Origin of the sequence: Actinomadura sp. NPDC048394 (assembly GCF_040651755.1) — a bacterium.
GTDB classification, from domain to species: Bacteria; Actinomycetota; Actinomycetes; order Streptosporangiales; family Streptosporangiaceae; genus Spirillospora; species Spirillospora montaniterrae.
In genome coordinates this window covers 57,672-114,514 of the sequence record NZ_JBEZJL010000004.1, presented here as the reverse complement: position 1 = coordinate 114,514, position 56,843 = coordinate 57,672, and the positions used below count along the sequence as shown (strand labels likewise).

45 protein-coding genes and 1 pseudogene (2 of these 46 cut by a window edge) are annotated in these 56,843 nt (G+C 73.6%); 28 read left to right on the top strand and 18 right to left on the bottom strand.

The window, feature by feature from the left end; all coding sequences use genetic code 11:
• Together rfbB and AB0C78_RS03675 are read right to left on the bottom strand one after the other, a co-directional pair.
• Nucleotides 1–156 carry the 5' portion of a dTDP-glucose 4,6-dehydratase gene (rfbB, locus tag AB0C78_RS03680; protein ID WP_360741251.1) on the bottom strand. 813 nt of this gene lie to the left of the window's left edge, so the window shows 156 of its 969 coding nt (coding positions 1–156); the start codon lies at nt 154–156; the stop codon falls past the left edge of the window.
• Nucleotides 157–167: 11 nt separating this feature from the next.
• On the bottom strand, nt 168–1,256 hold the full coding sequence (locus AB0C78_RS03675) for a glucose-1-phosphate thymidylyltransferase (RefSeq protein WP_360741249.1): 1,089 nt from the start codon (nt 1,254–1,256) through the stop codon (nt 168–170).
• Between the two features lie 224 nt (nt 1,257–1,480).
• Here AB0C78_RS03675 and AB0C78_RS03670 point away from each other — a divergent pair, with 224 nt between their 5' ends.
• The 3 genes from AB0C78_RS03670 to AB0C78_RS03660 are packed head-to-tail and all read left to right on the top strand — an operon-like array spanning nt 1,481 to nt 4,247.
• Nucleotides 1,481–2,470: an NAD(P)-dependent oxidoreductase gene (locus AB0C78_RS03670; protein ID WP_360741247.1), complete on the top strand. Its 990-nt coding sequence runs from the start codon at nt 1,481–1,483 to the stop codon at nt 2,468–2,470.
• The gene (locus tag AB0C78_RS03665) at nt 2,467–3,471 is read left to right on the top strand and encodes a Gfo/Idh/MocA family oxidoreductase (protein WP_360741245.1); all 1,005 of its coding nucleotides are present in this window, start codon (nt 2,467–2,469) and stop codon (nt 3,469–3,471) included. Before AB0C78_RS03670 ends, AB0C78_RS03665 begins: the two co-directional genes overlap by 4 nt.
• Nucleotides 3,471–4,247, top strand: a complete 777-nt coding sequence (locus tag AB0C78_RS03660) for an NAD-dependent epimerase/dehydratase family protein (protein WP_360741243.1) — start codon at nt 3,471–3,473, stop codon at nt 4,245–4,247. Before AB0C78_RS03665 ends, AB0C78_RS03660 begins: the two co-directional genes overlap by 1 nt.
• A 126-nt stretch (nt 4,248–4,373) precedes the next feature.
• Here the strand turns inward: AB0C78_RS03660 and AB0C78_RS03655 are convergent, their stop codons facing one another.
• Nucleotides 4,374–5,015 (bottom strand): antibiotic biosynthesis monooxygenase, encoded by a 642-nt coding sequence (locus tag AB0C78_RS03655; RefSeq protein WP_360741241.1) that lies wholly within the window; start codon nt 5,013–5,015, stop codon nt 4,374–4,376.
• Nucleotides 5,016–5,209: 194 nt separating this feature from the next.
• On the opposite strand from AB0C78_RS03655, the gene AB0C78_RS03650 reads away from it, so the two are divergent.
• The 7 genes from AB0C78_RS03650 to rfbH all read left to right on the top strand — a co-directional run bounded on the left by AB0C78_RS03650 (nt 5,210) and on the right by rfbH (nt 14,798).
• On the top strand, nt 5,210–6,160 hold the full coding sequence (locus AB0C78_RS03650; protein WP_360741239.1) for an ABC transporter ATP-binding protein: 951 nt from the start codon (nt 5,210–5,212) through the stop codon (nt 6,158–6,160).
• Complete coding sequence (locus AB0C78_RS03645) at nt 6,157–6,864, top strand: ABC transporter permease (RefSeq protein ID WP_360741237.1); 708 nt, start codon at nt 6,157–6,159, stop codon at nt 6,862–6,864. The genes AB0C78_RS03650 and AB0C78_RS03645 overlap by 4 nt, the downstream gene beginning before the upstream one ends.
• Before the next feature lie 177 nt (nt 6,865–7,041).
• Nucleotides 7,042–8,205, top strand: a complete 1,164-nt coding sequence (locus AB0C78_RS03640; protein ID WP_360741235.1) for a nucleotide disphospho-sugar-binding domain-containing protein — start codon at nt 7,042–7,044, stop codon at nt 8,203–8,205.
• Between the two features lie 31 nt (nt 8,206–8,236).
• Nucleotides 8,237–11,371 (top strand): amino acid adenylation domain-containing protein, encoded by a 3,135-nt coding sequence (locus AB0C78_RS03635; RefSeq protein WP_360741233.1) that lies wholly within the window; start codon nt 8,237–8,239, stop codon nt 11,369–11,371.
• A 50-nt stretch (nt 11,372–11,421) separates the two neighbouring features.
• Nucleotides 11,422–12,609, top strand: a complete 1,188-nt coding sequence (locus AB0C78_RS03630) for a glycosyltransferase (RefSeq protein ID WP_360741384.1) — start codon at nt 11,422–11,424, stop codon at nt 12,607–12,609.
• Nucleotides 12,545–13,144, top strand: a complete 600-nt coding sequence (locus AB0C78_RS03625) for a dTDP-4-dehydrorhamnose 3,5-epimerase family protein (RefSeq protein ID WP_360741231.1) — start codon at nt 12,545–12,547, stop codon at nt 13,142–13,144. The genes AB0C78_RS03630 and AB0C78_RS03625 overlap by 65 nt, the downstream gene beginning before the upstream one ends.
• 352 nt (nt 13,145–13,496) lie before the next feature.
• Nucleotides 13,497–14,798, top strand: coding sequence for a lipopolysaccharide biosynthesis protein RfbH (gene rfbH / locus AB0C78_RS03620; protein ID WP_360741229.1), 1,302 nt, complete (start codon nt 13,497–13,499; stop codon nt 14,796–14,798).
• A gap of 70 nt (nt 14,799–14,868) precedes the next feature.
• Here the strand turns inward: rfbH and AB0C78_RS03615 are convergent, their stop codons facing one another.
• The 3 genes from AB0C78_RS03615 to accD are packed head-to-tail and all read right to left on the bottom strand — an operon-like array spanning nt 14,869 to nt 18,504.
• Entirely contained in the window at nt 14,869–16,215 is a 1,347-nt protein-coding gene (locus AB0C78_RS03615; RefSeq protein WP_360741227.1) for an acetyl-CoA carboxylase biotin carboxylase subunit, read from the bottom strand.
• Between the two features lies 1 nt (nt 16,216).
• Nucleotides 16,217–16,792, bottom strand: a complete 576-nt coding sequence (locus AB0C78_RS03610; protein ID WP_360741225.1) for a biotin/lipoyl-containing protein — start codon at nt 16,790–16,792, stop codon at nt 16,217–16,219.
• Entirely contained in the window at nt 16,789–18,504 is a 1,716-nt protein-coding gene (gene accD, locus AB0C78_RS03605) for an acetyl-CoA carboxylase, carboxyltransferase subunit beta (RefSeq protein ID WP_360741223.1), read from the bottom strand. Before accD ends, AB0C78_RS03610 begins: the two co-directional genes overlap by 4 nt.
• 223 nt (nt 18,505–18,727) lie before the next feature.
• On the opposite strand from accD, the gene AB0C78_RS03600 reads away from it, so the two are divergent.
• Genes AB0C78_RS03600 through AB0C78_RS03580 form a run of 5 tightly spaced genes read left to right on the top strand, consistent with a single transcriptional unit; the run spans nt 18,728 to nt 24,482 of the window.
• Nucleotides 18,728–20,023, top strand: coding sequence for a beta-ketoacyl-[acyl-carrier-protein] synthase family protein (locus AB0C78_RS03600; RefSeq protein WP_360741221.1), 1,296 nt, complete (start codon nt 18,728–18,730; stop codon nt 20,021–20,023).
• Nucleotides 20,020–21,270 (top strand): ketosynthase chain-length factor, encoded by a 1,251-nt coding sequence (locus AB0C78_RS03595; protein ID WP_360741219.1) that lies wholly within the window; start codon nt 20,020–20,022, stop codon nt 21,268–21,270. The genes AB0C78_RS03600 and AB0C78_RS03595 overlap by 4 nt, the downstream gene beginning before the upstream one ends.
• Nucleotides 21,271–21,301: 31 nt before the next feature.
• The gene (locus tag AB0C78_RS03590; RefSeq protein WP_360741217.1) at nt 21,302–21,553 is read left to right on the top strand and encodes an acyl carrier protein; all 252 of its coding nucleotides are present in this window, start codon (nt 21,302–21,304) and stop codon (nt 21,551–21,553) included.
• Between the two features lie 37 nt (nt 21,554–21,590).
• Nucleotides 21,591–23,441, top strand: coding sequence for an asparagine synthase (glutamine-hydrolyzing) (gene asnB / locus AB0C78_RS03585; protein ID WP_360741215.1), 1,851 nt, complete (start codon nt 21,591–21,593; stop codon nt 23,439–23,441).
• Between the two features lie 21 nt (nt 23,442–23,462).
• A complete protein-coding gene (locus AB0C78_RS03580) occupies nt 23,463–24,482 on the top strand; it encodes a methyltransferase (RefSeq protein WP_360741213.1) in 1,020 nt (339 codons plus the stop codon).
• A 118-nt stretch (nt 24,483–24,600) separates the two neighbouring features.
• On the opposite strand, the gene AB0C78_RS03575 is transcribed toward AB0C78_RS03580, so the two are convergent.
• Genes AB0C78_RS03575 through AB0C78_RS03565 form a run of 3 tightly spaced genes read right to left on the bottom strand, consistent with a single transcriptional unit; the run spans nt 24,601 to nt 27,625 of the window.
• A complete protein-coding gene (locus AB0C78_RS03575; protein WP_360741211.1) occupies nt 24,601–25,572 on the bottom strand; it encodes an acyltransferase domain-containing protein in 972 nt (323 codons plus the stop codon).
• Complete coding sequence (locus AB0C78_RS03570; RefSeq protein ID WP_360741209.1) at nt 25,569–27,203, bottom strand: class I adenylate-forming enzyme family protein; 1,635 nt, start codon at nt 27,201–27,203, stop codon at nt 25,569–25,571. The genes AB0C78_RS03575 and AB0C78_RS03570 overlap by 4 nt, the downstream gene beginning before the upstream one ends.
• Before the next feature lie 2 nt (nt 27,204–27,205).
• Nucleotides 27,206–27,625, bottom strand: coding sequence for a nuclear transport factor 2 family protein (locus AB0C78_RS03565; RefSeq protein ID WP_360741207.1), 420 nt, complete (start codon nt 27,623–27,625; stop codon nt 27,206–27,208).
• Between the two features lie 196 nt (nt 27,626–27,821).
• On the opposite strand from AB0C78_RS03565, the gene AB0C78_RS03560 reads away from it, so the two are divergent.
• The 8 genes from AB0C78_RS03560 to AB0C78_RS03525 all read left to right on the top strand — a co-directional run bounded on the left by AB0C78_RS03560 (nt 27,822) and on the right by AB0C78_RS03525 (nt 36,138).
• Nucleotides 27,822–28,619: an SDR family NAD(P)-dependent oxidoreductase gene (locus tag AB0C78_RS03560; RefSeq protein ID WP_360741205.1), complete on the top strand. Its 798-nt coding sequence runs from the start codon at nt 27,822–27,824 to the stop codon at nt 28,617–28,619.
• A gap of 60 nt (nt 28,620–28,679) precedes the next feature.
• The gene (locus AB0C78_RS03555) at nt 28,680–29,735 is read left to right on the top strand and encodes an aromatase/cyclase (RefSeq protein WP_360741203.1); all 1,056 of its coding nucleotides are present in this window, start codon (nt 28,680–28,682) and stop codon (nt 29,733–29,735) included.
• Complete coding sequence (locus AB0C78_RS03550) at nt 29,728–31,386, top strand: FAD-dependent oxidoreductase (protein WP_360741201.1); 1,659 nt, start codon at nt 29,728–29,730, stop codon at nt 31,384–31,386. The genes AB0C78_RS03555 and AB0C78_RS03550 overlap by 8 nt, the downstream gene beginning before the upstream one ends.
• 2 nt (nt 31,387–31,388) lie before the next feature.
• Nucleotides 31,389–32,186 carry a cyclase family protein gene (locus AB0C78_RS03545; RefSeq protein WP_360741199.1) on the top strand — a complete coding sequence of 266 codons (798 nt, stop codon included), beginning with the start codon at nt 31,389–31,391 and terminating at the stop codon, nt 32,184–32,186.
• On the top strand, nt 32,183–33,199 hold the full coding sequence (locus tag AB0C78_RS03540; protein ID WP_360741197.1) for a methyltransferase: 1,017 nt from the start codon (nt 32,183–32,185) through the stop codon (nt 33,197–33,199). Before AB0C78_RS03545 ends, AB0C78_RS03540 begins: the two co-directional genes overlap by 4 nt.
• A 14-nt stretch (nt 33,200–33,213) precedes the next feature.
• Nucleotides 33,214–34,248 carry an aldo/keto reductase family protein gene (locus AB0C78_RS03535; protein WP_360741195.1) on the top strand — a complete coding sequence of 345 codons (1,035 nt, stop codon included), beginning with the start codon at nt 33,214–33,216 and terminating at the stop codon, nt 34,246–34,248.
• Nucleotides 34,245–35,006 (top strand): SRPBCC family protein, encoded by a 762-nt coding sequence (locus AB0C78_RS03530; protein WP_360741193.1) that lies wholly within the window; start codon nt 34,245–34,247, stop codon nt 35,004–35,006. Before AB0C78_RS03535 ends, AB0C78_RS03530 begins: the two co-directional genes overlap by 4 nt.
• Before the next feature lie 397 nt (nt 35,007–35,403).
• The gene (locus AB0C78_RS03525; RefSeq protein ID WP_360741191.1) at nt 35,404–36,138 is read left to right on the top strand and encodes a response regulator transcription factor; all 735 of its coding nucleotides are present in this window, start codon (nt 35,404–35,406) and stop codon (nt 36,136–36,138) included.
• Nucleotides 36,139–36,220: 82 nt separating this feature from the next.
• Here AB0C78_RS03525 and AB0C78_RS03520 read toward each other — a convergent pair whose 3' ends face one another.
• From AB0C78_RS03520 to AB0C78_RS03495, 6 genes are all read right to left on the bottom strand, one after another.
• Nucleotides 36,221–37,384: a nucleotide disphospho-sugar-binding domain-containing protein gene (locus tag AB0C78_RS03520; protein WP_360741189.1), complete on the bottom strand. Its 1,164-nt coding sequence runs from the start codon at nt 37,382–37,384 to the stop codon at nt 36,221–36,223.
• Nucleotides 37,384–38,616 (bottom strand): nucleotide disphospho-sugar-binding domain-containing protein, encoded by a 1,233-nt coding sequence (locus AB0C78_RS03515; protein WP_360741187.1) that lies wholly within the window; start codon nt 38,614–38,616, stop codon nt 37,384–37,386. The genes AB0C78_RS03520 and AB0C78_RS03515 overlap by 1 nt, the downstream gene beginning before the upstream one ends.
• Nucleotides 38,617–38,642: 26 nt before the next feature.
• Nucleotides 38,643–39,800 (bottom strand): nucleotide disphospho-sugar-binding domain-containing protein, encoded by a 1,158-nt coding sequence (locus tag AB0C78_RS03510; protein WP_360741185.1) that lies wholly within the window; start codon nt 39,798–39,800, stop codon nt 38,643–38,645.
• A gap of 9 nt (nt 39,801–39,809) precedes the next feature.
• Nucleotides 39,810–41,408 carry an MFS transporter gene (locus tag AB0C78_RS03505; protein ID WP_360741183.1) on the bottom strand — a complete coding sequence of 533 codons (1,599 nt, stop codon included), beginning with the start codon at nt 41,406–41,408 and terminating at the stop codon, nt 39,810–39,812.
• Nucleotides 41,405–42,547, bottom strand: coding sequence for a nucleotide disphospho-sugar-binding domain-containing protein (locus tag AB0C78_RS03500; RefSeq protein WP_360741181.1), 1,143 nt, complete (start codon nt 42,545–42,547; stop codon nt 41,405–41,407). Before AB0C78_RS03500 ends, AB0C78_RS03505 begins: the two co-directional genes overlap by 4 nt.
• 133 nt (nt 42,548–42,680) lie before the next feature.
• Nucleotides 42,681–45,563: an AAA family ATPase gene (locus tag AB0C78_RS03495; RefSeq protein WP_360741179.1), complete on the bottom strand. Its 2,883-nt coding sequence runs from the start codon at nt 45,561–45,563 to the stop codon at nt 42,681–42,683.
• Nucleotides 45,564–45,667: 104 nt separating this feature from the next.
• Between AB0C78_RS03495 and AB0C78_RS03490 the strand changes: the two genes are divergently transcribed.
• The 3 genes and pseudogenes from AB0C78_RS03490 to AB0C78_RS03480 all read left to right on the top strand — a co-directional run.
• Entirely contained in the window at nt 45,668–46,273 is a 606-nt protein-coding gene (locus AB0C78_RS03490) for a dihydrofolate reductase family protein (RefSeq protein ID WP_360741178.1), read from the top strand.
• A gap of 526 nt (nt 46,274–46,799) precedes the next feature.
• On the top strand, nt 46,800–48,251 hold the full coding sequence (locus AB0C78_RS03485; RefSeq protein WP_360741176.1) for a cyclase family protein: 1,452 nt from the start codon (nt 46,800–46,802) through the stop codon (nt 48,249–48,251).
• 116 nt (nt 48,252–48,367) lie between these two features.
• Nucleotides 48,368–49,201: pseudogene (locus AB0C78_RS03480) on the top strand (serine/threonine-protein kinase); the annotation flags it as partial.
• A 444-nt stretch (nt 49,202–49,645) separates the two neighbouring features.
• Here the strand turns inward: AB0C78_RS03480 and AB0C78_RS03475 are convergent.
• Nucleotides 49,646–50,512 (bottom strand): hypothetical protein, encoded by an 867-nt coding sequence (locus AB0C78_RS03475; protein ID WP_360741382.1) that lies wholly within the window; start codon nt 50,510–50,512, stop codon nt 49,646–49,648.
• A 104-nt stretch (nt 50,513–50,616) separates the two neighbouring features.
• Here AB0C78_RS03475 and AB0C78_RS03470 point away from each other — a divergent pair, with 104 nt between their 5' ends.
• Together AB0C78_RS03470 and AB0C78_RS03465 are read left to right on the top strand one after the other, a co-directional pair.
• Nucleotides 50,617–51,117 (top strand): SDR family NAD(P)-dependent oxidoreductase, encoded by a 501-nt coding sequence (locus AB0C78_RS03470; protein WP_360741174.1) that lies wholly within the window; start codon nt 50,617–50,619, stop codon nt 51,115–51,117.
• 36 nt (nt 51,118–51,153) lie between these two features.
• Nucleotides 51,154–52,401 carry an FAD-dependent oxidoreductase gene (locus AB0C78_RS03465; RefSeq protein WP_360741172.1) on the top strand — a complete coding sequence of 416 codons (1,248 nt, stop codon included), beginning with the start codon at nt 51,154–51,156 and terminating at the stop codon, nt 52,399–52,401.
• 9 nt (nt 52,402–52,410) lie between these two features.
• On the opposite strand, the gene AB0C78_RS03460 is transcribed toward AB0C78_RS03465, so the two are convergent.
• Both AB0C78_RS03460 and AB0C78_RS03455 read right to left on the bottom strand, forming a co-directional pair.
• Nucleotides 52,411–56,538 carry an NACHT domain-containing protein gene (locus tag AB0C78_RS03460; protein ID WP_360741170.1) on the bottom strand — a complete coding sequence of 1,376 codons (4,128 nt, stop codon included), beginning with the start codon at nt 56,536–56,538 and terminating at the stop codon, nt 52,411–52,413.
• Nucleotides 56,539–56,641: 103 nt separating this feature from the next.
• A protein-coding gene (locus AB0C78_RS03455; RefSeq protein ID WP_360741168.1) for a YncE family protein crosses the window boundary here: on the bottom strand, nt 56,642–56,843 show its end. Its footprint extends 920 nt past the window's final position; 202 of the gene's 1,122 nt are visible here — the last part of the coding sequence; the start codon falls outside the window, past its right edge — the gene reads right to left on this strand; it ends in the stop codon at nt 56,642–56,644.

Below are 56,843 nucleotides of genomic sequence, written 5' to 3'. Positions count from 1 at the left end.
GTCGTCGCCGGGGAGGTTCACGGTTCTGCCGGAGTAGGTGAGGAGGTCCACCACCGTGATCTCGGCGTCCTCGAAGCCGGCGTAGCCGCCCGCCAGCATCGTCCGCACGTAGTGGGACCCGATGAACCCGGCCCCGCCGGTCACGAGCACCCTCATGCCGGGCCCGCTCATGCCGAGCCCTCCACCCGCGAGTGGTCGCCGACCAGCAGCCGCCGATCCGTTCCGCCGAACCGGTCGGTGTAGGCCTCCTCGGCCTCCGCGTGGACCCGCGCCCAGCGGCCGACGAGCGAGCCCCGCAGGCCCTGCACGCCCTGGACGGACGCGCCCTCGAGGATGATCGAGTCGCCCAGCGAGGAGTCGGCGAGCTCGCAGTCCGGGCCGACGGCGGTGTAGGGGCCGATCCGGCAGCCGCTGATCCTGCTGCCGCGGCCGATCACGGCCGGGCCCGCGACGCGCGAGCCGGTCACGACCGCGCCCGGCTCGACGACCACGGTGCCGGTGAGCACGCTGCTCTCGTCGACCTCGCCGCGGACGCCGGCCTCCAGGCGGTCGAGCATGACGCGGTTGCACTCCAGCAGGTCGTCGATGTTGCCGGTGTCCTTCCAGTAGCCGTCGTAGCGGTGGCCGACGACGGCGCCGCCCCGCTCGACCAGGTGCTGGATCGCGTCGGTGATCTCCAGCTCGCCGCGCGCGCTCGGCACGATCGCCCGGGTGGCGGCGTGGATCTTCGAGGTGAAGAAGTAGACCCCCATCACCGCCAGGTCGCTGCGCGGGCGCTCAGGCTTCTCCACCAGCGCGCTCACCCGGTCGCCGTCGGCCAGCTCGGCCACCCCGAACGCCTGCGGGTCGGGGACCTTGGTGACCAGGATCAGGGCGTCCGGGCGCTCCTCGCGGAACCGGTCGGCGGCCGCCTCGATCCCGTCGGGCAGGACGTTGTCGCCGAGGTACATGACGAAGTCCTCGTCGCCGAGGAAGTCCTCGGCGATGGTCACGCAGTGGGCGAGACCGAGCGGCGCCTCCTGGGGGATGTAGGTGATCCGGACGCCGTGCTCGGCGCCGTCGCCGAGGGCGGCCTCGATCTCCGCGCGGGTGTCCCCGACGATGATCCCGATCTCGTCGATCCCGAGCCGCCGGAGGTTGCGCAGCACGTGCACCAGGACCGGCGTGTTGGCCACCGGTATCAGCTGCTTCGGAAGGGAGTGCGTGAAGGGACGGAGCCGTGAGCCCGTCCCTCCGGACAACACAAGCGCTCTCATCTGTCCTCTTTCATCTGTCCGCTGTCGCGACCGCACGAGCGGATGGGAAGGGGAGCACCTGATGGTCGGGCGCCGTGATGGAGGACGGTTCGAAGCCGATTGGTCCCCGCGCCGCATCCGTCCCGGAGCGACGCCGGGGACCTTGAGCCGGACCGGACGGGGTCTCGAGCCGGCCGCGTGACGATCTGCGGACATCGGCGACCCCGGCGAACGGAGATCTCGGCATGCGTGCGGTCGTGCTCGGCGCGGGCGGCTTCGTCGGGCGTCATCTCTGCGGCGTCCTGGCCGCTCGCGGCGCGCTACCGGTGGCGGTGGTGCGGAACGCGCCCGGTTCCCCGGTGGACGGCGCCTTGCGGACGAGGGTGCTCGACGCGGCGGCGGCTCCGGGCCCGCTGGCCGGCCTGCTGCGGCAGGAGGCCCCGGACGTGGTCGTCAACGCGGCCGGCGCGGTGTGGGGTGCGGGCGAGGACCAGATGCTCGAGTCGAACGTCGTGCTGGTCGAGCAGTTGCTCGCCGCGCTGCGCGGCCTCGACCGCCGGCCGCGGCTGATCCAGCTCGGCACCGTCCACGAGTACGGCGCGGCGCCCGCGGGCGGCGTGCTCACCGAGGACACGCCTGCCGCGCCCGTCAATCCGTACGGCCGTACGAAGCTCTGCGCCACCGAGGCGGTGCTGGCCGCCGTACGCGAGGGCGCGGTGGACGCCGTCGTGCTGCGGGTCGCGAACGTCGTCGGGCCCGGAGGCCCTCCGGGGAGCCTGCTCGGCATGGTCGGCGGATGGCTCGCCGAGGCGCACGCCGAGGACCGGCGCGCCCGCGTGCGGCTGGCCTCGCTCGGCGGCCATCGCGACGTCGTCGACGTGCGCGATCTGGGGGACGCCGTCCTGGCGGCGATCGCGGCCCGTCCGGCGCCGCCGCTGGTGAACATCGGAGGCGGCCGTGCCGTCGCGGTCGACGGCCTGGTGCGGCGGCTCATCGAGATCAGCGGCGTGCCGGCCGACCTCGTCGTCGAGGACCGGCAACGCGAGGACCGGCAAGGCGCGGACCGTGAGGCGCATGCGGCGGGGACGATCTCGCCCGGGTCGGGCGCGCGCCGCCAGCAACTGGACATCTCCCTGGCCGCCGAGGCGCTCGGCTGGCGGCCGGTGCACTCGCCCGAGGAGTCGCTGCACGGACTCTGGGCTTCCCTGGCAGACCCGACCAAGGCGGCGATATGACCGGCGAGAAGGCAGTGCTCAGAGTCGGCGTGATCGGCTGCGCGGACATCGCCCGGCGACGCGCGATCCCTGCTCTAAAGGCGGACCCGCGCGTGCGGCTGGTGGCGGTCGCGTCGCGCGGCGAGGCGAAGGCGCGGGAGTACGCGGCCGAGTTCGGCTGCGCGGCGGTCACCGGATACGCGGACCTCCTCGCGCGGCCCGACATCGACGCCGTCTACGTCCCGCTGCCCAGCGGCCTGCACGACGAATGGGCCGGGAAGGCGCTGCGGGCGGGCAAGCACGTGCTCGCCGAGAAGCCCCTGACGACCGGGGCCGCGGCGACCGAACGGCTGGTCGCGACGGCCCGCGACCGCGGGCTGGCACTGATGGAGAACTTCATGTTCGTCCACCATTCGCAGCACCAAGAGGTGCTCGGGCTGGTGGCCGACGGGGCGATCGGAGAGGTGCGTGCGCTGCACGCCGCGTTCACCATCCCGCGCCGTCCCGACGGCGACATCCGCTACCAGGCGGACCTCGGCGGGGGAGCGCTGCTGGACGTCGCCGGATATCCGATCCGGGCCGCCCGGCTGCTGCTGCGAGGACCGCTGTCGGTGACCGGCGCGGTGCTGCGGCACGACCCGGCGCTCGGCGTGGACATGGGCGGCGCCGCGCTGCTGCGGTCGGTGGACGGCGTCACCGCGCATCTCACCTTCGGCCTGGAGAACGCCTACCGCTGCTTCTACGAGCTGTGGGGCACCGAGGGAACGCTGCGGCTCGACCGGGCCTTCACCCCGCCCGCCGACCACAAGCCGCTGATCCGCATCGAACGGGCGGACGGGGTCCAGGAGATCACCCTGGCGCCGGACGACCAGTTCGCCGGCTCCGTCCGCCGCTTCGCCGACCTGGCGCTGTCGGGCGAGGGCCGTGCCCGGTGGGCGCAGGACGCGCTCCGGCAGGCGGAGCTGGTGGAGGAGATACGACGGTCCGCGACGGTCGTGACCGGCGGGAGGCGGGGAGCCTGATGAGGATCATCGGAAGCGGCTTCCTGGCCCGGCATCTCGCGCCGCTCACCGGCTCACACAAGGGCGTCACGGTGATCGCCGCGGGGGTGTCGGCCGCCGGGGACACCCCGCAGCGCGCCTTCGACCGGGAGGCGGCGCTGCTGTTCGACGTCATCCACGAGTGCGAGCCCGGGGAACGCCTGGTGTTCTTCTCCACGGCCTCGACGGGGATGTACTCGGTCCCGGGCGACGAGCCGGGAACCGAGGACGGCCCGGTCTTCCCCGCCACCGCCTACGGCAGGCACAAGTTCGCGCTGGAGGCGGTGCTCGCGGCCTCGGGCGTCGACTACCTGATCCTGCGGCTCGGGCACGTGGTCGGCCCGCACCAGCCGCCGCACCAGCTCCTGCCCGCGCTGGCCAGGCAGGTCCAGGCGGGGGACGTGCGGATCTACCGCAACGCCAGCCGCGACCTCATCGACATCAGGGACGTCGTGACCATCGTCGACGCGCTGCTCGCCGGCGCCCCCGAGCGGCTGGTCGTGAACGTCGCGTCCGGCGTCCCGGTGCCGGTCGAGCGCATCGTCGACCGGGTCGAGACGCTGCTCGGGACGCCGGCGCGGCACACCTACGTGGACGCGCCCGCCGCCGCCCAGCCGGTGTCCACCCGCCGGCTGCGCCGCCTGGTCCCGGCCGTGACCGGGATGGGCTTCGGCCCCGGCTACTACGAGGGGCTTCTCGACCGGTACCTGCCGTACTACGCGGCGGGCGACCTGAAGCTGGAGGCGGCGCCGGGCTGAGCGGTCGCGGCATCGGGCTGACCGGTCGCGGCATCGCGCTGAGCGGCCGCGGCGCGGGGCAGGGGCCCACGAAAAGAAGGCCGGGCGGTGATCGCCGCCCGGCCCTTCGCGCCCCGGAGTCCCGGATCAGGAGGGCGGGAACACCGAGTCGGACATGACCTCGAAGACGGCGGGCTTCACCACGGCCACCGCGGCGGTCTTCTGGACGTCTTCCGCGAACTCCGGCTTCTGGAAGGAGGCCTGGAGGGCGCCCATGTCGCGCCACCAGCCGAGGTTGAGGTACCCGCCCACCTGCGACTTGGACTGCAGGAACTCCTGGGCGACGAAGCCCTCCTGCGCGCGCATGAAGTCGGCCTTCGCGGCGAAGCCGTGCTGGAAGTCCTCGGCGGACGCGGGGTCGTTGAGGGCGAAGTCGGTGCAGGCGACGATCCCGGCCTCCGCCGGGTCGGCGCCGGGCGCGACGTACGCGCTCAGTGTCGCCGCCTTCGCCGCGGTGAGGTCGCCGAGCAGCATCAGCTCGCCGGTGACCTCGACGAAGAAGCTGAGCTCGCCGATCACCGAACGGTGCGCGTCGGCGTCGCGCCACCAGGTCAGCAGCGCGTACTCGCCGGGCTGCCCGGCACCGCGCAGCAGCAGCGTCCGCCGCAGGCCCGCCGCGCCCGCGACCGCCGTCCGGAACCGGTCCATGGCCTTCTCGAACCGCTCGGTCTCGGCTCGGTAGGCCTCCTTCAGGGAGAACCTGGCAATCGCGATTATCGGCTCGTCCATCGGTGCGACCTTTCGCTGGCTTGGTTGGGCAGCCGAATCGTCACAAGAGCGCTTGGAATGCGGCTCGAACCGGAATCCAGCGAGGCGGGCGGGCGCGTCGCCCCGGCCGGTTCGCCGGGGTAGTGCATCTGTCAGGTCGAGGTCCTTATTTTCTGCTCTGTTGAGCGTCGAGGGACGGTTTATATCGTCTCCGCATGACCAAGTCTGCTGTTTCCGAGGCCGTCGCCACCGACGCCGAAACACCGGTGGTGAGCTGCGACGATCTGGTGAAGTCGTTCGGTCGGGTCGAGGCGGTGCGCGGCGTGCGGTTCGCGGTGCGGCCGGGTGAGACCGTGGCCGTGCTCGGCCCGAACGGGGCGGGCAAGTCCACCACCGTCCACATGATGCTCGGCCTGTTCCCGCCGGACGCGGGCTCGATCGAGTTGTTCGGCATGCCGCCGGAGAAGGCCGTGCGAGCCGGCCGGGTCGGCGCCATGCTGCAGGAGGGCCAGCTCGTGCCGCGGGTGACGGTGGGCGAGCTGGTGGGTTTCGTCGCCGGCACGTACGGCTCCCAGGCCCCCGCCGTCTCGCACACGCTCGAGCTCGCGCGGATCGCGGACCTGGCGGGCCGCCGGGTGGACAAGCTCTCCGGCGGCCAGATGCAGCGCGTGCGGTTCGCGCTGGCGCTGGCGGGCGGCGCGCGGCTGGTCGTGCTGGACGAGCCGACGGCGGCGCTGGACGTCGAGTCGCGGCGCGAGCTCTGGAAGGCCATGCGCGACTACGCCGGGAAGGGCAACACGGTGGTCTTCACCACCCACTACCTCGAAGAGGCCGACGACAACGCCGACCGCATCATCGTCATCGCCCAGGGGAAGGTGATCGCGGACGGCCCGGCGGAGGAGATCAAGAAGGCCGCGGGCGGCCGCACGGTCGCGTTCCGCCACGAGGACCAGGATCTGGACGGGCTGGCCGGGCTGCCCGGCGTGAACGAGGTGCGGGTCCTGCACGGCAGGGTCGTGCTGACCACCACCGACTCCGACGCGACCGTCGCGGCGCTCGCCGGCGCGGGCGTCCCGATGCGCGACCTGGAGGTCGCGGGCGCCGACCTGGAGGACGCCTTCGTGGCACTCACCTCGGCGAGCGCCGAAGGGGGCGCGGGCCGATGACGGCCTACCTGCGGCTGGAGCTGCGCCGCCTCGCGCGCGACGGCGGCTACCTGATGGCGAGCCTGGTGGTGCCGGTCGTCATCTACCTCTTCCTCGGCCACGGCTCCCACGGCGACCTGGTGCAGAACCTCGTCGGGACGGCCGGGTTCGGCGCGCTCGGCGTCGTGGTGACCAACGGCACCAGCATCGCCGAGGACCGTTCGCGCGGCTGGCTGCGGCTGCTGCGGCTGACGCCGCTCAGCCCGCTGGACGTCGTCGTCGCGCGCGGGCTGTGCGCGATGGTCCTCGCGGTGCTCCCCATCGCGCTCATCAGCCTGCTCGGCGCGTTCTACAAGCACGTCCCGCTGGACGCCGGAGAGTGGGTCGCCATCCTGCTCGCCCTGTGGCTCGGCATCGCACCGCTCGCCCTGCTCGGCCTCAGTGTGGGCTACCTGTGCGAGGCCCGTATGGCGCAGGTCGTGGGCACGCTGGTGTACGTGGGCCTCAGCCTGCTCGGCGGGCTGTTCCTGGGGCTGGACTCCTTCCCCGGATGGTTGCAGGCCGTCGCCAAGGTCAACCCGGTCTACGGATACGGCGAGTTCACCCGGAGGGTCGGCGAGGGCGGTGCCCCGCCCGCGCTCGCCACGTTCGTCCTGCTCGCCTGGACCGCCGCCTTCGCCGCCCTCGCGGCCTTCGCCTACCGCCGCAGCGGCCGCTACAGCTGACCGCGGCGGCGCGGGCCGCCCGGGCGCCCCGGGCCGCCCGGGCGCCCCGGGCCGCTGCGGGCCGGCTCGGGATCGGGCCGGCTCGGACGAGCCTCCAACCGTCCAAGACCGCGCGTTGAGCGGTGACCGTCACGCTCTCTCGGCAAGGGTTCCGTCCCATCGAGATGAGGTGACGTCATGCGTGTCCTCGTTGTGGCGCACGGCCCGGCCCACGTTCCCTGGATCATCCCGCTGAGCTGGGCGTGCCGGCTCGCCGGGCACGAGGTCCGGGTCGCGGCGCGGCCGGAGTGCGTCGGGCTGGTCACCCGGTCCGGCCTGCCCGCGGTGTCCATCGGCGACGACGACGCCAGCCGCACCGCCTCGGCGGTGCCGGTGCGGCCCGCCCTGGCGCGCCGCCGGGCGCCGGTGCCGCCGACCCGCGACGGGCGCCCGGCCGGGCTGACCCCCGAGATCCAGGCCGCGCTGACGGCCAAGATGATCGGCATCGCCGACCTGGTCGCCGACGACCTGGTCGCGTTCGCCCGTTCCTGGAAGCCCGACCTCGTGCTGCACGACACCGCGGCGGCCGCCGGGCTGGTCGCCGCGGCCGTGACCGGGGTCCCGGCGGTCGGCAACTCCTGGGGGCTCGCCGCCGGGGTGGCGGTGCAGAAGCCGGAGGACGTCACCCCCGAGTACGCCCGGCTGTTCGAGCGGTTCGGCGTGGAACCGCTGGTCGGCCCCGCGACCTGGATCGACGCCTGCCCGCCGCGGCTGCGCCCCGACCACCCGGTGCGCCGCGTCGACATGCGCTTCGTGCCGTACGGCGGCCCGGGGGTCGTCCACGACTGGGTGGGCGCCCCGCGCACCCGCCCCCGGGTCTGCGTGACCGGCGGTGTGACCACCGCCTCGCTGGAGGGCTTCCTCGGCCGGACGATCCACGCCGTCCAGGAGCTCGGCGCGGAGGTCGTGGTGGCCGGGCACGGCGGCGAGGGGCTGCCGGACGGCGTGCGCGCCGTCGAGTCGTTCCCGCTGGACGTGCTGCTGCCCACCTGCGACACCGTCGTGCACCACGGCGGGTTCGGGACCGGGATGATCGCGCTCGACGCCGGGATCCCGCAGGTCGTGGTGCCGCAGAACAGCGCGCAGGAGCACTGGGGCGACCTGGTCGAGTCCGCGGGCGCCGGGATCAGCCTGAACGACCCGGAGCTGCCCGGCGTCTCCGCCATCGGCACGGCCGTCTCCGCCGTGATCGGCGGCGGCTACGTCTCGCGCGCCCGCCAGGTGCAGGCGGAGATCGCCGAGATGCCCGATCCGGCCGACGTGGTCGGCTTCCTCGAAGAGCACGCCGGTGAGCCGGCCTAGCCGGGCGGACGGGCCGGGACGGAGAGATCAGATGGCTGCCACGCGCTACACGCGGGGTCAGACGATGCACGAGCTGTTCCAGTGGTGCGCGCGCCGCCGGCCCGACGCGACCGCCATCGTTCACGGCGACCGGCACGTCACCTACGCCGAGCTCGACGCCGCCTCCGACGACCACGCCGCGGAGCTGGAGGCGGCGGGGGTCGGCCCGGGCCGGTTCGTCGCCGTGCTGATGAACCGCTCGCCGCAGATGATCGCCGTGCTGCTCGCGGTCCTGAAGCGGGGCGCCGCCTACGCGGCCCTCGACGGCCGGTGGCCGCCGAGCAGGCTGGCCCGGCTGGTCGCGCGCCTGGAGGCGCCGCTCGTCGTGACCGACACCGCGACCGAGGCCGCGGTGGACGGGCTCGCCGCCGCGGTGGTCGCCGGCCTGCCCGCGCCGGTCTGGCACCTGACCGAGCCGGACCCGGCGGCGGCCGCGGCGCGCGGCCGCAGGCCCGGGCCGGTGCGGGTCGGCGCGGCCGACCCCGCCGCGGTGTTCTTCACCTCCGGCTCGACCGGCACGCCGAAGGGCGTGGTGTCCCCGCACGCCGGAACGGTGCGGCTGTGGGACGACTGCGCCTTCGCCGACCTCGGCCCCGGTGTCGTCATGCCGCAGGTCGCGCCCGCGACCTGGGACGGGTTCGCGCTGGACTGCTGGAGCGTGCTGCTCACCGGCGGCACCACGGTGCTGCTGGACGAGCCCGTGCTCGTGCCCCGCATGCTGCGGCGGCTCGTCGAGCGCGAGGGCGTGAACGCCGGGTTCCTCACGACGTCGCTGTTCAACTCCCTGGTGGGGGCGGACGTCGACGCGTTCGCGGGCCTCCGCTGGCTGATCATCGGCGGCGAGCGCGCCTCCGCCGCGCACGCCCGCCGGTTCCTGGACCGGCACCCGGACGCGCGCCTGCTGAACATCTACGGGCCCGCCGAGTGCTCCATCGGCGTGACGATCGGCGACATCCGGCCGGAGGACTGCGCGGACCCGGCGGGCATCCCGCTGGGCGAGGCGGTGACCGACACCGAGATCCACGTGCTCGACGGCGACCGGGTCTGCGCCCCGGGGGAGACCGGGGAGATCTGCCTCGGCGGCGCCGGGCTGGCCCACGGGTACGTCAACGACCCCGAGCTGACCGCCCGCCGGTTCCGGCACGTCGTGCTGGACGGCGAGCCGCGGCTGCTCTACCGCAGCGGCGACCTCGGGCACTGGTCGCCGGACGGGCGGCTCTACTTCGACGGCCGCGACGACCGGCAGGTCAAGATCCGCGGCCATCGCATCGAGCCGGGCGAGATCGAGGAGGCGGCCCTCGGCGTCCCGGGGATCGCCGAGGCGGTCGCCGCCCCGATCGCCGGGCCCGACGGCGCCTACCGGGAGCTGGGCCTGTTCTACGTCGCGGCCGGCCCGGGCCCGTCGGGGTCCGGTGCGCCTGCGTCCGGCCCGTCGGAGGAGGCCGTGCGCGCCGCGCTGGTCGACCGGCTGCCCGGCTACCTCCTGCCAGGGCCGATTCGCCGCGTGGAGGGCCTTCCGCTGCTGGCCAACGGCAAGGCCGACCTGACCGCGCTGCGCGCCCTGCTCGACGACGCGCGGGAGCCGGTGGACACCGGCGCCGCGGCGGACCCGGCCGACGGCACGGAGGCGGAGGTCGCGGCCGCGTTCTGCGAGGTCCTCGGCGTGCCCGCGGTGCCGCCCGACGTCTCCTTCTTCACCCTCGGCGGCAACTCGCTGGACGTCGCGCGGCTCTGCACCCGACTGGACTCGGTCCTCGGGCTGGCCGTCCCCGCGTCGCGCGTGTTCGCCGCCCAGACCGTGCGCGAGCTGGCGGCCTGGGCCGACTCGGTCGGCGAGGAGCCCGCACCGGCGGCGCGCACGGCCGGCGCCGGTGAGGAGGTTCCGCTCTGCCCTCAGCAGCGGCTCTTCCTGTGGTCGGCGGACGAGGAGCAGAGCGACGAGTCGGATCTCTGCCGGATGGCCTGGTGGATCGGCGGGGCCGTGGACACCCGGGCTCTGGAGGCCGCCGTGCGCGACGTCCACCGGCGCCACGAGTCGCTGCACGCCACGTACCGCGGCGGGCCGGACGCCACCGCGCTGCTGCCCGACGACCCCGGCGAGCCGGAGCTGCATCATCTGCCCGAGGCGGCCTCTCCGGAGTCCGCCGAGAAGGGGCTGACCGAGGTGCTCTTCCGGCCGCTGCGCGTGCTGGAGGGCAAGGTCTGGCGATCCGCGCTCGTGCGGTGCGGCGAGCGCGTTCTGTTCGGGCTCGCCGTGCACCACGCCGCGTTCGACGGGCTGTCGGAGAGCGTCATGGCGCGCGAGCTCAGCATCGCCTACGCGGCGCGCCTGCACGGGCGGGAGCCGGAGTTCGCCGGTCCCGGGACCGTTCTGCGCGACCTGTGGGCGGAGTACCAGCGCGAGCTGGACCTGGTGGACCTCGGCGGCCAGCGCCGGTACTGGCTGGACGCCGTCCCGCAGATGCGCGGGGTCTCCCTGGCGCCGTTCCGTACGGGCACCTCCGAGGCGGCGGCCGGTCCCAAGGCGGCCGTGCGGCGCGAGGTGGACGCCCGGTGCCTGGAGCCGTGGGACCTGCTCGCACGCAAGCAGGGCGTGACCCGGACCGGCTGCCTGCTGGCGGTCTTCGGCCTGGTGCTGCACCGGCTCACCGGCCAGGAGGACTTCTCGGTCAAGATCCCCGTGGCGCACCGCGGCGGCGTCCGGCAGGCCCACTCGGTCACGTGCCGGGTCGACCTGCTGTGCGTCCGGCCCAAGCCGTCGGGCGGCGGGCTCGACCACGCCCTCGCCACGATCGGCGCGGCGCTCGGCGCCCAGGACGTCCCGTTCGTCGACGTGGCCCGGCTGATGGCGCGGTCCGGCCGCATCGGGGAACTGGCCGCCATGCCGAGCTTCCTTCTCCAGGACGACCCGCCGCCGGTGCTGTCACTGCCCGGCTGCGAGGCCACGCTCCGGCGCCTCGACACCGCCACGATGAGCACCGAGCTGGAGCTGGACGTGCGGCCGACCGGCGCCGGCGGAATCGCCGTGACGACCACGGTCCGCACCGACCGCTTCCCGGCGTCGCTGGCCCGGCGGATCACCGACGAGTACGTGCGGATACTGCGCCAGAGCCCGGACGGCCTTTAGCCCCGCCGTAGTACGGACACGAACACCTTGGGAGGTGCCTGGCGTTGAGAGTGCTCTTCACCGCGGTTCCGATGGTCGGGCACTTCCATCCACTCGTCGGGTTGGCGTGGGCTCTGCGCTGCGGCGGCGACGAGGTGCTCGTCGCGACGCCGGTGCCCGGGTTCGGATCGGTGATCACCGGTGCCGGACTGCCGGCGGCGGTCGTGCCGAGCGGCATCGGCGACGGCGAGTACGCCGCCGCGAGCGGGGTGGACTTCGCGACCGGATCGGTGGACGCCGCCTTGGCGGCGAGCGGCCGCGGCTGGGGAACGCTGGCCGGGCGGGCGCTCGCGGGGATGCGCGGGCTCGTTACCGCGTTCCGGCCGGACGCGGTCATCAGCGAGCCGTGCGAGTTCGCCGGCCGGATCGCGGCCGCCGAGGCGGGAGTCCCGTGGATCGAGCACGCGTGGGGCCTGCCGCCGCTGGAGCGGCACGCGGCGGGCGGGAGCGAGGTGCTGGGGCGACTGCCGCGGCCGATCGCGTCGGTCCATCCGTCGCCGCCGAGCCTGTGGCCGGACGGGACGACCGGCATGGCGATGCGGCCGACCGGCTACCACGGGCCGGCGCGCCGCTGGGAACCGCCGGAGCCGGCGGCCCCGCGGGTGCTGGTGACCTTCGGCAGCGTCGTGGTCGAGCACGGCAGGGCGGGCGACCTCGCCGAGATCGTCCGGCGGCTCGCGGCGGGCGGGCTGGAGGTGATCGTCGGGCTGGCGGACGCGCTCGTCCCGCACCTCGGGACGCTGCCGGACGGCGTCGTGCACGCCGGCTGGACCCCGCTGCACCCGACGCTGGACTCCTGCGACCTGGTGGTCCACCACGGCGGCACGGGCACGGCGATGGCCGCGGTGGCCGCCGGCGTCCCGCAGGTGATGCTCCCGCAGATGACCGATCACTTCCCCACGGCCGAGCGGGTCGCGGCGTCCGGCTGCGGTGCCGTGCTCGCCTCCCGCCCGGGCCCGGCGGAGGTCGAGCGGGCGGCCCTGCGGGTGCTGGACGAGCCGTCCTACGCGCGGGCCGCGAGCCGCCTCGCCCGGGAGGTGCGGGAGCTGCCGTCGACGGCCGCGGTGGCGGACCGGGTGCGGGCCGAGGCGACCGAGACGGAGGTTCGAGCGGCCGAAACTACGCTCCGCGAGCATGGAGATCACGCCGCTCAAGGTCCCGGACAGCTTCCTGATCGAGCCGCGGCAGCTGCGCGATGAACGCGGCTGCTTCTACGAGTCGTTCAAGCACGAGGCGCTCGCGGAGGTGGGGCACCGCTTCACGCCCGCCCAGGTCAACCACTCGGTGTCGCGGCGCGGCGTCGTGCGCGGCATCCACGGCGTCCTGATCCCGCCCGCCCAGGCCAAGGTGGTCGGCTGCCCGCGCGGCGCGGTCCGCGACTTCGTCGTCGACCTGCGCGTCGGCTCGCCCACCTTCGGTCACTACGACACGTCGGTGCTGGACGGCGAGTCCGGGCGGTCGGTGTTCATCGCCGAGGGCCTCGGGCACGGGTTCGTCGCGCTCACCGACGACGCGTGCGTGAGCTACCTCTGCTCGACCGCCTACGTGCCCGGCACCCAGCTGGACATCAACCCGTTCGACCCGGCGCTCGCGCTGCCGTGGGACACCGACGGGCAGCCCATCGTGTCCCCGAAGGACGCCTCGGCGCCCACCGTCGCAGAGGCGCTGCGCGACGGGCTGCTGGCCTCCTACGAGGAATGCCTCGCGCTGTACGGACAGCTTCCCGTCGGTTAGCGCGGCGCCACAGTACTTCTGTCACACGCGATCGGTGACGGACCGATCTGGCGGACATTCCGGTGCCGGGCGATTCTAGGAACGCGGGCTTCCACGATGGGAAGGAAATGGAGCGGTGGAACCATACTGGTACGTGGTCGTGGTCATCGGGATCGTCCTTTTTCTCTACAGCAATGTCAAGAACAACAGGAACAAGAAATAGCCGGTCCCGCGGAGCTCCTCGGCCACCGCACCGGTCCCCCCGTCGGGTGCGGTGGCCGAGGTCCGGCGGGCCCGCGGCCTCCGTCGCCGCTCGAGATGACCTCGAGCCGCGGCGGGCAGGGTGGGACGGCAACCCGGCGGAGGGAAGGCGATGACGACCAAGGAGCTCCTGCTGGAGCTGGCTCGCAAGTACCACCACGAAGTGACCGTCGAGGCCGATTTCGAACCGGGCGTGACGCCGCTGCTGCCGGCCGGGGCCGTGCTCGCCGAGGACGACCGTATCGCGCTCGTGGAAGCGGCCCTGGAACTGCGCATCAATACCGGCGGCGCGTCCCGTAGATTCGAGAGCCGATTCGCGCGGTATTACGGTCTGCGCAAGGCCCATCTGGTGAATTCGGGTTCCTCGGCCAATCTGCTGGCCGCGTCGGCGCTCACCTCGCCGCTGCTCGAGGAGCGCCGGCTGGAGCCGGGCGACGAGGTCGTCACGGTGGCGGCGGGCTTCCCCACGACCGTGAACCCCATCGTGCAGAACGGGCTCACGCCGGTCTTCGTGGACGTCGAGCTCGGCACCTACAACGCCACGGCCGAGCGCGTCGCCGAGGCGATCGGGCCGCGCACCCGCGCCATCATGATGGCGCACGCGCTCGGCAACCCGTTCGAGGTCGCCGAGATCGCCGCGCTCGCGGAGGAACGCGAGCTGTTCCTGGTGGAGGACAACTGCGACGCGGTCGGCTCGACCTACCAGGGCCGGCTCACCGGGACGTTCGGCGACTACGCGACGGTGAGCTTCTACCCGGCCCATCACCTCACGATGGGCGAGGGCGGCTGCGTGCTCACCGACAACCTCGCGCTCGCCCGCATCATCGAGTCACTGCGCGACTGGGGCCGTGACTGCTGGTGCGAGCCGGGCGAGGACAACAAGTGCATGAAGCGGTTCTCGTACCAGATGGGCGAGCTGCCGCACGGCTACGACCACAAGTACATCTTCTCGCACGTGGGCTACAACCTGAAGGCGACCGACCTGCAGGGCGCCCTCGGGCTCACGCAGCTGGAGAAGCTCCCGGACTTCGTGGACGCCAGGCGGCGCAACTGGCGGCGGCTCCGCGAGGCGCTGGACGGGCTGCCCGGCCTGCTGCTGCCGTCCGCCACCCCCGGCAGCGACCCGAGCTGGTTCGGGTTCGTGCTCACCGTCCGCCCGGACGCCCCGTTCACCCGCAAGGAGCTGGTGGACTTCCTGGAGGCGCGCCGGATCGGCACGCGGCGGTTCTTCGCGGGCAACCTGACCCGCCACCCCGCCTACCTCGACCGGCCGCACCGGATCGCCGGCGACCTGACCAACAGCGACACCATCACCGAGAGCTCGTTCTGGATCGGGGTGCACCCCCGGCTCACCGTCGAGATGGTCGACTACATGGCCGGCTCGATCATGGAGTTCGTGTCCCGCCGCCACTGACCCGCAGAGCCCCGCGGCGATGAGGCGGGCCGCCCCAGGCGGCCCGCCTCATCGCTGTGCTGTGCGCTCCTCAGCCGGTGAACGAGGCCAGGAAGCCCGTGTCGTGCGAGGCCTCCTGGAACCGCCGGTCGGCCAGCACCGAGTCGAGGAAGCCGATGGTGGTGTGGACGCCGCGGCCCGTCACGGTGAACTCGGCGAGCGCCGCCCGCATGCGGACCAGGGCCGCGTCGCGGTCCGGGCCCCACACGACGAGCTTGGCGAGCAGCGAGTCGTAGGCCGCCGGGATGCGGTAGCCCGGATGGGCGTGCGTGTCCACGCGCACGAACGGCCCCGAGGGCGGCGAGAACTCCTCCAGGGAGCCCGGCGTCGGCGCGAACGCGCGCGCCGGGTCCTCGGCGTTGATCCGGCACTCGATGGCCGCGCCGCGCGGCCGGACGCCCGCCTGGGTGAACGCGAGCCGCTCCCCGGCGGCGATCCTCAGCTGCTCCTGGACCAGATCGATCCCGGTGACCGCCTCGGTGACCGGGTGCTCCACCTGGATGCGGCAGTTGACCTCCATGAAGTAGAAGCCGCCGTCCGGCGCGACCAGGAACTCGAAGGTGCCCGCGCCGACGTAGCCGGCCGCCAGCGCCGCGTCGATCGCCGCGGCCGCCATCCGCTCGGTGAGCTCCCGCGGCAGCCCCGGGGCCGGGGTCTCCTCGATCAGCTTCTGGTGGCGGCGCTGCACCGAGCAGTCGCGCTCGCCCAGGTGCACGCCGTTGCCGTGCCCGTCGCACAGCACCTGGATCTCCACGTGCCGCGCGCCGGCCAGATAGCGCTCCATGTAGACGCGGCCGTCCCCGAACAGGGTCAGCGCGTTCGCGGTGGTCTCCCGGTACGCGGCGTCGAGGTCGTCCATCGACGCGACGATGCGCATGCCGCGCCCGCCGCCGCCCGCGACCGCCTTGATGATCAACGGAAGGCCGACCTCGTCCGCGAGCCGCCGGGCCTCGGCCAGGTCGCGTACCGGCTCGACCGCGCCGGGCAGCAGCGGCAGGCCCGCCTCGGCCATGGCGGCGCGCGCGGTCGACTTGTCGCCGAGCCGCCGCATCACGTCCGCGGGCGGCCCGATGAAGACCAGCCCGCTCTCCGCGCACGCCTCGGCGAAGTCGGCGTCCTCGGACAGGAACCCGTAGCCGGGATGCACCGCCTCGGCGCCGGTCTGCAGCGCCGACTGGATCACCGCGGCGGCGTTCAGGTAGCTGCGCCGGGCGGGCGCCGGGCCGATCTGGACCGTGGTGTCGGCCAGCCGGGTGACGGCCGAGCCGCGGTCCTCGGTCGAGGCCACGGCCACCGTGCGGACGCCGAGTTCGCGGCAGGCCCGGGCGACCCGGACGGCGATCTCGCCGCGGTTGGCGATCAGGACGGAGGAGAACATGTCAGCCCACCTCGACGGGGGCCAGCAGGAACAGCGGCTCGGCGTACTCGACGGCGTCGCCGTCCGCGCGGAGCACCCGGGTGAGCGTCCCGGCGCGGTCCGCCTCCACCGGGATCATCAGCTTCATGGCCTCGACGATCCCGAGCTGCTGTCCCGCCGCGACCGTCTCGCCCTCGCGCACGAACGGTTCGGCGCCGGGGGAGGGGGCCCGGTAGAACACGCCCACGGTCGGCGCCGTCACGGGTGTGCCCTCCTCGGCGGGCTCCGGCTCGGCGGCGGACTCCGCCTCCGGCGCGGAAGCGGGAGCGGCCACGGGCGCCGCGGCTGGAGCCGGGGGCGCCGGGGCGGGCGGTCGCGGCGGAGCCCAGCCCAGTTCGATCGAGACGTCACCGATCCGCACGTTGAACGTCGCCGGCCGCTCGTCGTGCAGCGCGAGCAGCTCGGCGACCACGGCGGCGGCCTCCCGCAGGAGCTGCCTGGGGCCCGTCTCGCCGCCCCGGTCGAACACCGGCAGCCATGCGTCGGCCAGTTCCGTGGTCAGTAGCCGGCCGTTGTCGCCGCCGCCATCCACCATCATCGCGCGGGTCCTCCTTCCGTCGGGTTCGCGCCGAACGCGCGAAATCGGTCGTACCTGCGGGCGCCGCGCTCGGCGGCGGGTGTCCGGGTCAGGTCGGCGAGGACCGCCAGCAGCGCGTCCCGCAGCCGTCCGGCGGTGGCGAGGGCGTCGTCCGGCGCGCCGGGGCCCGGTTCCGGGATCACCGCGTCGACCACGCCCAGCCGCAGCAGCCGCGCCGAGTCGACGCCCAGCGCGGCGGCCGCGCGCGGCGCCGCGGCCGCGTCGTTCCAGAGGATCGCCGCGCATCCCTCCGGGCTGATCACCGAGTACACGGCGTCGGCGTGCATCAGCACCCGGTCCGCGACGGCGAGCGCGAGCGCGCCGCCGCTGCCGCCCTCGCCGGTCACGACCGCGACCGACGGCACCGGAAGCCCGGCCATCAGCCGCAGGTTCTCGGCGATCGCGAACGCCTGCCCGTTCTCCTCGGCCTCCAGGCCCGGATGCGCGCCCGGCGTGTCGATCAGGGTCACCACCGGAAGCCCGAGCTTGCCCGCCAGCCGCATCAGCCGGGCGGCCTTGCGGTACCCGGCGGGCGACGCCATGCCGAACCCGCGCGCGGTGAGCTCGCCGACCGTGTGGCCCTTCTGCGTGCCCACCAGCATCACCGGCGTGCCGCCCAGCAGCGCGGGGCCGCCGACGATCGCGGGGCAGTCCTTGGCGAGGCGGTCGCCGTGCAGTTCGAGGAAGTCGTCGAAGGCCAGCCGCGCGTAGTCGAGCGTGCTCGGCCGGTCGAGGTCGCGGGCCCGGCGGACGGTCTCCCAGGGGTCGCGTTCGGGCAGCTCGCCGGGGTCGGTCACCAGCGCGGGAGCCCCGGCCCGGCCGGGCCGGGGGACCGGCCCGGACGCCGGCCGCCCCATCTCCACCAGCCGCGCGAGCGTCGCCCGCAGCTCGGCGCGCGGGCAGATCAGGTCGATGAGCCCGCGCTCCAGCAGGAACTCGGCGGTCTGGAAGCCGGCGGGCAGCGGCCGCCGGATGGTCTGCTCGATCACCCGCGGCCCGGCGAAGCCGAGCCGGGCGCCGGGCTCGGCGACGACCACGTCGGCCAGGGTCGCGAACGAGGCGGCCACGCCGCCGAACGTCGGGTCGGTGACCAGCGAGACGGTGAGCAGGCCCGCCTCGTCCAGCCGCCCCAGCATCTGGCTCGTCTTGGCCATCTGCATCAGCGACAGCGCGCCCTCCTGCATGCGCGCGCCGCCCGAGGCGCTCACGATCAGCAGCGGGCAGCGCTCGCGCAGGGCCAGCTCGCCGGCCTGCGTGATCAGCTCGCCGACGCCGCCGCCGAGGCTGCCGCCCATGAACCGGAAGTCCATCACCGCCGCGACCACCGGCCGCCCGCCGAGGGTGCCGGTGGCGCACAGCACGGCCTCCGCCAGCCCGGTCTTGGCCCGCGCCGCCGCCCGCCGCTCGCCGTAGGGGAGCGTGTCGGTGAAGCCGAGCGGATCGGCGTCGGCGAGCTCGGGCTCGAACGCGACGGCCGACCCGTCGTCCAGCAGCATGGCGAGCCGTTCCGGGGCCGTGAGCGGCTGGTGCCGCCCGCACTCCGGGCAGACCCGCAGGTTGCGTTCGAGCGTCCGCCCGTACGTCACGCTCCGGCAGCCCGGGCAGCAGCGCCAGCCGGCCGCGGGGGAGCCCGTCCCCGCGGCCGGGGGACCGCCCGTCAGGGTGTCGGTCATGGTCGTCTCCGTCCTCCGCAGGGTCGTCCGTGCCGGGCCGGTCACTCAGCGTCCGAGCGGCCGCTCGAGTGCCGATCCAACGCCGATCGAGAGCCCGTTCGATGGCGCTCGTCCAGCGTGCTTCTAGGCCCGCTCTAGGCGGCCCGGTGATGCTTCGGGCCGTGACGGCGCCGGCCGGCCGCCCGCCGGTGGGGTGGGCGCGCCGGTCGCAGAGGGAGACGTTGTGCCAGGAATCAGCGAGCAGCGACCCCGCGGGCCGCGGCGGGTCGTGGTGACAGGCGTCGGGGTGGTCGCCCCGGGAGGCATCGGCACCAAGCAGTATTGGGAGCTGCTCACCTCCGGGACCACCGCCACCAGGACGATCTCACTGTTCGACGCGACGCCGTTCCGGTCCCGGATCGCGGCGGAATGCGACTTCGACCCGATCGCGGCCGGCCTCAGCCGGCGGGAGATCCGCCGGTGGGACCGGACGACCCAGTTCGCCGTCGTGGCGGCGCGGGAGGCGCTCGCCGACAGCGGCGCGGTCGGCGAGATGGACCCGCACCGGACGGGCGTGATGATCGGCACGGCCTGCGGGATGACCCAGAGCCTGGACCGCGAGTACGCCGTGGTCAGCGACCAGGGCGCGACGTGGCTGGTGGACGAGGAGCACGGCGTCCCCTACCTGTACGACTACTTCCTGCCGTCCTCGATGGCGACCGAGATCGCCTGGATGGCCGAGGCCGAGGGCCCGGTGGGCGTCGTCTCCACCGGCTGCACCTCGGGCATCGACGTGGTCGGCCACGCGGTGGACCTGGTGCGCGACGGCATGGCGGACGTGATGGTGGCGGGGGCGTCCGACGCGGCGATCTCGCCGATCACCGTCGCCTGCTTCGACGCGATAAAGGCGACCTCGCCGCGCAACGACGAGCCGGAGAGCGCGTCCCGGCCGTTCGACCGGACCCGCAACGGGTTCGTGCTGGGCGAGGGCGCGGCCGTCTTCGTACTGGAGGAGTACGAGCACGCCAGGCGCCGCGGGGCGCACGTCTACGCCGAGATCACCGGGCACGCCTCGCGCTGCAACGCCTACAGCATGACCGGGCTGCGCTCGGACGGCAAGGAGATGGCCGACGCCATCGGCGCGGCCCTCGGGCAGGCCCGGCTGAACCCGGACGACATCGACTACGTCAACGCGCACGGGTCGGCGACCAAGCAGAACGACCGGCACGAGACGGCCGCGTTCAAGCTCAGCCTCGGGCCGCACGCCTACGACGTGCCGGTCAGCTCCATCAAGTCGATGATCGGGCATTCGCTCGGCGCCATCTGCTCCCTGGAGGTGGCGGCCTGCGCGCTCGCGATCGAGCACGCGGTGATCCCGCCGACCGCCAACCTCAACGAGCCCGACCCCGAGTGCGACCTGGACTTCGTGCCGCTGGTCGCGCGGGAGCGCGAGCTCGGCGCGGTGCTGAGCGTGGCGAGCGGCTTCGGCGGCTTCCAGAGCGCCATCGTGCTGACGGCGCCCGGGAGGAGGGCCGCATGAGCACGGGCACCTTCACCGGACGCGGCGACACCGGACCGGGCTCCGGGCCGGTCGTCGTCACCGGGCTCGGCGTCGCCGCGCCGAACGGCCTCGGCGTCGAGGAGTACTGGCGGGCGGCGCTGGCCGGCCGGAGCGGCATCGCGCCGATCACCCGGTTCGACCCGGCGGGCTACTCGGTGCGCATCGCCGGCCAGCTCGACATCGAGCCGAAGGAGCACCTGCCCGGCCGGCTGCTGCCGCAGACCGACCACATGACGCGGCTCGCGCTGATCGCGGCCGAGGAGGCGCTGGCGGACGCGGGCGCCGACCCGAAGGAGATGCCCGGCCACGGCGCGGGCGTGGTGACGGCGGCGTCCGGCGGCGGCTTCGAGTTCGGGCAGCGCGAGCTCGAGGCGCTCTGGAGCAAGGGCGGCAACCACGTCAGCGCCTACCAGTCGTTCGCCTGGTTCTACCCGGTCAACACCGGCCAGGTGTCGATCCGGCACGACATGCGCGGGCCCGGATCGGCGCTGGTCGCCGAGCAGGCGGGCGGGCTCGACGCGATCTCCAAGGCGGCCCGGAACGTGCGCGGCGGCACCGCGCTGATGCTGGCAGGCGGCGTCGACGGATCGCTGTGCCCGTGGTCGCTGGTGTGCATGACCAAGTCGGGCCGGCTCAGCACCGTCACCGACCCGGACCGCGCCTACCTGCCCTTCGACGCCGCCGCGTCAGGGCACGTGCCGGGCGAGGGCGGCGCCCTCCTCGTGCTGGAGGCGCGGGCGGCCGCGCGGGAGCGCGGCGCGCGCGTCCTCGGCGAGATCGCGGGGTACGCCGCGACCTTCGACCCCCGCCCCGGATCCGGCCGCGAGCCCGGCCTGCGCCGCGCCATCGACCTGGCCTTCGCCGACGCGCGCGTCACCGCGGCCGACGTGGACGTGGTCTTCGCCGACGCCGCCGGCGTCCCCGACCTCGACCGGATCGAGGCCGCCACGCTCGCCGCGGTCTTCGGGCCGCGCGGCGTCCCCGTCACCGCGCCGAAGTCGCTGACCGGCCGGCTGCTCGGCGGCGGCGCCCCGCTCGACGTGGCGGGCGCGCTGCTCGCCCTCCGGGACGGGGTGATCCCGCCGACCGCGGCGGCGGTGGACTGCGCCTACGCCGGCGAGATCGACCTGGTGACCGGCGAGCCCCGGGAGGCCGGTCTCCGCACCGCCCTGGTCGTCGCGCGCGGCTACGGCGGCTTCAACTCGGCGCTCGTCGTGCGCCGCTGATCGGACCCGCAACCCACAAGGAGGAGACACCATGCCCACCACCACGTTCACCATGGACGACCTGACCCGCCTGCTGCGCGAGTGCGCCGGGGAGGACGACTCCATCGACCTGGACGGCGACATCGCCGCGATCGCGTTCGAGGACCTCGGGTACGACTCGCTGGCGCTGTTCAACACCGTGAACCGGATCGAGCGCGACTACGGGATCCGGCTGTCCGACGAGATCGTCGCCGAGGTCAGGACGCCGGGCGAGCTGCTCGCCGAGATCACCGAGCATCTCTGACCGGCATCGACGGGCACACTTCAGGAGGGCTGCGGCAATGTGCGGAATCGTCGGATGGGTCGACTACGCGCGCGACCTCACCAGCGAGCGCGCGACGGCACGGGCGATGACGGACACGATGGCGTGCCGCGGGCCGGACGCGGAGGGGCTGTGGACGTCTCCGCACGCCGCGCTGGGCCACCGCAGGCTCGCGGTCATCGACCTCGAGGGCGGGCGCCAGCCGATGGCGGCGGAGGCGGACGGCCGCACGCAGGCGGTGATCACGTTCTGCGGCGAAATCTACAACTTCCGCGAGCTGCGGGCCGAGCTCGGCGGCCGCGGCCACGCGTTCAGGACGGCCAGCGACACCGAGGTGGTGCTGCGCGCCTACCTGGAGTGGGGCGCGGCGTTTGCGGACCACCTGAACGGCATGTTCGCCATCGGGGTATGGGATCCGCGCTCGCAGGAACTGCTGCTCGTGCGGGACCGGATGGGCGTCAAGCCCCTCTACTACCTGGTCACGCCGGACGGGATCCTGTTCGGCTCCGAGCCCAAGGCGATCCTGGCGAATCCGATGGCGCCGCGGCGGGTCGACGCCGACGGCCTGCGGGAGATCCTCGACATGGTCAAGACCCCGGAGGCCGCCGTCTTCTCCGGCATGCGCGAGGTGCGGCCCGGGCAGCTGGTCCGGCTGAACCGCGGCGGCCTGTCCAAGCACCGCTACTGGACGCTGGAGGCCCGCGAGCACACCGACGACCGCGAGACCACGATCGCCACGGTCCGCGGCCTGCTGGAGGACATCGTCGCCCGCCAGCTGATCTCCGACGTGCCGCTGTGCACGCTGCTGTCGGGCGGGCTCGACTCGTCCGCGGTGACCGCGCTCGCCGCGCGGACGCTCGCCGCGCAGGGGAACGGCCCGGTGCACTCGTTCTCGGTCGACTTCGACGCCGCCCAGCGGGACTTCCAGCCCGACGCGGTGCGCGGCGCCGCCGACGCGCCGTTCGTCCGGGAGCTGGTCGCGCACGCCGGCACCGACCACACCGAGGTGCTGCTGGACAGCGGCGACCTCGCCGAGCCCGGCGTGCGGGACGCCGTCCTGCGGGCGGTCGACCAGCCGCCCGCGTTCTGGGGCGACATGTGGCCGTCGCTGTACCTGCTGTTCCGTGCCGTCCGGCAGCGCTCCACGGTCGCGCTGTCGGGGGAGGCGGCGGACGAGCTGTTCGGCGGGTACCGCTGGTTCCGCAACCCGGGTGCGATCCGGGCGGGCACCTTCCCGTGGCTGACGTCCGGCTCGGCCCGCTATTTCGGCGGGCTCGGCCTTTTCGACGCCGGGTTGAAGGAGAAGCTCGACATCCCCGGCCACCGGCAGGAGCGGTACGCCGACGCCATCGCCGAGGTGCCCGTCCTGCCCGGCGAGGACGCCGCCGAACGCCGCATGCGCGAGATGACCTACCTCAACCTCACCCGCTTCGTGCAGACGCTGCTGGACCGCAAGGACCGGATGAGCATGGCGGTCGGGCTGGAGGTCAGGGTCCCGTTCTGCGACCACCGGCTCGTGGAGTACGTGTTCAACGCGCCGTGGGAGCTGAAGTCGTTCGACGGCCGCGAGAAGAGCCTGCTGCGCGCGGCGGTCGCCGACCTGCTGCCGCGCGGCATCCTCGAACGGGTCAAGACCCCCTACCCGGCCACGCAGGACCCGGCGTACGAGCGGGCGCTGCGCGTGGAGCTCGCCGAACTCGCCGCCGACCCGAACGCGCCGGTGCTGCCGCTGCTGGACGGCGAGAAGGTGCGGCGGCTGGCGGACCGGCCGCTCGGCGAGGTCAGCCGGCCCTACGACCGCGGCGGGCTCGAGCTGGCGCTCTGGTTCAACCGCTGGCTGACCTCGTACGGCATCACGCTCGACCTGTGACCATCACCGAAAGGGACACCCATGGCACTGACCGACGGCGCACCGCTCGACCGGCAGGCGGTCGCGCGGCTGAACACGGCCTACGCGCAGTCGAGGATCCTGCATTCCGCCGTCCAGGTCGGCCTGTTCGAGCTCCTGGAGCGGGAACCGGCGACCCTCGCGGTGATCTGCGAAAGGCTGGACCTGAACCCCGCCCTCACCGGTGACTTCCTGAACGCGCTGGTCGCGCTCGGGCTGCTGGAGCGGGCGGACGGGGGACGGTACGGCAACTCGGCCTCCGCCAGCCGTTTCCTGGTGCCCGGCGGAGACATCTACATGGGCGCGCGGGTCCGGACGACGGCCGAGAAGCACTATCACCTGTGGGGCCGGCTGACCGAGGCCCTGCGGGACGGGCTGCCCAAGTCCGGGGGCGGGGCGGGTTCGTTCGATACCCTCTACGACGACCCCGAGCGCGCGCGCGGCTTTCTCAAGCACATGGACGCCAACAACGCGCTCGTGGCCCCGCAGCTCGCCGACGCCGTCGACTGGGCCGCCTACGGCTCGTTCATCGACGTGGGCGGTGCCCGCGGCAACGTGGCGGGCACCCTGGTCAAGGCGCATCCCCACCTGTCCGGCGGCGTGTTCGAGCTGCCGAAGGTCGAGCCGTTCTTCCACGAGCTGATGGACGAGCTGGGACTGACCGGCAAGGTCGACTTCCATCCGGGCGACTTCTTCGCCGACCCGCTCCCGGCGGCCGACGTGCTGATGTTCGGGCATGTGCTGCACGACTGGTCGGTCGAACGGCGCCGCATGCTCCTCGGGCGGGCCTTCGAGTCGCTCGCCCCTGGCGGGGCCATCGTGGTCTACGACCAGATGCTCGACGGGGACGACCCTGATCTGGCGAGCCTCATCGGCAGCCTGAACGTCGGCCTGATGCTGGGCGGCTCGGAGTACACGGCCGAGGAGTGCCGCGGCTGGGTAGAGGAGGCGGGCTTCCGCGTCCGCTATGCCGAGCGCCTCCCCAAGGGCAACGACACCGTCCTCTACGCGACCAAGGACTGATCCAGAGCGCCGACCCGGCAGGAGAGGAAGCCTGGACCGCCTGACAGCTCATCGCGGCAGGAGGCCCAGGCTTCTTCGTGTCGGTGAGAGTCGGTGAAGGTCGGTGAAGGTCGCGCGGTCAGGGCAGGGCGTCGAGAGCGTCCAGCGCGGCGGTCCAGAACTCCCAAGTGCCCTCGGCCGTGGACGGCAGCATCGGGATCACGGTGCTGCGGCCCGAGCGCAGGGCCGGATGCCTGCGCGCCGGAGTGGACAGGCGCCTCCCGGGACCGACCTCCACGAGGGTGAAGTCGCCCTCGGCGAGCAGGGCCTCCAGCGCGGGCCAGAAGAGCACCGCACTGGCGACCTGCCCGGCCCAGAAGCCGGGGTCGGTCGCCTCGTCCGGCCGGACGGCCCGCGCGGTCCTCGTGGACTGGATCCGCAGGGAGGGCCGCCGGAGCTCCTCCTTCGCGAACGCGGCGGTGAAGACCTCGGCCGCCTCGGCCATCGCCGGCGAGTGGAAGGCCTGGAGCGCCGGGACCCGGCGGCCCGGGGTGCCCGCGTCCTCGAGCGCTCGCTCCACCTCGCCGAGGCGCGGCTCCGGACCCGCCAGCACGGTCTGGCGCGGCGCGTTGACCGCGCCGACCACCACGCCGCCGGGACGGCCGGGCGGATCGATGAAGCGGGTCAGCTCCTCGGGCGAGGCTCCGACCGCGAGCATGCCGCCCGAAGGGGAGCCGTCCAGCGCCATGGACCGGGCCTCCATCAGTCGCGCGGCCGCGGCCAGGTCGAAGACCCCGGCGAACGCGGCCGCGGCGAGCTCCCCGATGCTGTGCCCCAGCAGGACCCCGGGGCGGACGCCGCGCGTTTCGAGCGTCCGCGCCAGGGCGTATCCGAGGATGAACAGCAGCGGCTGGGCACGGCGTCCCTCGTCGAGCGGCACCGCCGGATCGTCGGTGAGCCAGTCGTCGCGCAGCCGCTTCCCCTCGCCGTCGAGCAGCTCGAAGAACTCCTCCAGGATCTCGGTGAACACGGGCTCGCGGCCGAACAGCTCGCGCGCCATGCCCGGGTGCTGCGCGCCCTGCCCGGGGAACAGGAACACGATCTCGCTCATCGTCCGCCGTCCGCCGGGTCCGCGCCGCCGGCGTACCGCTCGCGCATCTGGCGGCGGAGCGGCTTGCCGGTGGCCGACCGCGGGATCGCCTCGACCAGGTCGACGTACTTCAGGTGCTCGTAGTACGGGCATCGCTCGGCCACGAACCCGGCCAGCTCGGCGGCCTCCACGCCGTCGCGCGCGGGCACGACGATCGCGTGGGCGACCGCGCCGCTCACCTCGTCCGGGTGGTCGAACACCAGGCATTCGGCGACCCCGTCATGGCCGAGCAGGACCCGCTCGATCTCGGTCGGCGACACCAGCCAGTTGTCGCACTTGAAGACGTCCTTCACCCGGTCGAGCACGAACAGGTGGCCGTCGGCGTCGATCCGGCCGATGTCGCCGGTGGAGAACCAGCCCTCGGCGTCGGTGACCTCGGCCGCCGGCCGGTCGTGGTAGCCCTTCATCAGCTGCGGGCCGCGCACCTGGATCTCGCCCTCGGCGCCGACCGGCTGGACCTGCCGCGTGTCCAGGTGAACGACGCGGCAGTCGGTCCCGGCCACCGGCGGGCCCGAGGAGCGGATCTTCGGGTCGTCCAGGTTCTCGAAGTGGGTGGACGGCGAGGTCTCCTGCAGGCCGTACCCCTGCACCACCGGGACGCCGAACTGCTCGGCGAGCGCCCGCGTCGTCGGCGGCGGCAGCGCCGACCCGCCGCACAGGACCGTGCGCAGCGTGGGGACGCCGAGCTCGGCCAGGCGCGGGTGCGCGCCCAGCTTGATCAGCCGCATCGGCAGGCTGTAGAAGTGCGTCGCCTCGTGCTCGGCGGCGACCCCGACGGCGTCCGCCGGGTCGGGTTCGGCGCAGAGCACGAGCGTGGTCGCCGCGGTGACGGCCATCGTCAGGTGCATCAGATGGAACGACGGCAGGTAGTTGAACAGCACCGCCGACCCGTCCACCCGGTGCGCGTGCGCGCTCTGGGCCGCGTTCACGGTGATGTTGCGATGCGTGAGCAGCACCGCCTTCGCCGGTCCCGTGGTGCCGCTGGTGAACTGGAGGCACGCGACCTCGTCCACGTCGGTGGTCTCGGGGCGGGGGAGCGGCAGGTCCGGGGCCTGGTCCATCAGGTCGGCCAGCACGGGGACGCCGGGCAGATCGTCGTCGGCGTGGGTGAGGACCACGGTCTCGAGGTCGGGCAGCCGGTCCCGGATCTTCTCCAGATGCCGGTACATCGCGGGCGAGACGATCGCCGCGCGCGCGTCCGCCAGGCCGAGCACGTGCGCCAGGCCGTCCTCGCGCAGCAGCGGGTTGACCAGCGCCGGAACGTTCCCGGACCGCAGGATCCCGAAGAAGGCCACGGGGAACGCGGGCTCCAGGGCGAGGGCGAGCGCGACCCTGGCGGACCGGTCGCCGAGCAGGGCCTTCAGCGCGCGGGCGCAGCGTTCGGCCGCCGCCTCCACCTCCGCGTAGGTCAGATCGCCGGACAGCGCACCGGTGAATCCGGGGGAGCGCAGCGCGATGCGGCCGGGACGGCGCTCCGCTGCGCGCCGCAGCAGGTCGTCGATGCGGGGGCCGCCGAGCAGGTCGCCGAGCACCTCCAGCGGAGGCCCGGACACCAGGCTGCTCGCCCGGACGTCGAGATCGGGTGCGGCCATGGTCAGGACCCCTGGAGGTCGTCGCGGCTCACCGACCGGTGCTTCACCTGGAGTCGCCCGCCGACGCGGACGAGCACGTCGTCGCAGGTCGTGCTGAGGTGGACGGCCGTCGGCCCGCCCTTGGGCGTGCGCAGGACCAGCGCGTAGGTGCGGGCCTCGACGGACCCGTCCGGGCGCTCGTCCACCTCCAGCATCCCGAGCCAGTGCCGGGTCTGCACGCCCTCCTCGGCCAGCCGGGCGCCGGCCTTGCGCGAGGCCGCCTCGATCTCCTCCCGGCCCCGCTGCGGCTCCGGATGCGCGTTGGCGGTGAAGACCCCGTCCTCGGTGAAGGTCTCGGCCCACGCGCGGTGCTCGCCCTGGTCGAGGTGGCGCATCTGGCGGCCGTAGAAATGCTGGACCTCCTGGTACAGCGATGGCGACATGGCTCTCCCTCTCCGATGGGTGTGTACGCAGGCGAGGGTCATCCCCGCTCCTCGAACCCGGTTGGAGGTCGCGTCGAGACCCCTAGCTCCAGCCGCTCTCCGACGAGAATCGAGCGCCCGCGCCCAGGCTGTCGGCATCGCGAAGGGTCCGCCGTGGAAGGCGGGCGCCACCGTCGAACCACCGGAGGAGCTGGCGATGACCACAGGCGAGGGCGCGATGACCGGGGTCGCGCTGGTCACCGGGGCCACGAGCGGGATCGGCCGGGCCGTGACCGAGCGGCTGGCCGAGCGCGGCATGCAGGTCTTCATCTGCGCCCGCACCGCCGAGGACGTGATCACGACCGTCAAGGAGCTGCGCGACCGGGAGCTGGCCGTGGACGGGCTGGACGCCGACGTCCGCTCCGCCCGCTCGGTGCGGCGGCTGGTCGGCGCGGCGCTCGACCGGTTCGGGCCGATCCGGGTGCTGGTCAACAACGCCGGCCGCAGCGGCGGCGGCCCCACGGCGAAGATCACCGACGAGCTGTGGGACGACGTGATCGACACCAACCTCACCAGCGTCTTCCGCGTCACCAGGGAGGTCCTGGCCAACGGCGGGCTGATGGACGCCGGCGGCGCGGGCCGGATCATCAGCATCGCCTCCACGGGCGGCAAGCAGGGCGTCCCGCTCGGCGCGCCCTACTCGGCCTCCAAGGGCGGCGTGATCGCCTTCAGCAAGGCGCTGGCGAAGGAGCTGGCCCCGAGCGGCGTGACCGTCAACACGGTCTGCCCGGGCTACGTCGAGACCCCGATGGCGGTGCGCATCCGCGAGGCGTACGCGTCGACCTGGAACAGCACCCCGGAAGCGGTCCTGGAGCAGTTCGAGGCCAAGATCCCGCTGGGCCGCTACTCCACTCCCGAGGAGGTGGCGGGCCTGGTCGGCTACCTGGCGACCGACACCGCCGCGTCGATCACCGCGCAGGCGCTCAACGTCTGCGGCGGCCTCGGCATCTTCTGAGGCCAGCCGACGGCAGCCCTGCCGGCATCCCCGACCTCATCTACCGAAGGACGGTTTGCAGTGCCCCCGAAAGGACGCCACACGACCTCGCACGAGGTGGACATCAAGGCCCCCGCGGAGCTGGTGTACCGGATCGTCGCCGACGCCGCCGACTGGCCGCAGCGCTTCGTCCCGACCGTTCACGTCGAGCGCACGGGCCTCGGCGCCGGCGCCGAGCGGCTGGAGATCTGGGCCACCGGGAACGGCGAGGTGAAGCACTGGACCTCCCGGCGGGAGCTCGACCCCGCCGCGCGCCGGGTGGAGTTCAGGCAGGAGGTCTCCTCGCCGCCGGTCGCCTCGATGGGCGGCACCTGGATCGTGTCGCAGGAGCCGAACGGGGTGACCCGGCTGGTGCTGGAGCACGACTTCGAAGCCGTGGACGACGACCCCGAGGGCGTCGAGTGGATCACCAAGGCGACCGACCGCAACTCCACCACCGAACTCGGCAACATCAAGGCGCTCGCCGAGGGCTGGGACCGGCTGGCCGAGCTGACCTTCTCCTTCGAGGACTCCGTCGTGGTGGACGGGTCGCCCGAGGAGGTCTACGACTTCCTCTACCGCGCCGATCTCTGGCCGGAGCGGCTGCCGCACGTGGCGAGCATGAAGTTCGCCGAGGGGGAGCCCGGCGTCCAGGAGATGGCGATGGAGACCCGGACCAAGGACGGGTCCACGCACACCACCGAGTCGGTGCGGGTCTGCTTCCCGACCGGGCGCATCGTCTACAAGCAGCTGGTGCCGCCGTCGCTCATGACCGCCCACCTGGGCGAGTGGACCTTCACCGCCGAGGGCGAGGGGCGGGTGCGCGCGACGTCCCGGCACACCGTGACCGTCAAGGAGGACGCGATCACCACCGTGCTCGGCGATGGCGCGACGGTCGAGACCGCCAAGGAGTTCATCCGCAAGGCCGCAGGGGGCAACAGCGTGGCCACGCTGAACCTGGCCAAGGAGTTCGTCGAGGCCCGCACCAGTGAGGCCCGCACCAGTGAGGCCCGCACCAGTGAGGCCCGTACCGGTGAGGCCCGTACCGGTGAGGCCCGTACCGGTGAGGCCCGTACCGGTGAGGCCCGCAATGGCTGAGCCCGAGGTCCTGGTCGTCGGCGCCGGCCCGGTCGGCCTCACGGTCGCGTACGAGCTGGCGCGGCGCGGCATCGCGATCCGCGTGGTCGACAAGGCCGAGGGGCCCGCGACCAGCAGCCGCGCGCTGGCCACGCACGCCCGCACCCTGGAGATCCTGTTCCAGATGGGCCTGGTGGACCGGCTGCTGCCGCTCGGCCAGAAGGTCGAGCACTTCTCGATCCACCAGCGGGGCCGCTGCCTGCTGGCGTTCGACACCAACTACACCAAGATGCCGACGCGCTTCCCGTTCAGCCTCATGGTGGACCAGGTCCGCACCGAGGGCATGCTCCGGGAGGCGCTGTCCGAGCAGGGCGTCGAGATCGAGTGGGGCGTCGCGCTGGACCGCTTCGACGCCGACGAGGACGGCGTCCTCGCCGAGCTGCGGCACGCGGACGGCGGGACGGAGAAGGTCGCGGTGCCCTGGCTGGTGGGCACCGACGGCGGCAAGAGCACCGTGCGCAAGGCGCTCGACCTGAAGCTGCTCGGCGACACCACCGAGACGTGGCTGAACGCGGACGTCGTCATCACCGGCTCCGACCTGCCGCGCGACAGCAACCACCTGCTGCACACCGGCGGCGGCTCGCTGCTGCTGGTGCCGTTCCCCGACCCGGGCAAGTGGCGGGTCGTGGACACCCTCGACATCGAGGGGGCGGACGACCCGGAGGTCATCCGGGCCCGGCTCGAGCACAAGATCTCCCGCGCGCTGCGCCGCCGGGTGAAGGTCGCCGATCCGACCTGGATCTCGGTGTTCACCGTGCAGCAGCGGATGATCCAGCGGATGCGGGTCGGCCGCTGCTTCGTCGCGGGCGACGCCGCCCACGTGCACAGCCCGGCGTCCGGCCAGGGCATGAACACCGGCATCCAGGACGGCTACAACCTGGCGTGGAAGCTCGCCGACGTGGTGCGCGGGCACGCGGGCGACGCGCTGCTGGACACCTACGGAGCCGAGCGCGTCCCGATCGGCGAGGTGCTGCTCGGCTCGACCGAGAAGGCCACGGCGCTGGTCAAGCTCCGCAACGCCGCGCTGCCGGTCGTGCTGCCGGTCGGGCTCGGTCTGCTGAACGCGCTGAAGCCGGTGAAGCGCAAGGTGGAGGGCAAGGTCATCCGCGGGTTCTGCGGGCTGCCGCTGAACTACGCCGACAGCCCGCTCACCACGTGCGATCCCGGCTACGAGAAGGCCGGGATCAAGCCGGGCCACCGGGTGGCCTGCGACGGCGCGAGCGAGCGGGCGTCCGCCGGCTGGCGCGCGATGTGCACCGAGCTGACCGACCGCAGGTGGAGCCTGCTGGGCTTCGCGGGCGACGGGTCCCCGGCGGACCTCGGCGCGATGCTCGGCCGGGTGCAGGAACGGCACGGCGAGGCCGTGTCCGTCCGCACCGTCGTCCGCGAGGGCGGTGACGGGACGGGGCCGGGCCCGATGGCCGACCCCGGCGGGCGGCTCGCCGCCGGGCTGGGGCTGCGGCCCGGCGACTACGCGCTGGTCAGGCCGGACGGCTACCTGGCGGCCAAGGGCCGGATCGTGAGCGCGGAGCAGCTGCTGTCGGTGCTCGCGGACGCGCATCTGATCCCGAGCCTCGAGCCCGCCGAGACGCGATCGCAGAGCGGGGAGTAGGCATGCGCGTCATCGATCTGTCGTCCTCGGTGGACGCCTCCGGCTGGGAGCCGAACGAGGTCGTGCACGAGGTCATGTCGGCCGTCGAGGGCGCCGAGCACATGGCGACCCGGATGCGGGAGAACTGGGGCATCGACTTCGACCCGTCGGTGCTCCCCGGCGGCGAGCTGCTCACCCTCGACACCATCACGCTCACCACGCACACGGGCACGCACGTGGACGCGCCGTCGCACTACGGGACGCCCGCGGGCGGCGGGACGGCGCGGCACATCGACGAGATGCCGCTGGACTGGTTCCTGCGGCCGGGGATGATGCTCGATCTCACCGACGCGCCGGTCGGCCAGATCGGCGCGGACCGGCTCCGCCGCGAGTTCGACCGGATCGGCCGCACGCCGGAGCCGATGGACATCGTGCTGCTGAACACAGGGGCGGACCGGCTGGCAGGGTCGCCGAAGTACTTCACCGACTTCCCCGGGCTGGACGGGCCCGCGACCGAGCTGCTGCTCGACCTCGGCGTCCGCGTCATCGGGACCGACGCGTTCAGCCTGGACGCACCGTTCGGGTACATGATCGAGGCCTACCGGCGGACCGGCGACACGGCGGTGCTCTGGCCCGCCCACTTCGCCGGGCGCTCCCGCGAGTACTGCCAGATCGAGCGGCTGAGCAACCTGGACGCGCTGCCGCCGACCGGCTTCACCGTCTCCTGCCTGCCGGTGAAGATCAAGGGCGCGGGCGCGGGCTGGACCCGCGCCGCGGCGCTGATCGAGGACGGCACCGGTACCGAGGGCGGTGCGTCATGACGGGCGCCGCGTTCACCCGCAAGGACCTGGTGGAGACCGCCCAGGCGTTCAAGCGGACCGCGCTGCTGCGTGCGGCGGTCGAGCTGAAGGTGTTCGACGCGCTCGCCGGCGGGCCGCGGGACGCGGAGGCCGTGGCGGTCGCGGTCGGCGCCGACCCGCGCGGCGTCCGCGTGCTGCTCGGCGCGCTGGCCGCCGTGGGCCTGCTCGGCTCGGACGGCACGGCGTTCAGCCTCCCCGAGGGCGGCGACCGGCTCCTGGTGAGCACCAGCCCCGACTACGCCGCGGACGCCGTGCGGCTGCTCGCCGGGGACGCGGAGTGGGCGGCGCTCGCCGACCTCGCCGGGGCCGTGCGCGGCGGCGGCACGCTGCTGGAGCACGGGGCGGACTCGCCCGCCTTCGCCTACTGGCGGGACTTCGCGGGCCAGACCACCTTCGTCGCCGAGGCGGCGGCCAAGTCGTTCGTCGAGGCCGTGCTGGACGCCGGGCCCGGCGAAATGCCGCGCGTGCTGGACGTCGGGTGCGGCCACGCCCTGTTCGGGCTTCGGCTCGCCGAGCGGATCCCGGGGGCGCGGGTCTGGGCACAGGACGGCGAGCCCGTCCTGGAACTGGCCCGCGAACGTGCCGCGAGCATGGGCCTGGCCGACCGGGTGACCTACCTGCCGGGCGACGCCTTCGAGGTGCCGCTCGGAGGACCGTATGACGTCGTCGTCGCGGCGAACCTGCTGCCGCTGTTCCCGCCGGAGCGCTGCGTGCGCCTGCTCCGCAGGCTCGCCGAGGCGACCGCGCCCGGCGGCCGCGTCGTCACCGTGGGGTTCACCACCGGGGAACGGCCGCCCGCCGCCGAGCACGCGGCGCACATGCTGTCGCTGATGCTGCTCGCCTGGACGCCGGGAGGCGAGGCCCACTCCGTGGCGGCCTACCGGCGGATGTTCGGCGAAGCGGGCTTCGCCGGCGTCGAGGTGCGGCCGGTGGGCGGGGCCCCGCTCCATCTCGTCGTGGCAGAGAAACGCTGAGGAGGACGATCACCATGCAGTTCGCCCCGCTCGGGAGCAGTGGGCTCGTCGTGAGCAGGATCGCCTACGGCAACTCCCTCACGCACGGCGACCAGGTGGACGACGAGACCGCGGCCCTCTGCCTGAAGACGGCCCTGGACGCGGGCGTGAACTTCCTGGACACCGCGGACGCGTACGCGGCGGGCCGGGCCGAGGAGGTCCTCGGCCGGCTGACCGCGGGCCTGCGCCGCGAGGACCTGGTGATCGCCACCAAGGTCGGCCGGTCCAAGCGCCCCGGGCCGAACGAGGGCCGGCTGTCGCGCAAGCACGTCATGGAGTCGATCAACGCGTCCCTGCGCCGCCTCGGGACCGACTACGTCGACCTCTACCAGGCGCACCGCTACGACGCGCAGACGCCGCTCAGGGAGACGATGCAGGCGTTCGCCGACCTGGTGCGGGCGGGCAAGGTCCTCTACGTCGGGGTGTCGGAGTGGCCCGCCGGGCCGATCCGGGAGGCCGCCGCGCTCGCCGCAGAGCTCGGGGTCCCGCTCGTGTCGAACCAGCCGCAGTACTCGCTGCTGTGGCGCGTCATCGAAGAGGAGGTGGTCCCCGCCTGCGACGAGCTCGGCCTGTCCCAGGTGGCCTGGGCTCCGTTGGCCGGAGGGGTGCTCACCGGCAAGTACGCGCCCGGGGGCGCCGCACCGGACGGGACCCGCGCCGCGAGCAAGGGCGGCGCGATGTCGATCGGGCGGTGGGACTACCTGAACGACATCGTGCTGACGGCGGTGCGCCGGCTCGCGCCGCTCGCGGCCGAGGCCGGGCTCACGCTGCCCCGGCTCGCGCTGGCGTGGGTGCTGCGCAACCCGTCGGTCGCCTCGGCCGTCGTCGGGGCCTCCCGCCCCGAGCAGCTGACCGAGACCCTCGCCGCCGTGGACGACGTCCTGGGCGACGACCTGGTCGACCGGATCGAGGCGGTGGTCGAACCCGCGGTCCGGCGCGACCCGAGGCTGACCGAGGACCCGCTGGGCCCCGCCTCCCGGCTCACCCGTTCCGAGGAGGAGGCGTCATGATCGAGCTGTCCCACGAGACCACCGTCGAGGCCGCGCCGGACGCGGTGTACGAGCTGGTCGCCGATGTCGTGGCCGCGCCCCGCTACTTCCCGCCGCACCTGCACGCGGAGATCCTCGCCGTCGAGGGCGGCCGGGACCTGGTGGAGCGCTGGGTGCTGGACGGCGGTTCGGTCCGCAGCTGGCGGTTCCACCGGGAGGCGGACGAGGCGGCGCGCCGCATCGTCTTCGAGCACGCGCCGCCCCGGCCGCCGCTCAGCCGCCTGCGCGGGGAGTGGACCTTCGAGGAGAAGGGGGCGGGCACGTTCGTCCGCGTGCGCCACACGCTGGAGGCGCCCGCCGACGCCGCCGCGGTCGCCGGGCGGATCGGCGCGGACCTGGACGAGAAGGTGCCGATGCAGCTGCGGCACCTGGCGAAGCTGGCCGCGGGGATCGAGGGGCTGCGCGCGCGGACGGTCGACCGCACGGTCGAGGTACGGACCGACGCCCCCCGGCCGGCGGTGTACGCCGCTCTGCTGGGCGGCACGACGAGCGATGAGCGGACCTGGGCGCGGGCCTGCCTTCCCGAGCGCACGCTCGCCTACAAGTCGCGCAAGACCCCGGAGGACGCGCACTCGCTGACGGGCACCTACCGCCTGACCGACGGCACGGTGGTCGCGTCCCGCGCGGTCGTCCTCGCGGACGGTGCCGATCTCGAGGCGGCGCGGGCCCGGCTGGCGGACGAACTCGACCGGGAGCTGGCGTCATTGCCCGGGCGTTGAAGGCCGTTCACGGGGCGCGCCGGCGGGCGGCGAGTCGGAACGTTCCCGACTCGCCCCGCCGGCCGGGCCGCGGCGGGTTCGCGGCGGCCAGGCGTTTTATATCTGACGCAATTCCTGACACATGGAAAGCGCCGGACACCGGGGACCGGTGCAAAAACGTGAAAATTCAACTGGTTGCCTCTCTATTCGAATCGGGGTCGAGTTTCCGTCGCTCTCGCGTTGCTTACCCGGGCGCGTCGCAGTAGGGCGTTCTCATCACACTCTGCAGCGCACGATGCGCAGGACGTCATTCCTGTCATTTGTTCTGTCCGCTACCGGCCATCTCGCTGAGTGGGCTTGCGCTATGATCAACTTCATCTTGTGATCTCGGGGGCTGAATCGGCGGGGGGTAATCGCTTTGTGGGCTCTTGAAAATCGTATCGCGATACTCCTGGTCGACGCTCGGACGCTTTTCCGTGAGGCACTCGCCCAGGTGCTCCTCATGGAAGGCGATTTCGCCGTGGTCGGTGAGGCCGGGGACCTGGCCACCGCTCTGGCCATCGTGCTCTCGGTGCACCCGGAGGTGATCCTCGTCGACGCGGAGCTGCCCGTCGACGAGGTCGCCGACCGGGTGCGCCGGCTGAGACAGGCGTCGCCCAGAAGCAGGATCATCCTGCTCTCGATGAATGACAATCCACGTTTCGTGCAACACGCATTGTCCTTGGACATCAATGGATATCTGCCCAAGGACACCAATCGCCACGAGCTCGCGAGCGCGATCCGCGGCGTCTACGGCAACGAAAGCAAGATGGTGCTGTCGGTCTCGGCCGACTGCCTGCTGAGCGCCGGGGAGCCCGAGGACGGGCCCCTGTCGCCGCGCGAACGCGAGGTGCTGGAGTTCGTGGCGCAGGGCCTCAGTAACGCCCAGATAGCCTCGCGGCTCTCCATCGTCGAGGGCACCGTCAAGCGCCATCTGCGCAACATCTTCACCAAGCTCGGGGCCCAGTCGCGGATCGACGCGGTCAACAAGGCGACGGCCGCGGGCCTCATCTCCGGCACCCGGGGCGAGCCCGCCGAGCGGCGGCTCGGCGCGGCGGGCGGGGTCGGCGTGGCACGGTCCACGTCCGTCCTGCGGCCGCCTCGGGCCGGCTGACCCGGAGCCCCGCACGCGAGGGCGGAGGCCTGCACGGGATGTCCGTCCCGTGCAGGCCTCCTCTCGTCCGTCCCGGGGCCGGTCAGGCGGCCAGCTCCTCGAGGGTGGGGATCAGCGCGGCGGGGGCGGGCATCTCGCGGGCCGCGACGCCGAGCCGGTGCGCGGCCTCGGCATGGCCGGAGCCGGCGAGCAGTGCGCGGAGCCGCTCGGCGAGGACCTTCGGATCGTCCTGTTCCTTCGCGGTGTCGAGCGCCAGCGCGGCACCGGTCGCCACGAGCCGCCGCGCGGTCGCGAACTGGTCGATGATCTGCGGCAGCACCAGCTGCCGCACGCCGGCGTGGCACGCCGCGAGCGAGGTCCCCGAGCCTCCGTGATGGACGATGGCGTCGCAGCCTTCGAGGAAGCCGGTGAGCGGCGTCGGCGCGACGACCCTGACGTTCGCGGGAATCTCTCCCAGCTCGGCGTGGTGGCCGGCGGCCGCGGTGACGATCGCCTCGACCTCGGGCAGCGTGGCGAGGGCCGCGATGATGTTCTTCAGCAGCGGCACCCCGTTGAGCGCCAGCGTCTGGTTGCCGAGGCTCACGCACACGCGGTGGGCGCGCCCCTTCGGCTCGTGGATCCAGTCCGGCAGCGGACCGGTGCCGTTGTAGGGGACGGGCCGGATCGGCTGCGCGCTGGGAAGGTTGGGCAGCTGGAGGCCCGGCGGACAGGGATCGAGGATGAGGTCGGGGTCGGGCAGGCCGCCGCGCAGCCCCAGGCGCTCGCACATCGGTCCCATGAAGAGCCCGACCAGCCGTTCGCCTGCGCCGGTGTAGGGGTCGACGCCCCAGCGGAACTGGAGCGACGCGACCCCCAGCACGGCGCCGATCACCCGCCCGGAGAACTCCATCTGCTCCGACACCACCAGGTTCGGCCGGTACGCCCGGGCGAGCTCCAGGTAGTCGTCGAGGTAGTAGGAGACATGGTTGCGCCAGACCTGAGGGGTGCTGTTCAGCTGGTCCGGCGTGGGCTGCCCGAACTCCTGCAGCGGTCGCCGGCCGGGACGCAGCCCGGCCCTGAAGAGGTCGACGGCGTGGAAGCGGTCGCCGAAGACGGCCGTGGTCAGGCCGGCGGCGTGGGCGACGTCGGTGACGTCGGGCTGCCCGGCGACCAGGACGTCGTGGCCCGCCCCGCGCAGCGCCCAGGCCAGCGGCACCATCGGCGTGAAGTGGGTGGACAGCGGCGTGCTCAGCATCAGGACGCGCATCAACGCTCCTCGTCATGGCGGTGGGTCGAGCGGCGGCCGGTCGCCTGGTCGTCGGTCGGCCGGCGGCCGGTCGCCGCGAGGGCTTCGAGCTGCGGCACGACCTGCGCGGGGGAGGGCATCTCGTCGGCGGCGGCCTTCAGCTCCTCCGCCGCCGCGGCCCAGGAGGGCTCGGTGAGAAGCTCCCTGAGATGCCCGGCCACGACGTCCGGGTCGTCCTGCCCGGCCACGGACTCGACCGCGATCGCCGCACCGCTGGCGGCCAGCCGCAGCGCGTTCGGGAACTGGTCGACCATCTGCGGCAGCACCAGCTGCGGTACGCCCATGGCGGTCGCGGTCAGCGAGCTGCCGGCGCCGCCGTGGTGGACGACGGCGTCGCAGGTGTGCAGGAACTGGTTGAGCGGCGTCGGCGGCACGACCTTGACCTCGTCCGGCACCTCCGCCAGCTCCGGGTGGAACTCGGTGGCCGCGGTGACGATCGCCTCGACGCCGGGCAGGCGGGCGATGCCGGCGATGATGTTCTTCAGCAGCGGCATCCCGTTCAGGGCGATGGTCTGGTTGCCGAGGCTCACGCAGACGCGGTGCTCCCGGGCGCGCGGCCGGAGGGCCCAGCCGGGCAGCGGCCCCGACCCGTTCGACGGGACGGGCCGGATGGGCAGCCCCTCGGGCAGGTCGGGCACCTGCAGCTTCGGCGGGCAGGGATCCAGGACCAGGTCGGGATCGGGCAGCCCGTCCTCCAGCCCGAGCCGCGTCGAGGCGCCGTGCAGGAACGCCCGCACCGAGCCCGCCGTGGGGGCGCTGAGCGGGTCGATGAACCAGCGGTGCGCCACCACGGGCACGCCGAGCACGCCGCCCATCATGCGGCCGGCGAATTCCATCTGCTCGGTGACGATGAGATCGGGACGCCACTCCCGGGCGAACTCCAGATACCGGGGCACCAGGTAGCGGGCGTGGATCTCCCACATCCGCGAGGTCGACGCCAGCAGCTCGGGCGTCGGCGGCCCCATCAGCTCCAGCGGCCGCTTCCCGGCGGGCAGCTTGCGGCTGAAGATGTCGGACGCGTGGAAGCGCTCGCCGATCACGACCGTGGCCAGGCCGGCGGCGTGGGCGGCGTCGGTGACGTCGGGCTGCCCGGCGACCACGACGTCGTGGCCCGCCCCGCGCAGCGCCCAGGCCAGCGGCACCATCGGCGTGAAGTGGGTGGGGAACGGCGTGCTCAGCATCAGTACGCGCATGTGGACTCCTTGCCGGGCCGGACCGGTCACGGCCCGGCGAGCTTCTCGAGCCGGGGAACGAGCTGGGCGGGGGACGGCATGGCATGGACGGCGTCCCGCAGGGCCGCCGCGGCCTCGGCGCGGTGCGGCTCGTCGAGCACGGCGCGCAGGCGGTCGGCGACGATGTCCGGGTCGTCCTGTTCCTTCGGGTCCCGGATGCTGATCGCCGCTCCCGTGGCGACCAGCCGCTCGCCCGCCAGGTCCACGACCTGGGGCAGGACGAGCTGCGGCAGGCCGGTGGCGAGGGCGGTGAGCGTGGTCCCGGCGCCGCCGTGGTGGACGATCGCGTCGCAGGTGTGCAGGAAGTGCGAGAGCGGCGTCGGCGGGACGATCAGGACGTGCTCGGGGACCGTCCCGATCTCCGCGTGGTACTCGGGCTCCGCGGTGACGACCGCCTGCACGCCGGGCAGCCGGCCGAGCGCGGCGATGATGTTCTTCAGCAGCGGCACGCCGTTCAGCGCGAGGGTCTGGTTGCCCAGGCTCACGCACACCCGGCGGCTCTGCGGGAACGGCTCGTGCACCCAGCCGGGCAGCGACCCGGTGCCGTTGAAGGGCACGGGACGGACGGGCTGCGCCGGGGGCAGCTCGGGCAGCTGCAGCTCGGGCGGGGTCGGGTCCAGGATCAGGTCGGGCTCGGGCAGCCGGGCGAGGCGGAGCCGCTCGCACGCCCCGGCGAGCAGCTCCTCGGCCGCCGGGCGCATCGCGAACGCGAGCATGTCCACGCCCCAGCGGTGCTGCACGACCGGGACGCCCAGCGCCCCGCCGATCACCAGCCCGGCGAACTCGAACTGCTCGGAGAGGATCAGGTCCGGCCGCCAGGACCGCGCGAACTCCAGGTACCGGGGGAGGAGGTAGCGGCTGTGCAGTACCCAGGGCCGGGTGCCGCTGGCCAGCGACTCCGCCGTCGCGGGCCCGAGGATCTGGAGCGGCCGGTCGCCGCCGCCGAGGAAGGGCAGCAGCAGGTCGAGGGCGTGGAAGCGGGGTCCGAAGACGGCGTAGTTCATGCCCGCGTCGCGCACCGCGGCGGCGATGTCGGGCTGCCCGGCGACGACCAGCTCGTGACCGGCCGCGCGCAGCGCCCAGGCGACCGGCACCATCGACGCGAAGTGGGTGGACACGGGCGTGCTCAACATGAGGACGCGCAACGGAGGCTCCTAGAGGTGGGGGGCCGAGTCGGGCTCGGCCACGTTCGGCGCGGGCACGTCCGGCGCGGGCACGTCCGGTTCGGCCACGTCCACGCGGATGTCGCGGACCAGCGCGGCGAGCAGCACGGCGAGCGCGATCATGACGGCGGAGGTGACGAACACCGCGTCCGAGGCGGCGGCGTAGGCGTGCACGAGCCGGTCGCGCACCGGGCCGGACGCCGTGCGCAGGTGCTCGAACAGCGCGTCCTCGTCCGTCGCGCCGACCGAGGTGCCCGAGAGCGCGCTCGCGAACCGGGTGTTCAGGATCGCGCCGAGCACCGCGCTGCCGACCGCCGAGCCCAGCGTCGTGGCGAACCGCGCCGCGGTGGTGATCACGCCGAGCCGTTCGGGCGGGGCGGCGGCCTGGGTGGCGAACAGCGCCACCTGCGTGACCCCGCCCACCCCCACGCCGAGCAGCACGAGGCAGCCGTCCAGGAACAGCGGGTCGGTGTCGATCGGGAGCAGGGCGGCGAGCGCGGCGGCCGCCGCGCTGATCAGCGTGGTCGCCACCAGGACGGGCTTGCAGCGGCCGGTGCGGGCCAGCACCCGGCCCCAGACCAGGAAGACCAGCGCGATGCCGATCGCCATCGGGACGATGTGCACGACCACCGACCCGGCGGTGTCGTTGCGGATCACCCGCAGGTAGGTGACGACGAACATGGGCAGCGTGAGCAGCGCGAACCCGCCGATGAACTGGAGCGGCGCCAGCAGCCTGAACACCGGGTCGCGGAACACCGACAGCGAGATCAGCGGCTCCGCCGTCGTCGCCTGGCGCACCACGAACGCGACCGTCAGGGCCAGGCCCACCCCGCCGGGCACGAGCAGCCCGGACGTCGACACGTGCGGTTCCCCGGCCTCCTTCGCGGCCAGCAGCAGCCCGCTCGCGCCGGCGCCGATCAGGGCGGCGCCGATGAGATCCAGCCCGCGGCGCGGGCCCTTGGGCGGTGCGAGGCGCAGGGACAGCGCGATGAGGACGAACGCGCCGACGCAGACCGGCAGGTTGACGTAGAAGATCCACCGCCAGGAGAACCGGTCGCTGAGCCAGGAGCCGAGCGGCGGCCCCGCGACCAGCGACAGCGCGATGAGCAGGCCGCCGATCCCCGCGCCGGTGCCGCGCTCCTTGGGCGGGTAGAGGGTCGCCATGACGATGAGGCCCATGCTCATCAGCCCGCCGCCGCCGAGGCCCTGCACCGCGCGGAAGGCGATGAGCTGGGGCATGCTCTGGGCGAACGCGCAGAGCACCGAGCCGAGCAGGAAGACCCCGAGGGCGCCGAGGTAGATGCGCTTCGGGCCGAGGTTGTCGCTGAGCCGGCCGTAGAGCGGCTGCGCGGTGGTCGCGGCCAGCATGTACGCGGTGATCAGCCAGGGGAACTGCCCGACGCCGCCCACCGGATGCAGGTCGGTGAGGATCTGCGGGGCGGCGGCGGCCACGATGCTCTGGTCCAGCAGCGCCAGCACCATCGTCAGCATCATGCCGATGCTGAACAGCAGGACCCGCAGCTCGGTCATCCCGGGCGGGAGCGGTCTGTCCGCGCGGACCTCGTCCTCGGCGGGCGCCTTCGCGTTCATCGTTCTCTCCGTCCTGCCGCCTCGAGGGAGCCGAGCCGTTCCAGGCGGCGGGTGGTCTCGATGGGACTCGGCATGGTCCGTACGGCGTCCGCCAGCCGGGCCGCGGCCGCGGCGGTGGCGGGCTCGTCGAGCAGATCGCGAAGGCGGTCCGCGAGGACGGCGGGGTCGTCCTGCTCCTCGGCCGTCGCGACGGAGACGGCGACGCCGGCGGCCACGAGCCTGCCGGCGTTGGCGAACTGGTCGGCAAGCTGCGGGAGGACGAGCTGCGGCAGTCCGGCGACCGTGGCGGTGAGCGCGGTCCCCGCGCCGGCGTGGTGAACGATCGCGTCGCAGCCGTCCAGGAGGTGGACGAGGGGAGTCGGCGGGATCACCGTGACGTTTCCGGCGACCGGGCCGAGGCGGGCACGGTACGCCTCGTCCACCGTGACGACGGCTTCGACGCCCGGCAGCCGGGAGAACGCGGCGACGATGCCGCGCAGCAGAGGCATGCCGTTGAGGGCGAGGGTCTGGTTTCCCAGGCTGACGCAGACGCGGTGGTCGCGTGTGGTCGTGGGCTCGAGGCCGGCCGGGGGCGGTCCTGTGCCGTTCCACGGCACGGGCCGGATCGCCTGCACTCGGGAAGCGGCGCTGGAGTCGCCGGGAGCCGGGCACGGGCAGGGATCGAGGGTCAGGTCGGGTTCGGGCAGCCCCGCCAGGTGCTCGCCGTACGGGTCGGCGAACCAGCGATGCCGCACGACGGGGACGCCGAGCCGCTCGCCGATCTGTACTCCCGCGAACTCCAGCTGCTCGGAGATGATCAGGTCGGGCCGCCACGACCGGGCGAACTCCAGGTACGGCGGCAACATGAACTCCGCGTGCCGGCGCCACGCCCTCGCCTCCAGGGCCGCGGTCTCCGCGGTGCCCGGGCCCATGACCTGGAGGGGGCGGGTGCCCGGGGGGAGGTGCAGCGCCATCATCTCCGTCCCGCCGTAGCGTTCGCCGATCGGCGCGCCGCACAGTCCCGCCGCCCGGACGCCGTCCGCCACGTCCGGCTGCCCGGCGACGATCACCTCGTGGCCCGCCGCCCGCAACGCCCAGGCCAGCGGGATCAACGGGGCGACATGCGAGACGAACGGCGTGCTCAGCAGCAGTGCGCGCATCAGCGATCCTCGGGCGGGCGGCGGTGCCCCGGCCGGGCCGGGGCTGACGCGTCCACCCTGGAGCGGACGATTCGCGTTCCCCTCGGAGACCGCTCAAGTCGGCACGGCCCCGCTTCCCTGCCAGGGCGGGGGCTCAGCGGTCGAGGAGGCCGTACTCGCGGGCGCGGGCGGCGGCCTCCGTCCGGGTGGCCACGCCGAGCTTGGTGAGGATGCGCGCCACATGGGTCGCAACGGTGTTGGTCGAGATGAACAGCTCCGCGGCGATCTGCGGGTTCGACCGGCCGCGGGCGAGCACCCTCAGCACGTCCAGCTCCCGTCGGGTCAGGCCGTGGCCGTTGCCCGCCGGGGCGTCCGCGACGTCGCCGAGGCGGCCCCGGGACGCCAGGTCGTCGATGCGGGCCAGCAGCGGCGCGGCGCCCAGCGTGGTCGCGAGGGCACGGGCCTCCCGCAGCCGGACCCGGGCGCCCGGACGGTTGTTGGACGCGAGCGCGGCGACCGCGCCCTCGGCCAGCACGACGGCCGTCTCGTAGGGGTTGCGCAGAGCGCGCCAGGCGTCCGCGGCGTCGTCCCAGGCCGGCAGCTCGCCGGGTGAGGTCAGTGCGCGGAAGGTGCGGCGGTGGGCGTCGAGCACCGGGGTGGTGGCCGGCAGGGAGTCGAGCATGCGGGCCAGTTCCCCGAGCCTGTCCGCGGTCTGGTCCGCGATCCGGCGGTTCCGCGGCGCCGCCGTCCGGCGGAGCCGCTGCGCTCGCGCCCCGAGCACCGCGAGACGCGCCGTGTCGTGCGGCGGCCAGGCCTCCGCGGCCGCCAGGTGCTCGCTCACGATCCGGTCGGCGGCTTCCGGGTCGTCCCGGCCGAGCGCGTGGACGATGCGCAGCAGGGCGAACCAGGAGGTCGCCTCGACCGCGCCGGGCGTGTGCCGGACGAACTCGGCGAGCTGGCGCAGCAGCGTCTCGAACCGGCCGGTCTCGCCCCGCCGGTGGGTCACCTCCGCGGTGGCGAGGCGCAGGTAGGCGGTGTAGAGCGGGGGCGGTGCCAGGGCGAGGGCGTCGCCGGCGACCTCCAGCGCCTCGTCCCAGCGTCCGAGCGAGCACAGCTGGGCGGCGCGGACGGCGGCGAGCATGCTGCCGCGGGACCGGCCCTGGCCGAGCCGCTCGGCCGCCCGCTGCCCGGTGCCGGCGAGCGCGGCCGCCTCCTCGTAGCGGCCCGCGTCCGCGATGTCGATCGCCTCCCATTGGAAGGTGGTCAGGAACGTGTGCGTGTCCTCCGCGGCCTCGGCGGTACGGCGCGCCTCGGCGAACGTGCGGCGCATCTGCTCGTGGCCGCCGTCCAGGCCGTGCAGCGCCGCCAGGACGAGCAGCGCGGGCGCGCGCAGGGCGTCGGCGCCGAGCCGTTCGGCGATGTCGAGGGCCTCCGCCGCGTGCCGCCGGGCGTCGCCGGTGTCGCCCGCCATGAAGTCGGTGAACGCCGAAGCGGACAGCAGGCGGCTGCGCAGCGGATCCGCCGACCCCGCAGGCACCAGCGCGACCGCCCGGCGCAGATCGTCGCGTCCCGTGCCGTCGAGCCGGCTCCGCAACCGGCCGCGCAGGCCGAGCAGCCGCGCGACCCGCTCTGGTTCGGCCGCCGGGTCCAGCTCGTCGAGCGCGGCGGTGCCGTAGGCCACGCCCGCCGCGGACCTGCCCGCCGCGAACGCCACCGCCGCGGCGTGCTCCAGCACGGCCGTGCGGCTCGCGCCGACGAGACCGGACGCGTCCGGCACCTTCTCCCACTGCTCCAGGACCAGCTCCAGCAGGTGGAGCTGCTCGTCGTAGGCGTTCTGCCGCGCCGCGAGGCCGGCCGCGTCCCAGGCGGCGGGCAGCGCCCGCGCGAACTCGCCCGCGGCCGTCCAGTGCTCCGCCAGGGCCGTGCCGCCGCCGGCGCGTCCGGCGAGCGCCTCGGCGCACCGGGCGTGCATGTGCCGCCGCCGGTCCGGCGGCAGCGCCTCGTACACCGCCTCGCGGATGAGGTCGTGCCGGATCGCGTACCCGTCCTCCCGCGCCACCACCAGGTCGCGCCCGCTCAGCTCGTCGATGGCCGCCCGGACGCGGTCCCCGGACTCCGCGGACTTCCCGGACTCGCCTGCGACCTCGCGGACCAGGTCGTCGGGAAGCTCGGCCCCCGCGATAGCGAGGGCCTCCAGCACGTCCCGGGCCGGGCCCGGCAGGTCGATGATCCGGGCCAGCAGCAGGCTCCGCAGGTCGCCGGGCGGTGCCTCGCCCGCGTTGCTCAGCGCCTCGACGAACAGCGGGTTCCCGCCGCTGCGCCGGTGGATCCGCGCGCTGCGCGCCGGGTCGGGCGCCTGCCCGTCCACGGCCGCGAGCAGCGCGGCGACATGCCCCTGCTCCAGCGGGCCGAGGACGATGCGCTCCACCGCGCCGCCACGGCCGAGCTCCGCGAGCATCCGCCGGTTCGGATGCCCCGCGGCCGGCTCCCCGGTGCGGACGGTCCCGACCAGCAGGACGGCGCCGTCCGCGAGGTTGCGGGCCAGGTACGCGAACAGCTCGCGGCTCGACGCGTCCGCCCAGTGCAGGTCCTCCACGACGACCACGACGGGCCGCGCCTCCGCCACCCGGCACAGCAGCGTGAGCATCTCCTCCAGCAACCGGGTCGGCCCGTACCGCGCGGGCGCCGGCCCGAGGTCGGGCAGCCAGTCACCGAGCGCGGAGCCTCCCGGCGGCAGCAGCGCCGCCACCTGCGCCCGCCCGAACCGGCGCACCAGATCCCGCAGGACGGCGACGAACGGGACGTACGGAGCACCCTCCGAGCCCAGCTCCAGGCACCCGCCGGACAGCACCAGGGGGTCGCCGGGCAGCTCCCGGACCGCGGCCGCGACCAGCCGCGACTTGCCGATGCCCGGCTCACCGCAGACCAGCACCGTCCCGGGCCGCCCCGCGCGGGCCCGCTCGTAGGCCGCCCTCAGCGCGGCGATCTCACCGTCCCGTCCGACCAGGACCGGACTGACGACCGAACCCGTCACCATCCCCCCAAGCCCGGACCGGATGTCACCAAGTCTGACGACGACAGCCTGCCACCCGAAACGGGATGGTGAAGACGTCATCCCGACGAGAGCAAAGGAACCATCCGATGTCCGGAGAGAACGCCCGCCGCACGGTCACCGCGAACATCACGCTGTCCCTGGACGGCCGCATCTGCGGCCCGGGCGGCGAGTACGACATGAGCTGGATCGTGCCGCACGCCACCACCAACGGAGCCCGCGACCACATGGTGTCGGTCACCGGCACGGCGACCACCGCCCTGCTCGGCCGCAAGAACTACGAGGGCTTCGCCGGCTTCTGGCCCGCCGTCGCCGACGACGAGGGCGCCGACCCGCGGGACCGGGAGTTCTCCCGCTGGCTCACCGCGGTCGAGAAGGTCGTCTTCTCCACCACCCTGGACCGCGCCGACTGGGACAACGCGCGCGTCGCCACCGCCGACCCCGCGACCACGGTCAAGGAGCTGCGCGCCCAGGAGGGCGGCGACATCATCGTCCTGGCCAGCACCAGCGTCATCCGCAACCTGATCGAAGCCGGCGAACTGGACCGGCTCAGCATCACCCTCTGCCCGGAGCTCGTGGGCGGCGGAGCCCACCTGTTCGACGACACGACGCCCCGCTCGTCCTGGTCCCTGACCAGCACCGCCGCCACCGAGAGCGGCGCCCTCTGCCTCATCTACGACCGCGCCGACGCCTGACCGGAGACTGCGCCTGCGCCGAGAAACGCGCCGATCGTCAGCGGTACGCTCCCAGCGCCCACCAAGCCCATATGCGCGATGGCCTTGTCCGGCCGCCCCCGGACAAGGCCATCGCCTGGCGCCGCATCGGTCAATAGGAGTCGAACGCGACGTCGACGGACGAGCGCCTGGCGAGGTGACAAAGCGTTACCGTCTATTCATGGGCGTTAGGTGTGACCGGCTCGTCGAGCGGCTCCTGGACGCGGTAGAGCGGTGGCTGTACCGCAAGGAAATGCGCCGACCGCCCAGGTCGCCGGGCGCGGCTTATCCGCGTTATCACGACTCGAGTTGCCTCCACGAACATGGCGTGAAGAAGCTCCGGGGGATGGATTCGGGTGTACCGAACTGGATCTGTCGGGACTGTGGTCGCATCGTCGGACGCGGCGTGCACTGGCGCCCATGACCCCGATCCAGTCCTCCCGGGGGCACCTCGCGCGCTGTGCGTGTGTCGAGCGCGCTCCGGGCGGGGGCGGGTTACGGTGAGCCGGTGACCGATACTCCTCGCGATGTCTTCTTGAAACTCGTGCACGGCGTTTGTGAAGAGCGCTGGGCGGACGTGGTGGACCTGTACGCGGAGCGAACCGATGTCCGCCATCCGTTCTTCCCGCTGGAGGCGCCGCCGATGCGCTCCCGCGAAGAGCTGCGAACCCATTTCGGTGGCGGACCACAGCCGTACCAGGGCCCGACCCTGCGGCGTCGGCCGACCCGGATCAACGTTCACCAGACCACCGACCCCGAGGTCATCGTGGCCGAATTCCAGTACGAAGGCGTCGTGGTGGAGACCGGCGAACCCTTCGCCATCCCTGCCGTCTTCGTCATGCGCGTTCGGGACGGAAAGATCGTCGAATCCCGCGACTACCTCGACCACCTGCGCTCGGCCGCGGCCCGCGGGCAGCTCCCCGAGGTCTTGGACGCCATCCGGGACCACCACGCCAAGGACCGTGTCACCGACCCGGCAGGTCACAACAGGGGTGATGCTGGGATGACGGCTGAGCGATCGATGCCTGCACAGGATGACGTGTTCAGGTATTTCGACACGCTGTCGAACTGGGGACGGTGGGGTGACGACGACGAGCTCGGCACGCTGAACCACATCACCGACGACGTCCGGCTGGCGGCGGCGCGGGCCGTGCGCCACGGCAGGAGCGTGTCGTGCGCATGGGAGGTGGCCGTACCGGAAGAAATGGAGCGGTCGACGACGTCGTGCCCGTGCTTCGCCGACATGCCGGGCGTCGAGGACATGCCGCTGCCCGGATTCCGCAATGACCGGCACTGGGGTTATTCGAACGAGCGGCTCGGCATCCTCTTCCACGGCAACACCATCACCCACATCGACTCGCCGTGCCACATCTTCTGGGACGGCACGATGTACAACGGGCGGCCGCATTCGCTGGTCGACGCCGAAACGGGATCGGCGTGGGGGGCCGTCACGGCGGCGGCGGAGGGGATCGTCACGCGCGGTGTCCTGCTGGACATCGCGAAGGTCCGCGACGTGCCGTGGCTGGAACCGGGTGAGGGCGTGTTTCCCGAGGATCTTGAGGAGGCCGAGCGTCGCCAGGGTGTGCGGGTGCGGTCCGGCGATGCGGTGCTGCTGCGGACCGGCTATGGCCGCGTCCGGCACGAGTCCGGTGCGTCCGGCGGTTTCACGCAGGCCGGCTGGCATGCGTCCTGCCTGCCCTGGCTGCATGAACGGGGAGTCGCGCTGATCGGCGCCGACACTCCCCAAGACGTTCAGCCGTCGGGGTACGAGGACATGGCGATGCCGGTTCACACCGTGGGCCTCGTCGCGATGGGTCTGTGGCTGCTCGACAACTGCGACCTGGAGGCGTGCGCCGCGACGGCCACCGAGCTCGGCCAGTGGGACTTCCACCTCGCAGTCGCGCCGGTCCGCTTCGCCGGGACCTCCGGCAGCCCGGTCAACCCGATCGCCACGTTCTGACCGCAACACCGGGTCGTTGACTGCGAGCTGCCGGCCGCGATCGTGTTCGTGGCGACCACCGGCTGCCGCCTCGATTTCCGGGTGTCCTGGCAAACGGCGCACCGCCGGTTCACCGAGTGGAGAATGGCGGTGTCTGGAGTCGTGGAGACGGGCGGGATGCGGTGCTGGTCGGCGCGGAGCTTGCGGGGCGGTATCGGCTGGTCGGCGAGCTGGGGCGCGGTGGGTTCGGGGAGGTCTGGCGAGCCACGGACCTGCTGAGGGACCGGGAGGTGGCGATCAAGTTCCTGGGCCGGGAGGTGGCCGAGGCCGGGCCGGTGTGGCTCGGCAAGTTCAAGCAGGAGGCCAGGATCGCCGTGCGGCTGACGCATCCGGGAATTACCAGGGTCGACGATTTCGGGGAGTACGGCGGGCAGTGGTACCTGGTGATGGAGCTGCTGCACGGGGAGAGCGTGGCGGCGGAACTGGCCCGGCACGCCGGCGGGTTGCCTGTGGAGCGGGTGCGGTCGGTGACAGCGCAGGTCGTCGACGCGCTGGCGGTGGCGCACGCGGCCGGGGTGGTGCACCGTGACCTCAAGCCCGCCAACCTGATGGCGCTGGCCGGGGGCCGGGTGAAGATCTGCGACTTCGGAATCGCCCGATGGCACGACGGGCCGACGTCCCAGACATTGCATGGACGGCTGGTCGGCACCCCGCTGTACATGTCGCCCGAGCAGTGGCGAAGCGGCGACATCGACCAGCGCGCCGACCTCTACAGTTTGGGCTGCGTGCTGTACGCGCTGCTCACGGGGCGCCCGCCCTTCACCGGTGAGTCGCTTGCGGTGCTGATGGCCCAGCACCTGAACGCCGACCCGCCCCCGCTCCGGCAGCTCCGCCCGGACATCCCGGCCGACCTGGAGCAGATCGCACAGGACCTCCTGGCGAAGGACCCGGCTGACCGCCCCGCCAGCGCCGAGGCCGTCGCCGCCCGCCTGATCCCGCAGACCACCGACCGGCACGCGGTGCCCCGATCCGTCGCCAATGGCGAGGACGACGGTGACGACGACGGGGGCGAGGCGACCGCAGGGTCGAGCAAGGGCGAGCGGGTGGCGCGGCGGCTGTTGAGCGGGGCCGAGGACAGAGCGCGGTTTCTGGATGCGAGCGAGCATGCGCCGCCGGAGTTGCCCCGTCTGGCCGCGGTCTGGTGGCGAATGGATCCCGAGCGCGCCGACCGGCTGCTCGTGGAGGCCGAGAAGCGCGCCGGCAAGGCCAGGGTGGCGGGACGGCGGGCGTGCGCGCTGGCCGAGATCGCGCGGGCGTACACGACGCACGATCGCCGGGACGCCGAACGGCTGCTGAACGAGGCCGTGGCGGTCGTCCGCCACCACCGCAGCCTGTTCGAGGAGGACCTCGGCCCCTCACCCTTCGATGGACCCGACGGGCAGCGGGCCGCGTTGGCGGCCGTCGCCGGGGTGATGGCGGTGCTCGACCCCGAACACGCTGAACGACTGGCGCGCGATATCGATCTGCCTCGGGCGCAGGCGGAGGCGTTGCTGAACGTGGCCGACGCGTGCCCGGACCGGACCGAGCGGCTGCTGGAGCAGGCCGAGACGGTGACCCGTGACCAGGTCGAAGGCAAGCAGCAGGGGCCGCTGCTGGTGCGGATCGCCGTGCTGTGGGCCGCGATCGTCCCCGAGCGGGCCGAGCGGCTGGCTCGTGGTGTCGTCCGCGCTCCAGGACACCGGATCGCCCTGGCCAGGGTCGCCGCCGGGTGCGCCGAGTCCGACCGCGAGCGCGCAGTGCGGCTGCTGGACGAGACCGAGGGGTTGGCGCGGGCGCTCGGACGCTGGCAGCGGCGTTGGCCACTGGCCGAGGTCGCGGCCGGATGGGCGCTCATCGACCCCGAACGGGCCGAACGGGTCGCCGATGCGATCTCCGGCAAAGGGAACCGCCGCTTGGCGCTGACAGAGATCGCGGCGGCCTACGCCCGCACCGAACCCGAGCGCGCCGAACGCCTGATGGCTGCGATTCCCGGCCCCTGGAGCGCCGAGCAGACGGCCAAGGTCGCGACCGCGTTCCTGACCCGGCAACGGCCCTGACCACCCGGTCGGGAGAGGCCGGCGGCGGTGGTGATCACCGAGCTCGGGTCGGTTCCGGTGCCGGGCGGGCAGCGCCTCGAAGTCCGTCAGCACCGCGCGGGCCAGGTGGTTGGAGGCGAGCACGTCCGTGCGCCGCCCCAAGATGAACGCCGGGACGTGGTCGAACGTCTCCAGCATCAAGAACAGCCCCGGCCGTACCCGCTGGGGCCGCTGCGGACTGCGCCGCCCCGCGCCGCGGCGCGTCAGCAGCAGGTCGCCGAGGTGCTCGCGTTCCGAGGCGTCCAGCCGCAGTGCCCGCGACAGCGCCTCGACGACCTCCGCCGACGGGTTCCCCGGACGTCCCTGTTCGAGCGCGCGCGACGGGTGCGGACAAAACCGGCGATCTCCTTGCTGCGGTCCATGACCCCCAGTGCGCCCATGGCGCGGCCGGCCGGCGGCATCGGCGAGGCCGCAGCCGAGAAGCTCGCCTCGCTCGGCGCGCGCAGAACATCTTTCCCGACTTCGCCGTCTACTCCGCCACCAAGGCGTACGCCACCCATCTCTCGCGCCACCTGCGCGTCGAACTGGGCGCGAAGAACGTCCGGGTGTCGGCCATCGAGCCCGGCATCGTCGGCACGGAACTGCAGAGCCACGTCACCGACCAGGGCGCTCTCCAGCAGGTCACGATCATGCCGACCGCGCAGCCGAGCTGGCGCCCGCACGGTTCCGCCGGTTCCTCCGGGCGGCGGACGGAAGTAGAAAGGGATCATGAGAACGCTTCCGCATCACGCCTCGGGTACGCGCACCTTTGACCGGCCCGGTTGCGGCTGGCCGGTAGGGGCGGCCGTATGACGCCGCGCCGGGTGGTGGTCGTGGGCGCGGGGATGGTCGGGCTGTCGTGCGCCTGGTCGTTGCAGGACTACGGCGTCGAGGTCGAGGTGCTCGATAAGGGACGGGTCGGGCGAGGGGCTTCGTGGGGGAACGCCGGTTATGTGGCGCCTTCGTTGACGGTGCCGCTGCCGGAGCCCTCGATGCTGCGGTTCGGCCTGCGGGCGGTGCTCGACCCGGGGTCGCCGGTGCGGCTCCCGGTCCGGGCCGACACCGAGCTCGTCCGTTTTCTGGTGCGGCTGGTGCGGCATTGCACGGGCCGCCGCTGGAGCCGGGCGATGGACGGGTATCGCATGCTCAACGCCCAGATCTTCGACGCGTTCGACGCGCAGCGCCGAGCCGGCGTGGACGCCCCCACCCGCGAAGCCGCTGTGCTGGCCGCGTTCACCCAGGCCGGGCAGGCGGCGGGACTGCTGCACGAGCTGGAGGGCGTCGCGTCGGCCGGGCAGCAGGTCGAGGTCGGGCTGCTGACCGGAGCGCAGGCCCGCGCCGCCGAGCCGAACCTTTCCCGAGAGATCGCGCTGGCCGTCCGGATCGACGGGCAGCGGTACCTCGACCCGGGCGCCTACACTGCGGCGCTGGCCGACCAGGTCCGGGCCCGGAACGGGAAGATCACCGAACATGTGACGGTGACGGGCGTCGACCGGCACGCGGGCCGGGTCCGCGTCCGGTGCGCGGACGGGCATCGGGACGCGGACGCGGTGATCCTCGCCTCCGGAGCGTGGCTGCCGGAGCTGGCCGCCGACCACGGCGTGCGGGTCCCGCAGTACGGCGGACGCGGTTACAGCTTCACCGTGCCGCTGCGTCGTCCGTTGCAGGGGCCGTTGTACTTCCCGGCCGCCCGCGCGGCGCTTGCGCCGCGGGGCGCGAGCGCGGCGCGGGTGACCAGCATCATGGAGTTCCAGCGTCCCGACGCCCCACCGGATCGGCGTGCGCTCGCGGCGACCCTTCGTGCGGTGCGTCCGCTGCTGGAAGGGGCCGAGTGGGGGTCGGTCACCGACCCTTGGGTCGGTGCCCGCCCTCTGACCGCTGACGGGATCCCGCTGGTCGGGCCGTCGGCCACCGATGGTGTCTACATCGCGGGTGGGCACGGCATGTGGGGAGTGACCCTCGGGCCGCTGACCGGACGGCTGCTGGCCGAGCACATCGCGACCGGCACCACACCCGCCCCGCTGGCCTGGCTCGACCCCCTCCGCAAGGGCCGCTGACCGTCCCCGTCACGCTGACCGACGAGCGGCGGCGAGGTCGAGGGGCGGTTGCGGGACCGGCCATGCGGCTTCGCGGCGGAGCCTCAGCATCGCGTGCCAGGCCAGCTGCGGATGGTTCGCGAGAAGCCCTCTGATCTCGGCGAGCCGATCGAGCGGATGCCGGTCCTGTGGCCGCTCGGCGATGGCGCGCAGCCACTCCGCCGTCTCCTTCGGGTGCTCGACGAACAGCCGGACGAGGATCGCGGTGATCGCCAGGTAGGTCCTCGTCTGCACCGCCAGGGTGCGCGCGGCGAAGCTCAGCTCGCCCGCCGGCATCGCGGCGATGCCCGTCTCGATGTCGTCGGCGGCGATGGGGACGTCGGCGCAGGCGGCCAGCCATTCCAGCAGGGCGGTCGTCCCGTCGTCGTCGGCGGCCGCTCTGCGCAGCTGTGCCTCCATGACCGCCGCGACGTCCTCGGCGATCATCCGGCGGGCCAGGTGCTCCAGTTCCTGCCGGGACCCGCCGAGCCGCCCGTCCGGCGGCGGCTCCTCACGCCACTCGGCCGACACGGCGGCGAGCCCGCGCACCGACCGGACGAGGTCGCGGGCCAGCCCCGCGGTCATGACATGGCAGAGCCACACGTACGGCACCGGGAGCGGGACGCCGCGCCGGCTCAGCAGGTCCAGGGCCTCCCCTCCCCGCAGTGGCGGGATCTCCACGACCGTGTCGAAGGCGCTGTCGAAGGTGTCGCGGACCGACAGGCTGCGCCGCCCGAACGCGGCCAGGGCGTCCTCCGAGACGGTCACCAGGAAGTAGCAGCCGGGCACCCCGAAGATCACCTTGAGGTCGTTGAGGAACTGCTCCGCCTCGCCCGCCGTGGCGATCTTGTCGAGCTCGTCCACCCCGATGACGACCTTGTTGCGGCTGGCCCGGCGCTCGGTGCCGACCATCGTGAGCAGCTCCTGGAACCCGGCGACCAGGCCGGGCAGGCTCTCGGCCTGCTCGGTCCGCTGCACCGCGAGCTGGCCGCCGATCTTGGAGCCGCCCGGGATCGCCGTCTCGCCGACCGCGGTCCGGGTCACCGCCTGCAGGTAGCGCAGCCGCCGCAGGTGGGCGTGCGCGGCGACCTGCGCCTGCGTCATCCTCCTCAGCTGCGGCCGGCGGTTCACCAGCAGCGCGACGGCCAGGCCCGACAGGATCAGCAGGCCGCCGCCCGCGAGTACATAGACCCGCGCGCTGTCCGGCAGATGGTCCGCCAGCGCGCGGATCCGGCCTCGGTAGAGCGTCCCGACGATCAGGACGAGTCCCGCGCCGGCGCAGACCCAGGGGAGCACGCGCATCACCAGCATCCGGAGCCGCCGGACGGGCGCGGGCCGGGGGCCCTGGCTCCCGACGACCCGCTCGCATACGCGGATGAACAGGTGCGTCAGGAACTCGCGGGAGTCGTAGGCGGTCGGAGCGTGGACGAGGAGCCGCAGGTCGTTGTCCGGATGCCGCTCCGGGTCGCACAGGTGCCGCAGGACCGTGCTCTTGCCGGCGCCGCGAGCGCCGCTCAGGCCGATGCTGGCGCTGCTCAGCTCCTCGATGAGCAGGGACACGCGGCGGCTGGCGTCGGTCTCGACGAAATGGTCGTCGCGGTCGTCGGTCCCGCTGAGCGGCTCGAGTTCCAGCCCGTGCAGCTCGGTCGTGTACGCGGGCGGCTCCTCGCCGAGCCGTTCGGTCAGCATCGGCAGCAGGCCGTCGCGGGCCATGGCCCGGATCCAGTCCCGGTAGGTGCGGTCCAGCGCGAGCCTCAGGTGCGGCAGCTCGTCCAACTGGAGCCATTCGGCCGGATCGCGGGACCGCAGTGCCCGGCGCTGCGCCGCGTTCCTGCGGAACGACAGCCAGAGGAACACGGAGAGGAGCAGCACCACCGACGTGGCGAAGGTCGCGTCGGGTGCCCAGGACCACCACCGCTGGGCCACGAACAACCCGACCAAGGCCGCGCCCGCCGCCCCCGCGGTGATGACGTAGGCGGTGACGAACCGGCTGAGGAACGGCAGGGCGGCCGCCTTCTCGAAAGCCTCGAGCGCCTCGTCGAACCGCTGTCCCCGATCGCGGGCGGGAGCCTCCACGGCGAGCGGGTCGTGGTCGAGCAGCGACGCGGCCAGCGCCCGCAGCCACGCCCGGGACGCGACGGGGTCGCGCTGGTCGACGCGGCGCAGCAACTCCGGCAGGACGAGCACCTCGCGCAGGACGGCCTCGCGCGCGAACACGTCCAGGCGCTCGCGCCGGGACACCGGACGGTCCTCGACCGGTGACGGCTGTGGAGCCGGCGGCGTCTCAGTCTCGTGGGCCCGCGGGTCTGGACGTTCCTCAACGCGCGGGGTCTCTCGCACCGGCCCGGCCGAAGGCTGCTGCGTGACGTCCGGGGCCGGGCGGTCCTCGAACCCCGCATCCCGGTGCTGCTCGGGCTCGGGCGTGGCGAGAAGGTCCCGAACCTGCTCCTGCCTGAACCTGTAGGCGCCGCCCGCCGCGCGCATCACATCCAGCCGCCGGGCCTCCTCCAGAACCGCCAGCGGCCGCCACGGCAGGTTCGCTCCGCCGGCGAGGATCGCGACGGCCACCGCGTAGATCCCGACGGACGAGGCCAGCATCACGAAGAAGGCCGTCACGACCCCCAGGAACACGCCCCCTCGGACGCCGGCGTCCGGCCCCCACAATCCGGCCGCGAACCCGGCGGCGACGCCGATGACGACGGCGGCGATCCCTCGGACGAGAACCTCGCGGCGCAGCCGTGCGACCGGCTCGGTGGTGTCCGGCGCGGGGCCTCTGACGTCGGCGAACTCGTCCCAGAAACCTGCGGCGACCAGCACGGCCAGCCACTCCGCGGACGCCACGCCCGAGACGAGGTCACCGGGCGCGGCCACCGAGCCGAAGCAGGCCGCCAGCGAAGCGCCATAGAAGACCAGATGGAGGACGCCGACCGACACGACCAGTGCCCAACGCGGCACGAGCTGGTAGAGGCGCCACCAGACGAACTCGCCGCGCCATTCCCGGGCGATCGTGCCCAGCCATGCCCGCTCCCGCCCCGAGGGCGGGTACGGCCGGTCGATCCAGTCGGAGAGCAGCCGCTCGATGATTTCCGGCTCCGTCAGGGAACCCAGATCGGGCAGCGGTCGACGGGCGTCCAGGTACGCCCGGCGGACGAGGTCGACGTTCCCCGGCCGGCTCAGCGCACGCTCGAGCGCGCCGCCGGGCTCGCCGAGCAGCTGCTCCCGCCACTGGACCCAGCCGGGGTAGTCCTCTTGCGGGAGCACACGCTCCAGATAGCGGATGAGCTCCCCGGGGCTGATCGGCCCCAGCCTAAGGACGGTGGCGTGCTGGAGGACCTCGCCCTGCCTGCTGCGGGCGGCCCGTTCGAGCGCGCCTTCCCGCGCGGTGACCACCAGCGGGTCGTCCCCGTGCAGCCCCGCGTTCATCCGGCGCAGCGCTTGACCGGCCTTCTGCGCGGGCAACTCGTCGAACCCGTCCAGGATCGGGATGACCTTCCGCCGGCCGACGAGCTCGCGGGCGGTTTCAGGGGAGAGGGCGTACGTGTGGGAGATCTGCTCGGCGAGCCAGTCCTCGAACGGCCGTCGGGCGGGATCCCAGGCCGCGATGGAGACCAGTACCGGGACCGGCCCGGACCGCTCGCGGAGCTCCAGGAGATCGAGCAGCAGCAGGACCGCGGCCGTCGTCTTGCCGGATCCCGCCGGTCCGGTGATGACGAGACGCGGCGGCACCCGGCGTTGGAAGATCGCCCCGATATCTGAAAGGTCGCCGAGCGCCGCGGGCTCGCCCTCCCGCAGGGTCTCCTCATGAGAGCCGCGCACCGACAGCGGGACGGCGAGCCGTGCCCAGACGTCCCGCCCCGACCTCGCCGGCTCCGACCTCCACTGGTCGCGGACCACGCTCGCCAGCATGTCGAGCGCCTCGGCCGGATCCCGCTCCCGTCGCTGCGAGAACCTCAACGACGCCCAGGTCACCGCGAGCGACACCACGCCCGCCACCGCGCCCACGACGCTGGACACCTTGTCCGCGTCGCCGAGCGAGAAACCGCCCGTCAGCAGGTACGCGGTGCTGGCCACGACCAGGGCCCCGCCCGTCACCGCGACGAGCCACAACGACCGGTTCATCCCCTCATGCTGGCAGGAACCCGCCCGCGGCCAGGGCAATCTTCCGCAACCGGCCAGCCGGCGTCCGCCAGGGAAAGGACGACGGTACTGCTGGCTTTCCGGGTCAGCGGAAGACGCCGGTGTGGCCGAGGGAGTAGCGGCCTGGCTGCGGGAACACGCACAGGCCGTGCGGGCCGTCGCCGACCTTGAGGCGGCGGATCAGCCGGCCGGTGGAGGTGGAGATCGCGTACACCTGGGAGTTGTAGCGGCCCGACAGCCACAAGACCTTTCCGTCGGCCGATACTCCGCCCATGTCCGGTGAGCCG

What these genes read in the sequence shown, in the direction of transcription:
- asnB (WP_360741215.1), top strand. Translation starts at nt 21,591, where the DNA reads ATGTGCGGAATCGTCGGATGGGTCGACTACGCGCGCGACCTCACCAGC.
- AB0C78_RS03595 (WP_360741219.1), top strand. Translation starts at nt 20,020, where the DNA reads ATGAGCACGGGCACCTTCACCGGACGCGGCGACACCGGACCGGGCTCC.
- AB0C78_RS03535 (WP_360741195.1), top strand. Translation starts at nt 33,214, where the DNA reads ATGCAGTTCGCCCCGCTCGGGAGCAGTGGGCTCGTCGTGAGCAGGATC.
- AB0C78_RS03590 (WP_360741217.1), top strand. Translation starts at nt 21,302, where the DNA reads ATGCCCACCACCACGTTCACCATGGACGACCTGACCCGCCTGCTGCGC.
- AB0C78_RS03655 (WP_360741241.1), bottom strand. Translation starts at nt 5,015, where the DNA reads ATGGACGAGCCGATAATCGCGATTGCCAGGTTCTCCCTGAAGGAGGCC.
- AB0C78_RS03550 (WP_360741201.1), top strand. Translation starts at nt 29,728, where the DNA reads ATGGCTGAGCCCGAGGTCCTGGTCGTCGGCGCCGGCCCGGTCGGCCTC.
- AB0C78_RS03640 (WP_360741235.1), top strand. Translation starts at nt 7,042, where the DNA reads ATGCGTGTCCTCGTTGTGGCGCACGGCCCGGCCCACGTTCCCTGGATC.
- accD (WP_360741223.1), bottom strand. Translation starts at nt 18,504, where the DNA reads ATGACCGACACCCTGACGGGCGGTCCCCCGGCCGCGGGGACGGGCTCC.
- AB0C78_RS03500 (WP_360741181.1), bottom strand. Translation starts at nt 42,547, where the DNA reads ATGCGCGCACTGCTGCTGAGCACGCCGTTCGTCTCGCATGTCGCCCCG.
- AB0C78_RS03545 (WP_360741199.1), top strand. Translation starts at nt 31,389, where the DNA reads ATGCGCGTCATCGATCTGTCGTCCTCGGTGGACGCCTCCGGCTGGGAG.
- AB0C78_RS03465 (WP_360741172.1), top strand. Translation starts at nt 51,154, where the DNA reads ATGACGCCGCGCCGGGTGGTGGTCGTGGGCGCGGGGATGGTCGGGCTG.
- AB0C78_RS03660 (WP_360741243.1), top strand. Translation starts at nt 3,471, where the DNA reads ATGAGGATCATCGGAAGCGGCTTCCTGGCCCGGCATCTCGCGCCGCTC.
- AB0C78_RS03565 (WP_360741207.1), bottom strand. Translation starts at nt 27,625, where the DNA reads ATGTCGCCATCGCTGTACCAGGAGGTCCAGCATTTCTACGGCCGCCAG.
- rfbH (WP_360741229.1), top strand. Translation starts at nt 13,497, where the DNA reads ATGACGACCAAGGAGCTCCTGCTGGAGCTGGCTCGCAAGTACCACCAC.
- AB0C78_RS03540 (WP_360741197.1), top strand. Translation starts at nt 32,183, where the DNA reads ATGACGGGCGCCGCGTTCACCCGCAAGGACCTGGTGGAGACCGCCCAG.
- AB0C78_RS03570 (WP_360741209.1), bottom strand. Translation starts at nt 27,203, where the DNA reads ATGGCCGCACCCGATCTCGACGTCCGGGCGAGCAGCCTGGTGTCCGGG.
- AB0C78_RS03580 (WP_360741213.1), top strand. Translation starts at nt 23,463, where the DNA reads ATGGCACTGACCGACGGCGCACCGCTCGACCGGCAGGCGGTCGCGCGG.
- AB0C78_RS03530 (WP_360741193.1), top strand. Translation starts at nt 34,245, where the DNA reads ATGATCGAGCTGTCCCACGAGACCACCGTCGAGGCCGCGCCGGACGCG.
- AB0C78_RS03610 (WP_360741225.1), bottom strand. Translation starts at nt 16,792, where the DNA reads ATGATGGTGGATGGCGGCGGCGACAACGGCCGGCTACTGACCACGGAA.
- AB0C78_RS03495 (WP_360741179.1), bottom strand. Translation starts at nt 45,563, where the DNA reads ATGGTGACGGGTTCGGTCGTCAGTCCGGTCCTGGTCGGACGGGACGGT.
- AB0C78_RS03575 (WP_360741211.1), bottom strand. Translation starts at nt 25,572, where the DNA reads ATGAGCGAGATCGTGTTCCTGTTCCCCGGGCAGGGCGCGCAGCACCCG.
- AB0C78_RS03635 (WP_360741233.1), top strand. Translation starts at nt 8,237, where the DNA reads ATGGCTGCCACGCGCTACACGCGGGGTCAGACGATGCACGAGCTGTTC.
- AB0C78_RS03560 (WP_360741205.1), top strand. Translation starts at nt 27,822, where the DNA reads ATGACCACAGGCGAGGGCGCGATGACCGGGGTCGCGCTGGTCACCGGG.
- AB0C78_RS03515 (WP_360741187.1), bottom strand. Translation starts at nt 38,616, where the DNA reads ATGCGCGTACTGATGCTGAGCACGCCGTTCCCCACCCACTTCACGCCG.
- AB0C78_RS03625 (WP_360741231.1), top strand. Translation starts at nt 12,545, where the DNA reads ATGGAGATCACGCCGCTCAAGGTCCCGGACAGCTTCCTGATCGAGCCG.
- AB0C78_RS03615 (WP_360741227.1), bottom strand. Translation starts at nt 16,215, where the DNA reads ATGTTCTCCTCCGTCCTGATCGCCAACCGCGGCGAGATCGCCGTCCGG.
- AB0C78_RS03675 (WP_360741249.1), bottom strand. Translation starts at nt 1,256, where the DNA reads ATGAGAGCGCTTGTGTTGTCCGGAGGGACGGGCTCACGGCTCCGTCCC.
- AB0C78_RS03490 (WP_360741178.1), top strand. Translation starts at nt 45,668, where the DNA reads ATGTCCGGAGAGAACGCCCGCCGCACGGTCACCGCGAACATCACGCTG.
- AB0C78_RS03505 (WP_360741183.1), bottom strand. Translation starts at nt 41,408, where the DNA reads ATGAACGCGAAGGCGCCCGCCGAGGACGAGGTCCGCGCGGACAGACCG.
- AB0C78_RS03645 (WP_360741237.1), top strand. Translation starts at nt 6,157, where the DNA reads ATGACGGCCTACCTGCGGCTGGAGCTGCGCCGCCTCGCGCGCGACGGC.
- AB0C78_RS03460 (WP_360741170.1), bottom strand. Translation starts at nt 56,538, where the DNA reads ATGAACCGGTCGTTGTGGCTCGTCGCGGTGACGGGCGGGGCCCTGGTC.
- AB0C78_RS03650 (WP_360741239.1), top strand. Translation starts at nt 5,210, where the DNA reads ATGACCAAGTCTGCTGTTTCCGAGGCCGTCGCCACCGACGCCGAAACA.
- AB0C78_RS03520 (WP_360741189.1), bottom strand. Translation starts at nt 37,384, where the DNA reads ATGCGCGTCCTGATGCTGAGCACGCCGCTGTCCACCCACTTCACGCCG.
- AB0C78_RS03670 (WP_360741247.1), top strand. Translation starts at nt 1,481, where the DNA reads ATGCGTGCGGTCGTGCTCGGCGCGGGCGGCTTCGTCGGGCGTCATCTC.
- AB0C78_RS03665 (WP_360741245.1), top strand. Translation starts at nt 2,467, where the DNA reads ATGACCGGCGAGAAGGCAGTGCTCAGAGTCGGCGTGATCGGCTGCGCG.